The sequence below is a fragment of the Helicobacter jaachi genome, from assembly GCF_000763135.2.
Lineage (GTDB): Bacteria > Campylobacterota > Campylobacteria > Campylobacterales > Helicobacteraceae > Helicobacter_C > Helicobacter_C jaachi.
In genome coordinates this window covers 1-57,671 of the sequence record NZ_JRPR02000003.1, presented here as the reverse complement: position 1 = coordinate 57,671, position 57,671 = coordinate 1, and the positions used below count along the sequence as shown (strand labels likewise).

The window sequence follows — 57,671 nt, the reverse complement described above, 5'->3', positions numbered from 1 at the left end:
AATAGTTTTCATAGATTGTGTTAGCTCTCAAGGCACTTAGATTCTATAATTACAGAATCTAGCGCTAAACGTATGTTGAAAGATTAATTGCATAACTTTGCCTATTGTAAATAATAAGTCGCCTCTTGCCCTTCTAGGCGTATTTTTCCATCTTTTTTATTCACGATAAAATCCCCTTGCAAATATTTTAAAAACATATATTCATAGCGCATACTTTCATTGGGGAAGCACATACGACGCGATGAGCCAATATTGCTTACTTTAAGCTTATTGCCCTTAAGCGTGAAAGTGGCAAAATAATTATTGCACACGCTTATGCCAAAAATGCGGTTTTCATTTACATTAAAATTCATATTAGACTTTGCCTCCTCCCACACAGGCGAAATTTCTGTGCCGTCTTTGAAAGTGATTTTAGATACATACCATTGCTTATTAGATTCTAAAATGATTTCATTATTCTCATGCCGCACCAAATCCACAAAGCAGCCATTTACGAACAACAATGTAAGCACCATAGCAAGCCCTGCCTTAAATATATACCCTGCGCGAAATGTAAATCTCATCTTGCCTCCTATGCTTTTTCTACTTTATGCTTGCATTTGAGGCATTCATACACTTGCTTTTTGCGATATTCACGCTCACACATAGCCCCGCCACATTCAGGGCATTTCACATTTACAGGTGGATATTTTGAAACAAAAGTGCATTTAGGATAATTCTTACAGCCAAAGAATGCGCCTCTGCGGCTAAATCTCTGCACAATCTCTCCGCCACACTCAGGGCATTTCACGCCTTCAAGAATTGAGGGTGCGGCTTTATTTTGCAGTGATTTGGTATTTTTACAAGTTGGATAGCCGCTGCACGCGAGGAATTCACCATTGCGGCTAAACTTTTTCACCATAGGTTTGCCGCATTTTTCGCATGTGCCATATGTCTGCTCATCAGCTTTTGTCTCTTGCGGCTTTATGTATTTGCATTTTGGATAGCCGCTGCACGCGACAAACTCGCCATATTTGCTCTGCCTTTGCACTAACTCTTTGCCGCATTGTGGGCATATCTCTCCAGTGGGGATTGCAACTTTTTGCGAAGCGATACTTTTTTTGCCAGATTCTATCTTTTGCATAAAGGGCGAGTAGAAATCCCACAGCACAGCCTCCCAATCCATTTTCTCCTGCGCAATATCATCAAGCTTATCTTCTAAGCCCGCACTAAAATGCGCATCTACAATCTCATTAAAATACGCCTCTAGCATTTCAATAACCTTAAACGCGCTCTCTTGCGGTATGAGCTGCTTTTTATCTACTTTAACATAATCTCTAGCCACGAGCAGCGCAATAGTTGGCGCATAAGTCGAGGGACGCCCAATACCAAGAGCCTCCATAGTTTTAATGATACTTGCTTCAGAATAGCGAGGCGGGGCTTCTGTGGCTTTTTTGCTAGATTCTAAATGCGTTAAAGAAACATTTTCATTTTCTTTGCAATCGGGCAAAAGCTTATCTTTATCATCATTGCCTACGATTTTATAGAATCCATCAAAGACTAATTTGCGCCCATTTGCTTTAAACTCAATATTGTGGCTTGTGTCACGCGCGGCAAAAATAATATTTTGTATCTCAAAAATAGCATCTTGACTTTGTGAGGCTAAAAAGCGATTGTAAATAAGCGAATAAAGCTTATATTCTTCGGGCTTAAGGCATTGGCGCGCCATTTCTGGGGTGAAATCAAGATTTGTAGGGCGTATGGCTTCATGAGCCTCCTGTGCGGCTTTAGACTTAGTAGCATAATATTTAGGCTTTTGCGGAACATATTCTTTACCATAAGTTTTTTCGATTAGCTTTCTTGCCGCTTCTTGAGCTTCTTTGGCAATATTTAAACTATCCGTCCTCATATAAGTGATAACGCCCATCGTCCCAAATGGTGTATTCACGCCCTCATAGAGATGTTGAGCTATGCTCATGGTGCGCGATGGAGAAAAGCCAAGCGCATTTGACGCACTCTGCTGCATAGTTGAAGTCATAAATGGCGGAGGCGTAGGCGTCTTTTTAGCCTTAGTGATAATTTCTTTAATAAAAAACTGCTGTTTTTGTATGTGTGCGCACATTTGCTCCACTACCTGCTCATCTTGCAAGGATAATTTTTCAAGCTTTTTATCATAAGTAATGAGTTCAGATTCTATATCTTGCCCTTTTTTAGGGCTAAAAATAGCATTAATATTAAAATAAATCACAGGCTTAAAAGCGCGAATTTCCCTCTCTCTATCCACAATGATTTTTAACGCCGAGCTTTGCACGCGCCCTGCAGATAGCCCCCTTTGAATTTTAGAGGAGATGAGTTGAGAAAGCTTAAAGCCAACAATCCTATCAAGTAGCCTTCTTGCCTGCTGCGCATTGACTTTTGCCATATCAATTTGTCGTGGATTCTGTAATGAATGCGTAATAGCATTTTTAGTAATCTCATGAAACACGATACGCGGAAAGTCTTTATAGGGCTTCTCCAAAGCCTGTGTGATGTGATAGCCTATCGCCTCGCCCTCTCTATCCTCATCGGTGGCGATATAAGTAACTTTTGCCTTTTTGTTAGCTTCTTTAATCTTTTTTACAATCTCAATATGGTCTTTATCAATAGTGTATTGTGGTGCAAAGGTCTTATCTTTGATATCTATGCCAAAGGCGTATTTGGGCAAATCTCTAATATGCCCTTTAGATGCAATCACCTCGTATTTATCGCCTAAAAAATTTTTGATTGTTTTGGCTTTAGCAGGTGACTCCACAATGATTAAATCTTTCATATATATCCCTTTTTCTCGCAACTTTGATTTAAGAAACCTTTAAAAATAAAAGTGGATTTTAGCATAGATTCTCAACAGAATCTCCTTTTTGTAGCAGTTTCTTGGAGTGAGTTTGCAAATTATTTAATCTTATAGAATCTAAAAAATATGGAATACCTTTTGCTTTATCGACACAAATGAAAAAAAGTTTAGCAAAGGATGCAAAATGAGTTTTAGGATAAACACAAACATCTCCGCCCTTACTGCCCACACCATTGGTGTGCAAAATAATAGAAGCTTGCACAGCTCACTTGAGAAGTTAAGCTCTGGTTTGCGCTTGAATAAAGCTGCTGATGACGCCTCTGGTATGGCTATTGCCGATAGTTTGCGAAGTCAAAGCGAAAGCTTAGGGCAAGCTGTAAGAAACGCCAATGACGCCATTGGTATGATACAAGTTGCCGATAAAGCAATGGACGAGCAGCTCAAAATTTTGGATACCATTAAGACTAAAGCCATTCAAGCCGCTCAAGATGGACAAAGCACAGAGACTAGAAAGGCTCTGCAAAGCGATATTATTCGCCTTTTAGAGGAGCTAGATAATATCGCTAATACCACTAGCTATAATGGTCAGCAAATGCTATCTGGCGCGTTTTCTAATAAAGAATTTCAAATTGGAGCATATTCTAACACTACCATTAAAGCTTCCATTGGTCCTACAAGTAGCGATAAAATAGGGCATGTGAGAATGGAGAGCGGCTCATTTGCGGGTGTAGGTATGCTAGCTTCTGGTGCGGCGTCAAATTTGAGCGAAGTTATGCTTAAATTCCGCCAAGTTGATGGAAAGCATGATTTTGAAATAGAAACGGTGAAAATTTCAACTTCTGCAGGAACTGGTATAGGCGTGCTTACAGAAGTGATTAATAAACACGCCGATACGCTAGGCGTGCGCGCGGCGTGGAGCGTTATGGCAACAGGCGATGTGCCAGTGCTATCAGGCACGGTGCGTGGGCTTGTGATTAATGGCGTAACTATTGGAAATGTCAATGATGTGCGCAAAAACGACTCCGATGGGCGATTGCTTAATGCGATTAACTCTATTAAAGAGCGCACGGGCTGCGAGGCTTACACAGATATTACAGGGCGTATTAATGTGCGAAGTCTTGATGGGCGGGCTATATCTATCCAAACAGAGGACGATAGCGGAAAAGTCTTTGGTGGTGGGAATTTTGCTGGGATTTCAGGCACAGACCACGCTATTGTCGGGCGTTTGACGCTTATTAGAACAGATGCGAGAGATATTATTGTAAGCGGGATAAATTTTAGCCACATTGGCTTCCACTCTGCGCAAGGTATTTCAGAATACACAGCCAACTTGCGCTCCGTGCGGGGAGAAATGGATTCTAACATCGCTTCAGCATGCGGAGCAAATGCCAATGTCGCTCAAGCAAACTTGCACTTTGATGGTATAGGTGCGGGGGTTACAAGCCTTAAGGGTGCGATGGTGGTTATGGATATGGCAGAATCTGCGCGTATGCAGCTTGATAAACTGCGTGCTGATATTGGTTCAGCGCAAATCCAGCTAGTTTCGACTATTAACAATGTCTCTGTTACGCAAGTTAATGTTAAAGCTGCAGAATCTCAAATCCGCGATGTGGATTTTGCTTCAGAATCTGCGACATTCTCTAAACATAATGTTTTGGCTCAAAGCGGTAGCTTTGCTATGGCGCAAGCCAATGCTGTGCAGCAAAATGTGCTTAGACTTCTCCAGTAGAATAGCAAGCTAGTATATGCAAGATTTTTTTAGCCTTAATCTCTCCGCCCTAGCTGTGAAATCGCCAGCTTTGGCGCTAGAGCTGCATGATTTTAAGCCAAACCAACACTATGAAGTCTTTCAAGGCAGCGACCCGCTCAACATTAATATCATCGATAAACGCACTAATACCGCGCTTTTTCTCACTAATCCACTTGAGGAGACCAATGCCAAAATCACAGAATTTGCCAAATACTCTCACTATCCATATTTGTATTTTTTTGGTGTAGGTAATGGAGTGCTGTATAAGGTATTGCTACAAAATGAGCTTTTAAAGCGCATTGTAGTGCTTGAGCCAGAGCTTGAACTGCTTTTTATTGTGCTGCATTTTATGGATTTTTCAAGCGATATTTTAGAGCAGCGCATTATATTCCTTGAGGCGCAAAAGTGCGATTTCACGCGCATTGATACGCTTTTTGCTACTAATAGAGATGCTAAAATTTACTCAAAAGTATATGATTTGCATTTATTTAATGCCTACTATGAGCGCTATGCTAAGCTTTACATTGAGATAAATAAAATTTTTATCCGCGCTATTGAGCATAGTGTGGTGAGCGTGGGTAATGATAGCAGAGATTCTATCATTGGCATTTCTCATCACATACAGAATCTGCCCGATGTAATTAAATCTCCCTCTTTACTTAATTTGCTTTCCCAAATTAAAGGCAGGGATACAGCTATTATCGTCGCCACAGGACCAAGCCTAAGCAAACAGATTCCATATCTTAAGCAAATACAAGATTATGCGAGCATTTTTTGCATTGATGCTTCTTTGCCAATTCTTACAAAAGAAGGCATTAAGCCTGATATTGTCTTTAGCCTTGAGCGCGTGGAGCTTACGGCTAAATTTTATGAGGATACACCAAAAAGTGCGCATAAAGATATTGTGTTTGCCATTACCTCAATTGTGCATAAACGCCTTAAAGACGCTTTAAAAGGTGATTTGGTGCAGTATTCTTTGCGCCCATTTGGCTATACAAATTATTTTGAGCTTACCGAATATGGCTATTTAGGCATTGGTATGAGTGCGGCAAATATGGCATATGAACTCATCGTGCATGCGCGCTTTAAGCGGTGTATCATCATCGGGCAGGATTTAGCCTTTGGTAAAGATGGCACTTCGCACGCAAAAGATGCTGTGTATGGCACAAATGAGATTAAACCAGAGGTTATGGAGAAAAAGGGGCAAAAGGTTATGGTAGAGCAATATGGCGGTGGCGGAATGATAGAATCTACGCGCGTTTGGCAGCTTTTTTTAACATTCTATGAGCGCGATATTGCTAATACTCCCTATCCTATTGAGGTGATTAACTCCACAGAGGGCGGCGCGCGTATTCATGGCACAAAAGAAATCCCTTTCAAGGAGGCAATAAAGCTCATTGATACCACGCATAAAAAATCGCCAATTACCCTTACCTACCCCACAGAGCAAGAATATCAAGCTAATCTCAAAAAGATTAAGCAAAAAACGCTTGATTGGATTACACTAGGACTTAAGGATAAAGCATTTGTAGAAGAAGTGTTTTTAGAGGTAGCAGCGCTCACAGAGCGATTTGAGCTGCTTAATAAAGAAGGGCGATTAAGCGAGCTTGAAGCCCACGAGCTAGAATCTTGCATTGATAGAATCCAAGCGGTAAAGGAGCTTTTTGATGAGCAAAGATTCCGCGAGTGCTTTATGGACGCGATACAATCTTATATCTTTCATCAAGAAATGGATATAGCAAAAATCCTTGTAACGCCCACAAATACAGAGGAGACAAAGCTCATTAAGCAGGCTGAATTAATCTATGCGCATAAATATTGGCTTTTCTCTCTTGCAGGGGGAATGGACGCCGTGATAGAGGTGGTTAAGCAAGCCCTACGCACTTGGACTACGCAGGGCATTATCACAGAAGCAGAAATTAACGCGCTAGATTCTATAAAATGAGCAATTATAGAATCTAGCCTTTAAAAATAAGTTGATAGATGCGTAATCAGCAGCTATAACTTTATACTTTAGGCGCGCAAATGGGCTTTGCTCATTTGGGTGAGATGCGCGCGGCTTTCTAGAAAAAAGCAACAGCGCGGAATTTTATAGAATCTAGCCTTTAAAATGTGAAATTGCAAAATGCAAGGTTAAAAATATAGGGCTATAAAATTTGCGCTAGATTCTATGCTAGATTAAAATAACTAGCCCAAAAGCATAATAGCCGTATCAGCGCTCACCTGCATACCTTGCGTGGCATAAATTTCTTTCACCACGCCATCAATGGGAGATAGCACTTCATTTTCCATTTTCATCGCCTCAACAATAGCTAGCGTATCGCCGCGTTTAACCTTATCGCCTACCTGCACTTTGAGCTTTGTGAGTGTGCCGGGCATTGGCGATTTGGCGTGTCCGGGCGCTGTGGCTTGAGGCAAAGCGCCACTTTGAGAGACTTTTTTCACTCCGCCATTTAAACTCTTATCAACGCTCTCCACAAACACTTCTTTCAACTCCCCATCTACACGGATAAAAAATGGGCGCACTTCATCAGTTTTTTCCCCACTACCCTCCACTTTAATCGCGTAATGCTCGCCATTTACGACGATTTCAAACTCTTTGGGCATAGTGGTATCACATTTTTCCTCAAAAGTCTCCAAAGGCTCGGGCTTAAGCGTATTGGTATTGCGCTCTTGCAAAAATGTCTTAGCTATCGCGCCAAACATCGCATAAGAAATCACATCTTGTTCGCTTTTTGCAAAATCCGCACTCTCTGCCTTTGCCCTCTGCAATTCAGGCGCGAGCAAATCCGCAGGGCGCACATCTACAATCTTTTCACCTTCACTTAAAATTCTATCGCGTAGCGCTTGGCTAATGGGTGCTGGCGTGCGCCCATACAGCCCTTTAATGACATTACGCGTTTCAGTCGTGATAGTTTTATATCGCTCGCCCATAAGGACATTTAGCACAGCTTGTGTGCCTACGATTTGACTTGATGGTGTAACCAAAGGCACATAGCCAAAGTCCGCGCGCACATAGGGGATTTCGTGCATAACTTCGTCCATTCTATCAAGCGCATTTTGCTCCCTTAATTGATTTGCCATATTAGAAATCATGCCGCCGGGGATTTGGCTTACAAGCACGCGCGTATCGATTTGATTATACACAGACTCAAATTTTTTATATTTGCGGCGATTCTTGCGCAAAATCTCCGCCGCAGCTTCCATAGATTCTATATTTAGTCCAGTATCCCATTGTGTGTGTTGAAGTGTGGCGACCATAGATTGCGTGCAAGGGTGGCTTGTGCCTTCACTCAAAGCCGAATTTGCCAAGTCCAGCACATCAACGCCCGCTTCCACCGCTTTTAAATGTGAGCCAAAGGCAAAACCAGCGGTTGAATGCGTATGCAGGCAAATATATACGCCCAATTCCTCTTTTAAGGCTTTCACAAGTTCAAAGGCTTTAAATGGTGCAAGTAAGCCTGCCATATCTTTAATGGCAATAGAATCACAGCCCATTTTTACAAGCTCCTTAGCATACGCCACAAAGCTAGCCGTGGTATGCACAGGCGAAGTCGTATAGCAAATCGCGCCTTGAGCGTGTTTATCATATTTTTTCACACTCTCAATGCAGGTTTTAAGATTGCGCGCATCATTAAAGGCATCAAAGATTCTAAAAATATCCATTCCCGCCTGCGCGCTTAGGCGTATAAACTCCTCCACCACATCATCAGCATAATGCCGATAGCCGATGAGATTCTGCCCGCGCAAAAGCATTTGTAGCGGCGTTTTGGTGCATGCTTTTTTAAACTCATAAAGCCGCTCAAAAGGGTCTTCTTTTAAATAACGCAAGCAAGTATCATAAGTCGCCCCGCCCCACACTTCAAGGCTATGAAAGCCTATGCTATCAAAGATTTTTGCTGCTTCAATTAAATCAGCTGTGCGCATACGCGTGGCTAAAAGTGATTGATGCCCATCGCGCAGGCTATTTTCTGTAATCTTAATCATATTTCCGCCTTTAAGCATTAAACTAAAAAGCTAAATTCTATCGCATTTATGCTGTGAAAATATAGAATCTAGTAAAAATGGCTATTTGCGCGATTTTGTAAGATACAAATTTATCATCTCCACGCCCAAAGAAAACGCAATAGCAAAGTAAATATATCCCTTAGGGATATGGAAATGCGCGCCATCAGCGATGAGTGTAACGCCTACTAACAGCAAAAACGCTAAGGCTAGCGTTTTGATACTAGGATTTTTCTCAATAAAGCTTGAAATACCCTTAGACGCGATAAGCATAACTATCACGCTTATGATAATGGCTAAAATCATTATGGCAAGCACATCGACCATTCCCACAGCTGTGATTACAGAATCTAGCGAAAACACGATATCAAGCAATGTGATTTGCACAATCACAAGCGCAAAGCTAGCGTATTTGGGCTTAATGTGCTGCTCGCTTTGTGGCAGGCTCATCGCGTGAATTTCGCTTGTGGCTTTGTATAGCAGGAATAATCCTCCAACTAGCAGCACTATATCGCGCCCACTTATGGCAAAATGCGCGATTGTAAAAAGCGGTTGGGTGAGTTTCATCACCCAAAAAAGGCACACAAGCAACGCAATGCGCGAGAGCATAGCCAAAAGTAAGCCAAAAATGCGTGCCTTATCGCGGTGGCGCTCCTCCAAACGCGAAACCAAAATGGCTAGAAAAATGAGATTATCAATGCCTAGCACGATTTCTAAAAATACCAAAGTGGCGAGCGCAATCCACGAATGAAAGTCACTAACCCACGCAAACGCGCCCAAAAAATGTGCAAAATCCATTAAATCCAACCCTTTTTCTTAAAGTAGATAATGGGAATAAATGTGGAGAGAATCATAATCACAAGCACGATAGGATAGGCATAGTCTAAATGCAGCTCGGGCATACTATCAAAATTCATACCATAAATCGTGCCAATGAGCGTTGGAGGCATCATCGCCACGGTTACCACGGTGAAAAGCTTAATGGTTTTATTCTGCTCGATGTTGATTTGGTTGGTCAAAATCGTTTGAATATTATCAAGTGCTTGCATATTCACGGTGGTAAATTCTACGAGCGAATTTAAGTCCTTTAGCACAATGGTGATATTTTTTTTCACATCTAAATCGGCTTTGTCGCTTTTTAGCACGGCTGTAATGGCGCGCCGCTTGTCAAATAGCGAATCTCGCACGCCCATATTAAGCTCTTGTAAGGAGGAGAGTTCCTCTAGCATTTCATCATAATTAAGGATAGTGGAGTTAAACACCCTTTTGCGTAAATCACGCGTGTTTTTGGCAGCAGATTCTAGCAAGTCGGCATCTTTTTCCACGCGGATTTCAAAGATTTTCCCAATTAAATCAAAGCCATCTTCAAAGACTTTAGGCGTGGCAAGCACGATTTGCTGGATTTCATCAAAGATTTTAAAATCACTATAGCGAATGGTAAAAAGGATATTTTTGCAGAGTAGAAAGGTGATAGTTTCATTACGCAATTCAGATTCTAAAGAGCGCACAAGGAAGTAAGTATTAATCGTAATGCTCCCGCTATCCTCCCAATAGCGCGCAGATTGCTCAATCTCCTCGCGCTCCTCTTTGGTTGGGATTTCAAGATTATAAGTATGTGAGATGTAATGCACCTCTTCATTTGAGGGGTGAAGCAAATCAATCCATAAAATTTTATCTTGCTGTTCTAGAATCTGGGCATTTTCATCGCTTAACTGGAATTGCAGACTTTCACGCATAATCAGTCCGCCGCGCCGCACAAAAATATTAATCATACTTTTAGCCTCCTTTGCAACAAAATAATGTGAAATTTATAAAATAATGAATGCGCGATTGTAGCAAAAAAAGGGTATAACTCTTATATAACTTTGGTATATTTTGCCATTTAAGTTAAATAATCCATTGTAAAATCTTGCCTAAAATTAAGCGACAAAAGGAAGCACATTGAGATATTTACCCAACATATTGAGCGTTTCAAGGATTTTTCTAGCGATTTTATTGCTTTTTGTGGCGCTACACTATGATGTGATACTGCCGACATATGTGGATAAAAACTGGGTGAATTATCTTTCGTGCTTGATTTTTTGCGTGGCGAGCTTGACAGATTTTTTTGATGGCTATATCGCGCGGGAATATCACTTGCATTCGCGCTTTGGCGAAGTCTTTGACCCTTTGGCGGATAAAATGCTCATTTTATCGGGCTTTATTGCGCTTTTGGTCTTGCAGAGAGCGTCTCCTTGGGCTGTATTTCTTATTTTATCGCGGGAGTTTTTTATCACAGGCTTGCGCGTTATGGTGGCAGGCAGCGGACAGAGCGTAGCAGCAAGCACAAGCGGGAAATACAAAACAGGCGCACAAATTGCCGCTATTGCCTTTTTACTCGCGGATTTTTTTCCGGGAGGTGAGGTGTTATTATGGCTAGCGGTGGCTTTGACTTTGTATTCTGGGGCGGATTATACGATTAAATATATTAAAAGTGTGCATGTATGAGCTTATTTGTCGCGCTTTTGGTGTTATCTTTCTTAGTTTTTTTTCATGAATTAGGGCATTTTATCGTAGCACGGCTTTTTGGGGTGCGCGTGGAGGTCTTTAGCATAGGATTTGGCAAAAAGCTTTTGACTTTTCATACTAAACACACGCAATATGCACTTTCGCTTATCCCGCTTGGCGGCTATGTCAAGCTTAAAGGGCAAGATGATAGCAATCCTAAGTTGGAGCAAACATCAGCCCTTGAGGCAGATTCGTATTTGGCAAAGTCACCTTGTAAGCGGATTGCTATTTTGCTAGCGGGTGCGGGGTTTAACTTTTTACTAGCATTTATTTTGTATGTGATAGTGGGGATTAATGGCATACCCTCCCTTGCTCCTATAGTTGGCGATGTGCGTGAGAATACGCCTGCATTTACAGCCGGACTGCAGCCAAATGATAGGATTGTGGGCATAAATGGCACGCACATTCGCACTTGGGAGGAGCTAGATTCTATCATTACAGAATCTAGCGGGAGTTTAAATGTTGAAATTATGCGCAAGTCAAATGAGCAGGGGCAAATAGCAGGCAGTGGAGCAAAAATTATAGAGAAGCAAAGCCATGCAAGCAATGAGCTAGCACAAGAGCGCATACAGCTCACACTCACGCCTATTGTGCAAGATTCTAAAAATATTTTTGGCGAGCCTATAAAGCGGCGTATGATTGGCATAGTGAGCGCAAATGCGCTAGAAAAGGTGCATTATTATGGCTTAGATAGTTTGTATTATGGCTGGCATGAGACATTAAAGGCAAGTGTGCTTATCATTCAAGGCATAGGCAAGCTTATAAGCGGTGTCGTGCCTAGTAGTCAAGTGGGCGGGGTGATTAGCATAGTATCTGTGATAGATGTAGCAAGCAGGGATAATCTCTCGCGCTTTTTGTATTTGGTGGCGCTTATTTCAGTAAATCTTGGTGTATTAAACCTTTTGCCTATCCCCGCACTTGATGGCGGGCATATTTTGTTTAATGCTTATGAGATGTTAAGGGGGAAAAAGCCAAATGAGCAAGTGGCGTATTATCTCACACTTTGCGGCTGGGCGGTGCTGCTTGGGCTTATGATGTTGGGATTATATAATGATATATTTCGCTTATTAGCATAAAGGAGGAGGCATGCTGGCGTTAAATTTAGAGCGTGTGCTGCGGCGTATAGAGCGCGCGCGGCTGGCTTATAGCGCACATCAAATCATTTCGCTTGTGGCGGTGAGCAAATATCAAAGCGCGGAAGATATTTTGGCTTTATATGAGTGCGGGCAGCGTGCATTTGGTGAAAACAAAGTGCAGGATTTGCGCGCTAAAAGTGAGATTTTAAGCGATGTGCCTTTGGAGTGGCATTTTATCGGCACGCTGCAGGAAAATAAGATTAATGCCTTGCTCGCGCTGCAGCCTAGCCTCATTCATAGCATAGATTCTATAAAATTAGCCCACGCCATTCAAAAAAGGCTAGGAGAAGCAAAAGTGCGCGCATTATTGCAAGTAAATGCCGCAAACGAGGCAAGTAAAAGCGGTGTGAGTATAGAATCTGCAAAAGAAATTTATGAGCAAATACAAGCACAATGCCCAAATATTATACTGGAAGGCATTATGAGCATTGGCGCGCATAGCCCTAATCGCGCGGATATTGAAAGGAGCTTTCAGCTTACAAGAGATGTGTTTGATAGCGTGCAGGGGTGTGGCGCTAGGATTTTGTCTATGGGTATGAGCGGGGATTTTGAAATAGCTATCGCGTATGGGGCAAATCTCGTGCGCATTGGCTCAAAACTATTTGAGGGAGCAAAATAATGCAAGGAATAAGGATAATAGGAGCAAAAATGCTAAAAATTTATGGGCTTTTATGCCTTTGCGCGTGCGCACTATTGGCAGAAGGGCAGCTTTCGCATATTATGCAAAATATGGAATATGCGATGAATCTTATGGAAAAGGGCTTTTTATATAATAAACAAGAGTGGATTAATGAGGGTTTAGAGGAGTTTAAAATCCTAAGTGGGGAGCTAAAGCGCATTGATGCAAATACTTATCTTAGCATTTCGCAGCGGCGCGATATTAATGTCGTGGGCGGCATTGTTAATCGCAATGAGGAGTATATAGGCTTACTTGAGCGATTTTTAAAAGATGGCGATATGATTAAGAGCGCTGATGTGTATGGGCGTATTCTTTCTGGGTGCGTGAGCTGTCATGCTATTTCGCGCGGCTGGTGAGATGAAATGCGTGCTTATAAATTTGCAGTAGTATGCAAATACTAGTAATTTTTTAAAAAGGCGAGGGAGATGAAAAAATATTTTATAAAAATATGTGCGCTAGCGTGTGTGCTTGGGCTAATATTTTGTGCGTGTGCGGATAATGCGGACAAGGAGCAAACAAGAGAGAGCTTGCCAAATCTGCCCGCAAAGCAGCGCAGCAATGATGAAATAGAGCGGATTTTGAAACTAGGCGATAATAAACGAATCTATGTGATGAAAGGTATGCTTCATGGACATAGCGTAGAGCGGGCTTTGGTGCTGATAGGAAGTGCGATGATTGGGGATACAAAGCAATATATAGCATTATTTAAAGATGACTATATGGCTACGCCTAATTCATACGAGCTTACAGATGTCAATATGCGCGTGGGGATAGAATCTGGCGCGCTGGTTTTGGAGTATGGGGATAACACTAACATGTTTCTTAAGGAGGATACAAGCCTGCCTGTGAGTGTGGTAGATTCTATACAGGGCGCATACACAAAGACGCAAGATAATCTTGAATGGAGGGAGGAAATAAATAAGTTCTACATTTCGCCCTTAAATGGCATTGATAAAAATGCGCGAGATGAGCTAAATGCCGCGCTTAATGGCGGCGCAGAGAGTAAGGCGCAATTACAAGAGCAGCTTTTAAAGCTTGCGCGCGATGATTTAGAAAAACTAGATGCGCAAAGCGAGCTAGTGAGGATAGATGAGCAAGATGAAATGCTCTATGTAGATTCTAAAATCCTAACTATTGGACATTTCTCTTACGCCTACACAGGCGGGGCGCATGGGAATTCGCAGTATATTACACAAACTTTTGAGCTAGAGAGTGGGAAGTCTATTTCAAGTAATCCAAAGGATTTATTTGAGCCAAGTGAGGAGCTTTTTAGAGTGCTTACTGAGGCGCTACTGGCGCAATATGGGGATAAGATTTTTATAGAATCTTTGCCCATTAAAAAGCTGCCAGAGTATTTTTTCTTAACTTATCTGCATGATGACTTAGTGCCTAGAGTGGTGCTTATATGGCAGCAGTATGAAATCTCGCCCTACTCAAGCGGAAACATTATGCTAGAGCTAACTTTAGAGGATATAAAGCACTTTGTGAGGGCAGATTCTCCCTATAAATATATATTTGATACATTTGCGGCTCAATGAAAATCCTATTTAGCCCAAGTGAGGGCAAGGCTATCCCGCACAAGACTATCCCAAAAAATGGAAAAATCCCCCAAAATGCCACAAATAGCGCATTAAAATATAGGCTAGATTCTATAAATAGCACTCCTGCTTCACAAACAAGCTTTCAAGCAGCATTATATGAGGGCTTATTTTTAGAGCATAGTGCGATACAAGACGCTATAAAGGCGTATGCAGCGTTTTTACAAAGCGCAAGTGAGGGGGAAATTAGCGCGCTTTTTGGCAGTAAGCGCATAAATTTAGATGAGCTAAATATCGCTCAAAACCTCCTAAACGCGCCAAATATAGAATCTATAAGGCTTTATAATGGCGTAGGATACAAGGCGCTAGACTTTGCAAGCTTAGATTCTAAAGCGCAAAAGTATCTCTACAAACATTTGTGTATTTTTAGTAATCTCTTTGGCGTGGTGCGCGCGGACTGGGCATTGCCATACTATAATGTGCATCAGGGCAAGGGCAGAGGAGCATTTGAGCTAAAGGCACTCTATAGGGCGCTAAAGCCCGCACTTGATGTATTTTTTGCCCATAGTGATGTGCTAGATTTGCGCGCAGAGGCTTATATAAAGGCTTATATGCCAAAGAGTTGCGCGCATTACACACAAGTGAATTTTTTAAAAAATGGCAAAAAGGTAAGCCACTATGCTAAATATTATCGTGGCTTATACGCGCGCGCTGTGGCGCAAAATCACATTACTTCTACAAAAATGCTTATAGATTTTACGCCCACATTTTTAAGCCTAAAAGATGTAACACACGCGCAAAATACTACTATCCTTACTTATGAAGCACGCCATTAAACTATTGTGAGCTATTGTTTGCAGATTCTATAGTCTGCGCTTGTGCGCTTACGCAGCTTATCAACTTCATTTTTTAAGGTCAGTTCTATGCGTGCCACGCTGTTGCTTTTGCTAGCGCGAAAGCCGGGCGTATTCGCGCCCTATTACATTAAAGAATAAAGCGTATGAAGCTTTAATTCTACAAGCGCTAGAAAATACAGAATCTAGAATTGCTTCTTGCGCACATCTTCTAAAATATTCCCCGCAATGCCCTCCATAGCGCTGCTGATGTCCTGCGAATGCTGCGCGATATTGACATTTTCTTGCGTTACTTGCTCTAGCTCAACCATAGCTTGATTAATCTGCTCAATGCCCGCAGTCTGCTCTTTTATAGATTCTGACATATCATTAATGCTTTGCACTAGAATATTGGTATTTGCTTCAATCTCGCTCAAAGACTTTTGCGTGCGTTCTGCTAGTTTTCTCACTTCATCAGCCACCACTGCAAATCCTCGCCCATGCTCGCCTGCGCGCGCAGCCTCAATAGCGGCATTGAGTGCGAGCAAATTCGTCTGGTCGGCGATATCGCGGATAATGCCTATAATCTTTTTAATATCCTCACTTTGCTGGGTTACCTCTAGCGTGCGTTGATTAATGCCCTGCATAGAAGAATTAATTTGATTAAGCGTCGCCGCGCTCTCCTCTAGGCTCGAAGCCTGCTGATTAGCCCCACTTGTGATTTTTGCCACAGACTGCCCAAGCTCTTGTGAGACTTGGCTTAAATGCTCGCTCACTTTAATGCGCGCCTTAATGGTTGCAATCATACTTTCGCGCAGTGCGTTAATGCTTTGATAGAATCCTAAAATATCGCCCTCTATATTGCTTTCATCGCATTTATTGCTATAATTTTCCTTTTGATACTGCCCTAGCACATCAATCCCACTGCCCACATTTGCTTCAATCTGCGCTAAAGCCTCGTTAATAAGCTCTTTTAAATGCACAAGATTAGGATTATGCGGCGTTTTATTGATTTTATTATCCAAATGTCCCTTTTTTACGCTCTCAACAACTCTAAAAGTATCATTAATCGCCTCCATATCCTGCTCTAAACCTTTTTGAATTTTGAGCATAGATTCATTAAGCTTATGGGCGATATTACCAATCTCATCGCGCGTTTTGATTTCCAAAATAGGTGGCGCGCTCTTTTCCTCAAAATTGACATAAGACAAAAATGTAGTGATGATTTTAGTGAGCTTCATAAGCCTCTTAACCGCACGCCGCACAGCCAAATATGAGATGACTAGCACCACAGATACTAGCAGCAAAATGCCAATAAGCATAAAGCGCTCTAAAAATACATTAAATTGTGTAAAATCCTTTAGCCGCGCCTGTGTAACCACATACAAATCCACAATTTGATTATGCAATGTAGAAATCTCATACACTTCGCCCTTATCTTTATACTCTACAAAGCCCTCCGCTAGCCCCTCTTGAATATGTTTATAAAATGAAAGTGCGCTAGGCTTTTCATTCTCCTGCCCGCCGACAATAAACCTATCATATCTCCTATCAATAATCATTATCTTGCCGCTTTCCCCTACTGCGATTTTAGCAAGCCTAGTTTTTAGATTTTCATAGGCTGTATCTAGCTCGTCCGCGACAAAAGCAATGCCAATGACTTCACTTTTAGCATCTAATAAAGGCTTATAAATCCCCATATAGTCCTTACCAAAGAGCCTCACACGCCCACTAAATGCGCGCTTTGCCTTAATCTCTGCAAATGCTGGGTGTTCTTTCCCAAGTGTCGTGCCAATGGCTAGCTTGCCCTCACTATCTTTTAAAGATGTGCTAATGCGTGTGAAGTCCCCTTGAGAATCTAGCGCAAAAAATGTCGCTTCACTCCCCATCACAGAGGAAAAATACTCGATAAAATCCGTATTCTCCGCCAAAGAGACGCCATTATAATATAGCGCAGGCACTTGCTTGCCGCCCACATTCACACTCTCACCGAGCTTATAAGAACTATTACCTGCCTTGCCATAATACCGAGCTTGCACCGCTTCAAACACATCAAATGAATTTTTGATATTATTTAAAATCCGTGTAAAAAATACATCTAAACTTGTATCTAATACATCTTCAATCACATTAAGTTGATTTTCTATTTGCTCCTTAGAATGCTTTGTCATCACCCCATCAACCAAAAACAAAAATGGCACTAAAAGCACCACAAACACGACAGATTGTAAGATTATAAACTTCTGTCCTAATGAAAAACTCTTCCACAAACTCAATACTATACACCCCTTTGAAATGTAAATTTATTTTGAATAATTTCGCTATTTATATTTAAGAAAAATTATTAATATGGGTAAACAAAATAAGGAAATATTGCTTTTTTATGTTTTATCTTTTCGAAATGAAACATTCAATTTTTTCTTTAGATATTTTTGCTAGAATACGCTTTTTTAAGTTTTAATTTATTTTACTTTAAGGAGCGAGGCACTTGGCGGCTTCTAATTTAGAGAATCTAGATTCTATCTTTGCATTTATCCGCGAGCTTTATGACAAAAAGCAGGGGCATATCGCCTTGCATGAGCCGCTTTTTGTGGGAAATGAAAAAGCGTATTTGAATGCCTGCATTGAAAGTGGCTTTGTCTCAAGTGTAGGCGAGTTTGTCAATACCTTTGAGCGCCAAATCGCCGCATTTTGTGGCTCAAAATACGCCATTGCTACGACAAATGGCACTTGCGCGCTGCATGCTACCCTGCACGCGCTAGGTGTGGATACTGCCTGTGAAGTTATCACACAGCCGCTAAGCTTTATTGCTACAAGTAACGCCATTGCCTACACTGGGGCAAGCCCGATTTATATTGATGTCGATGTAGATTCTCTAAGCCTTTCGCCAAAGGCATTGCGAGCATTTTTAGAATCTAGCACGATTATGAAAGCAGGCAAAGCACACAATAAGCACAGCGGCAAGGTGATTAAAGCGTGCGTGCCTATGCACACCTTTGGACACCCTGCTAGGATTTATGAGATAAAGCAAATTTGCGATGAATGGGGAATTTGGCTCATAGAGGACGCGGCAGAGAGCCTAGGCAGCTATTACAATTGCTCTTTGGGCTTGGGCGTGCGTCATAGCAAAGCAGAGTATGACGCGCAAAAGGATTCTAGTATTTTTGAGGAATTTTCAGGGTTGTACAAGCCGTGCGCGGAGATAAGACTAGAGCGTCTATCGCACAAGCAGGGCGCAGCACTCCCTGAAAATTACCAAAAAGACGAATTCTTAACTCACACAGGGACTATTGGCATTTGCGGCATTTTGAGCTTTAATGGTAACAAAACCATCACCTGCGGCGGTGGCGGTATAATCCTAACTAATGATGAATCCCTTGCCAAGCGCCTAAAGCATCTAACCACCACAGCAAAAATCCCGCACGCCTACGAATATCGCCACGATGAGCTAGGCTTTAACTACCGCTTGCCCAATATCAACGCCGCGCTTGCTTGCGCGCAGCTTGAGCTACTGCCCAAAATGCTAGATTCTAAACGCGCCATTGCACAAAGTTATGCGGATTTTTTTGAATCTTTTAGCGATATAACTTTTATAAACGCGCGCAGCGGCACGCTCCCAAATTTTTGGCTAAATGCTATAAGACTAGATTCTAAAAAGGCGCGCGATACATTCCTAGAGCGTAGCAATGCGCAGGGCATTATGACGCGCCCGATATGGCAGCTTAATAATCTAGCACCTATGTATGCGCACGCACAATGCGGCGATTTGCGCAATGCCATAGCCCTAAGCGATACGATTGTGAATATTCCCAGCAGCGCGCGAATGCGCGATGTTATAAACTCAAATGATGGCGCGCGAATGCGCGATGTATCAAATCAATAGAGGCCGCAAATGAAGCCCCCTATACTGCTCATCGGCGCAGGCGGTCATGCGCGCGCGTGCATTGATGTCATCGAGCAAGAAGCGCGATTTAGTATTTTTGGGCTTTTGGACGCTAGCGCACTTAAAAGCGGCGTTACAAGCCTGCTAGGTTATAAAATCTTAGGCGGTGATGAACTTTTGCCCTCACTTCTTACACAAGTGCAGCACGCTCATATCGCGCTTGGACAGATTAAAACCGCCGCGCATAGAATGCGTATTTACCAAAATCTAAAGCAAATGGGCTACAATCTCCCCTCTATCAAATCGCCGCTCGCATACATTGCAAAGGGCGCAGTAATACAGGAGGGAACGATTATCATGCACCACGCGCTTATAAATGCTAACGCCACTATCGGCAGAGCCTGCATTATTAATTCAAAAGCCCTTGTGGAGCATGATTGCGTGATAGGCGATTTCTGCCATCTCTCAACCGCAAGTGTGGTCAATGGCGGCTCACACATCGGCGAGCAGAGCTTTCTAGGCTCTAATATGATGGTGCGCCATAATGTGCATATCGCACCCAAAAGCGTGCTATACAAAAATCCGCTCGAATCGCAAATTTTTACAGAATCTACTTCCGCGCCGCACGCTAAAAACTTAAAAGATATATATTTTAACGGGGGGGGGGATAGTATAAATGTTTTTACTCCGCTTTGTGTCTGCCTAGATTCTCACACTTTTGTCAATAAAAATTCTAAATTTTCTCCCCTACATTTTTTCTCTACGCAAAATCTCTCTCTACAAAATCCCCTTTACACCGCGCCCAAAAGGCATGTGGTATGAATTTTAAATCAAAATACAAGGAGTGCGTATGAATGTGCAGAAAAATCAGCAATTGTGGGAAACAATTTTTCAAAATAAAGAATGGGGTAAATACCCAAGCGAGGAGCTTATACGATTTGTAGCAAGGAATTTTTACGCTGCGCCCGACAGAAAAAAGATAAAAATCTTAGAATTAGGATTAGGCACTGGTGCAAATGTGTGGTATATGACAAGAGAGGGCTTTAGTGTAAGCGGAATTGAATGGAGCGAAATAGGCTGCAATCGGTGTGCAAAACGCCTAGAACAAGAGGGATTATCACCCTTTTTAGAAACCATCAAGCAAGGTGATTATGCAGAAAAAATCGATGAGTTTGCAGATGATTATTTTGACGCATGGATTGATTGTGCGTCTTTAACCTGTAATACTTTTGACAAGGCAAAGACTATCGTTGAAAAAGCTATGAAAAAACTTAAAGTTGGAGGCAAATTTTTTAGTATTACGCCTATGGAGGGGACTTTTGGCTTATTTGAAGATAAAAATGTGGGCTATCATGCTTGCATGCCAGTTGAAGGAAATTACGCGCATACAGGTTTTGTGAGATATGTAACGGATAAAGATATTCAAAGCCTTTATAGCGGAGAAAACTACTCTATCACACAATTTTATACTGTTAAAACTTTTGCTAATGATGTAATGATGAACGCTATGGCAGTTATTGAGGGCGTAAGGAATGCTTAAAACCCCGCAAAATACACATAATATTCTACATAATGAGAATCTAGCCGCTGCAGATTCTATAGATTCTATGCCCTTTTGCATTTTTACAAGCAATGCTTACGCGGCAAGCACTTTAGAATCTAATGAGCATATATTTCACTTTTCTTATACACAGCAACAGGGCGCGCAAGGACAAAAGCTCTTTTATAACATCGCTCAAGTCCAATCCATACCGGACACACCCTACTTTGATATGAGTTCTCCTTATGGATATGGCGGCTACTACACCAATAGCAGCGACCAAGCTTTCCTCCAAGACGCCTTATGCGCGCAAGCAAAGCAGGCTAGAGCTAAGCATATCATCGCAGAATTTATCCGCTTTCACCCCTATTTCGCGCATACAAGGGCATTTGAGCCTTTGCTAGATTTTTTTGCTAAAGAGCGCGATATAGTGGTGGTAAGCACAGATTCTAAAACACGTTTTGCGCACTACAGCTCGCGCCTAAGAGGCAAGCTAAGGAAAGCAAGACAGCTACTTAGCATTACTCAAAGCCGCGATGTGAGCGCCTTTCACACGCTTTATACGCAGACTATGGAGCGCAATGGCGCGCAGGATTTTTACTTTTTCTCACGCCAATATCTTAGTAATCTACTCTCTCTTAAAGACTGCATTATGCTAGAGGCGCGCTATCAAGGGCAAATCGTGGCTATGGGCATATTTTTATTTGATAATCTTTGCGGCTATTATCACTTAGGGGCAAACGCGCCGCTAAGCCTATCTCACAACCTTAATGCGATGGGCGCGCTTTTTGAAGCGTTTTTTGAACTTAGCGCGGAGAGGGGATTACAAACCTGTATTTTAGGCGGCGGGCGCAGCGGGGATAGTGCCGATTCGCTTTTTGTATTTAAAAAGCAATTTGCCACCACACTTATACCCTTTTATATCGGCGGTATGGTGTATGATAGTGCGGCGTATAATCGCCTCTCCGTAGCAGATTCTAAGTATTTCTTATCATATCGCTTTAAAGAGGATATTTCTATTATTTCTATGGGGGGGGGGGCAGAACAAACCTTTATAGGTATTTTTGCGCGCTTCTTTTTGTGCGCAGACTTTACATTACCCACGCCAATACTTACTCCACTCACCCCACTTATGCACATCGCGCCCACCACACCCAAAGGAGCAGCCTATGCGGCGGCTTAAAATAGGCTATTTTGCCGATGGGATTTGGGCGCATAACGCCTTTAGAAAGATTATTGAATCTAAGCGATTTGAAATCTGCTTTGTTACGCCACGATTTGATAGCACCGATAACACGCTACTTGAACTCTCACGCGCGCATAATATCCCTTGCATCAAGGCAAAAGATATTAATTCAAGCGCGTTTTTCTCCCAAATTACGCATTTTAATTGCGATATTTTTGTCTCAATGAGCTTTAATCAAATCTTTAAAGAGCCGCTTATCTCCACGCCACGCCTAAAGACTATCAACTGCCACGCGGGCAAGCTGCCCTTTTATCGCGGTAGAAATATCCTTAATTGGGTGCTTATTAATGATGAAAAAGACTTTGGTATCACTGTGCATTTTGTCGATAGCGGTATTGATAGCGGCGATATTATCTTACAAAGAAGTTTCCCCATTAGCGATAGCGATGATTACTCTACCCTGCTACACACCGCACATACGCAATGCGCGCAGATTCTCTATGATGCACTCTGCCTCCTGCAAGAGGATAAAGCCACGCCAATTAAGCAAGATTCTATCCATAAGGTGGGCTTTTACTGCCCTGCGCGCGTAAGCGGCGATGAGTGGATTAATTGGCATAAAAGCTCAAGGGAGATTTTTAATTTTATCCGCGCGCTTAATGCCCCAGATTTAGGCGCAAAGAGCCTTGTGATAAATCCCCTGCGCCCGCAGAATACAAGCACTATGCGCATTTTTAAAGCCCAGATGATAGAAAGCGCTCCAGACTACATCGCCACACCCGGTGCCATTGTGGGCATTGAGCATATAGAATCTAGCCTAGATTCTATACACGCGCAATCTAACACTGCAAATAAGATAAATGGCGTTAGCCTTATAGAATCTAGCGCGCAAAGCCACACATCGCGCCAAATAGCGGCGCATACATCGCAGCACACGGCGCGCCAAAAATCCTACATCGTAAAAACGCTAGATTCTACCCTGCGCGTTGTAAGTTATGAATGCGAACGCGCGCTTAGAATCGGTGATAGGCTTTTAAGTCATTATTTAACGGGGGGGGGCAAAACTAAAGATTTTAAGCACCCCTTTTCTATTCCCTTACACTTTCTTTTCTTACATTCTCTTTATTGGTATTTTGCTAGCCTTGAGCGCCTTTTGTCATTCTACTTTTTTTATTCTTGCATTTTTTACGCTTATTTTTACTTACTTTTGCGCATTTTTGCGCCCTCTTTATCCCACTCACCTTAAGGAGCTAATATGAGTATTGAACAACAAGTCTATGAGATTTTAAGCAATATCCTAGAAACGCCAGCTAACGCACAAACCGCACTTAGTATGAGCAGCTGCCCTGCTTGGACTTCGCTTGCACATATTGATATTATTATGAGCTGCGAGGAGACATTTGATATAGCCTTTGGGCAAGAAGATTTACCCACGCTCACATCACAAGAAGCGCTTATAGCAAAGATTGCGGAGCTAGTGAATGCCAAATAGTGCTATACCAACTACGCGCGCGCCACATTATGAGCCGCTGCAAGCACTCCCGCTACACCATATCGGCGTGGCGTGCAAAAGCATTGAGCGCGAGCTGCCTTTATTTGAGCTGCTAGGCTTTGTGTATGAAGCGGAGTTTATCGATGAGGCACAGGGCGTAAAGGGCGTGTTTCTTACCTCAAATGCAAATACTGCTAAAAACGCGCGCGTGGAGTTATTAGAAAATCTCCCCCAAAGCACGCGCCTTGATACCTACCTCAAGCATCACAACAAGCTTTATCATCTTGCTTTTGAAAGCCAAAATATTCAAGCAGATTGCGCAAGTATTTTAGAATCTACGCCCCACGCGCGTAAAAAAAATCAACATTATGGGGAAAATCAAGCAGAGATTCTTTTAAGCAGTGATTTTAACGGGGGGGGGGGCATAATGAAAAGTGAGCAAGGGCAAAGCATGCGTGAAACAAGAGCGAGTGCTACCACAGGCACGGCTGCGAAAATGCCAACGCGCGCCAAGCCTCGCCTTATTGTGCCAATTATGGAATCTAGCTATTTTGCAAGGCTATGCTTTATCATGCTGCCAAACCGCCTGCTTATCGAGCTTGTGGAATTAAAGAAATAAAGGAGGGAGTATGCCAAAGATTACAAGAGATGATTTAGCCGCATTTGCGCGCCTAAGCGGAGACTACAATCCCGTGCATATCGACAAAACATACGCGAGCTTTTTTGGCACAAATATCGTGTATGGAATCTATCAAGTTTTTTATATCTTAGAGCAGATACTCCAGCAACTGCCGGGTGATTCTACGCAAAATTTAGATTCTATAAAAATGCACAATCTTACTCCAGCGCGCTATAGCCTCACCTCCCTCAATGCCGAATTTCCAAACGCGCTTTTTGTCAATGCGCCATTTAGTCTCCACAAGTTAGATGAACAATTAACGGGGGGGGGGGCATAATGAAACTTTACACCCACACTACGCGCCTTTTGACTTCACATACGCGCTTATGTCGCAAGGATTGGTTATGAGTAAGCTCGCCTGCACTTTTCAATTTACTAAACCTTATGCTAGCCCGCTTGCCCAGCATAATGTCAAATTTTCGCGCAAAATTGCTAGCACTTGCGCGCTTTTGTGTGAGGGTAGCGGGAGTGAGAATCTAGCGTATAATCTAAAGATTTTAAGCGCACTTTTTCCACTAGTTAGCGCGCGTTTAGATTCTCTAAGCATTACTACACTGCTTGCTAGCACGCGCATTGTGGGTATGAAAGTCCCGGGGCTAAGTAGCATTTATAGCGCGCTTTCACTTAAGCGCGTGCCGCTAGATTCTATACACAACCCCGAGCTAGATTCTCTACAAAGCCCTATTAGCGCGCCAAAGCCTAAAGTAAAGCCTAAAGATTTGCTAGATTCTATCACGCAGCGCGCGCATAAGCCCACACTGCACTACACTTACAAAAAACACGCCCTTCTGCCCTGCTATACGATTAACTTTAACGCGCTTGCAAATGATTGTATGCAAGGCACTATCAAAGCCTTTATCCGCCCTAATCGCTTAGAATCTACCCCGCTCCAAACGCTCGCACGCACGCACAAAAATGCCCTGCACACTAAGCCATTTCAAAACCAAAAAGCATTAGTCATAGGTGCTAGCAGTGGGCTAGGCGATGTGTGCGCTAAGCTTTTATATATCGGTGGTGCGGAAGTGCTAGCGACATTTTATGCGCATAAAATAGATTCTATGCCTTATAAAGCTATGCGCTACAATGCCTTTAAGCCTAGCACAAACGCGCTAGCGGCGATAAAGGATTTTGCACCTACACATATTTACTACTTTGCCACACCGCAAATCCGCGCGCGTAACGCAAAATGGCTTGATAAAGCGGTGCTGTATAACTTTATAGACTGCTATATCTTTGGCTTACAAACGCTCTTACAAGCGCTAGCACCAGATTCTAGCACCTCACAAAGCACATCTTTGCGCGCTATTTTTAGCCCATCTACTCGCTTTATAGACACTAAAGCGCGGGATTTTAAGGAATATACCCTTGCAAAAATGCTTTTAGAATCTTATATGGCAAGCTTAAGCGATATTGCCTACTTTACCCCGCGCCTTGATAAGCTTGCCACCAACCAAACACAAAGCATACTTCCTCAAAGCCTCCCCGCTCCAGATAGCGCGCTTTTGCAAGCCTTACTTACAATGAGCCAACAGGAGCGTGCAAAAGGAGGACGCGCATGACAAATACTATATTTAGCACGCAGCTAAAGCGAGCGCAGCTACTAACCTTTAAGCCAAATAGCGCGCAAAAGGCTTTTAGAGTGCATATCTATCGCAATGCCGCCTTTGAGCCAATAGAGCGCGTTTTAGGCGCGTTTTTAGCCGCATCAAATTTGCGTGCGCAATGCAGCTATAGCGATTATGATGATTCACTAAGCTTTGCAAATACTAACGCAGCAGACGCGCAAAGTGGCATAAGTGGGACAAATGCTTTAAGCGCGGATATTATGCTGCTTTTCATTGACTGCGCGCGCTATAGCATTATAGAATCTAGCCTTGTGGCATTCTTGCAAGAGCGTCTTAGTTATTTAAGCGCGCAAGCTCCCCAAGTGCCTATCATCGTGCTTTTACTTGATGAAAGTGCGCGCATAACGCCCTTGCTAGAATCTAGCATGCCAAAGCCTAAAAGCCCTAGCGCGCCCATAATTTATATGGATATTTTAGCAGCCTGCAAGCAGCGCGCCAAGCTTGCTAGCGCACTAGATTCTATAAATGCTACAGAATCTAGTAAAGAATCTAGCCGCACCATAGAATCTAGCTCCGCTAAGACACAGCCGCACACAAACACACTTGATACAGAATCTAGCGCAAACGCACCCTTTTTAGATACTAAAGAATCTATCACAGGCACAAGGCTAAGCAATGCCGCTACACTCGCACTCGCGCAAATCTTAGGGCTTAGAATCCTCCCTAGCCTGCTGCTGCCAAACCTTAAAGCCATCGTGTGCGATTTAGATAATACGCTCTATAGCGGCGTTTTGGGCGAAGATGGCGCGCAAAATCTTCTCCTAACCCCAGCGCATATTGCCCTGCAAGAGCAGATTCTATCGCTTAAAAAGCAGGGCTATTTGCTTGCCATTGCCTCTAAAAACCAGATGCAAGATGTAGCAAACCTCTTTAGGCAAAGGCGCGATTTCCCCTTAAAGCTAAGCGATTTTGATAATGTGCAAGCGCACTGGCAGAGCAAGGCTAGCAGCCTAGAATCTATTGCAAAAGCCTTTAATATCGGACTAGATTCTATGCTATTTATCGATGATAATATCGCTGAAATTAAGAGCATACAGCACACGCACGCGCATACTATCCACGCTACAAGTGTGCAATATACGCTCTGGCAGCTCTTTTTATATCCGCGCTTGCAGCGCTTTTTTAGCAGCAGTGAAGATATGCTTCGCTCAAGCGATATCGCTGCAAATACTGCGCGCGAGCAGCTTAGGGCATTGAGCGATGAGGAGTATTTCCGCTCGCTTGAAATTGAGCTTACCTTTAGTGTGAATGACTTTTCCCAAACACAGCGTATCTATGAGCTACTTAATAAAACAAATCAATTTATCGCCAACTACACGCGCCCGAGCCTCTCTCAAGTGCAGCAGTGGCTAGAATCTAAGGACTATTGCGTGGTGTGCATTGGTATGAAAGATAAATTGAGCGAAAGCGGGGTGATAGGCATTGTCGTAGGCTCTATCAATTGCTCTTTGGATAGTTATTCGCACAAAGAGCAATCCTGCATAGAAATTGTTGATATAACTATCAGCTGTCGCGCTTTGGGTCGCCGCCTTGAAGCACTATTCTTACAGCAATCCTTTGCCCTCATTGTCAAACATCTCACACAAAAAGCCACACATAAATCTAGCACGCAAAAAATAGCTCGCGCAAAAAAGCCACAAGAAATAAAAGAAGTCCTCGTGCATTTTCAAAAAGGTGAGCGAAACACGCCATTTTTGCACACTTTAGAGAATCTAAATAATGGCACTTTGAACGCGCATTCGCCCATTGCCATACCTCTTAGCCTACCTCCAACGCAGGGCATTTCTATCATAATAAAGGAGCAAGAATGAATGATTTTATGACCCAAACCATGCGCGCACAGGATAATAGCGGCTTTTATACACAAGCAGAGCTAGCAAGCTTTGGCTTTAAATCGCTTGGACGTGATGTGCTACTCTCGCGCAAGGCAGTGATTTACACACCGCAAAAAATTAGCATTGGCGATTGCGTGCGCATTGATGATTTTGTGATTTTAAGCGGCGCGATAAAGCTAGGGCGCTTTATCCACATATCTGCGCAGGCGACTATCACAGGCGGGAATGGGCTAGATTCTAGCGTGGAGTTAGGCGATTTCTGCTCGCTCTCCCTTGGGAGCAAAATACTCTCCATAAGCGATGATTTAGCCTCTGGCGTGCTGGTAAATTCCTGCGTGCCAAGCATGTATCGCAATGTGAAGCAAAGTCATATTGTGCTGCCTAAGCATAATCACATCGCGGCAATGTCGCTTGTGCTGCCAAATACGACCTTTGAAGAAGGCGCAAATCTAGGACCTCAAAGCCTTGTAGGCGATACCACGCTAAAGGGCTTTGGCTATTATTTTGGCGCGCCCGCAAGGCTGCTAAAAATGCTAGATAAAAATGCATTAAAAGAGCGCGAAGCGCGGTTTTTAAACGAGCATGAAAAGATAGTTTCTACATTTAACGGGGGGGGGGGCAGAAGCAACGAAGCCAAAATAAAGATTTCGCGCCTGTATGCACACACGCATACCGCGCATTTTCTACACACTCGCGCGCGTCTTTCACAAACCCCACGCTCACAAGCTCCGCACACACCGCAATTTTTAAGCGTCCCGCGCGGCTTTGCGCATAAGGGGGCAGCATGAGGGCAGTATTTCATCATGCTATCTTGCGAGGTATTATCACACTTGTCCCGCCGCGACAAATCGATATAGATTCTGAACTGCACACTATCTACAAAGGCGATGAGAAAGCCCTAGCACGCATTAAAAAGGTCATCGGTTTGCAGAGCCGCCATGTCGCAGATACGCACATTACCGCTAGCGATATAGGCGAGCAGGCGGCAAATATCTTGCTAGATTCTCTACACATTCCGCGAGATAGCATTGATGCGCTTATTTTTGTAACGCAAACGCCTGATTATATCCTGCCTGCTAGTGCGTGCTACCTGCATGGGCGACTAGGCTTAAGCGAGCAGTGCGCAAGCTTTGATATTAATCAAGCCTGCAGCGGCTATCTCTATGGGCTTTATATGGCGCATAGCCTTATTGAGAGCGGTGGGGCTAGGCGCGTGCTACTCCTCTGTGGCGATACGCTTAGCCGCTATGTCAATCCGCTAGATTCTAATCTAGCACCCATTATCGGCGATGGCGTGAGCGCAAGTCTGCTTGAATACACGCCAAATGATAATCCTGCCTATATCGAGCTAGGCGCTAAGGGCGAGAAATTCTATGAGCTTATTATCCCACAAGGTGCGTGCAGGACGCCCACACCTAGCATAATCCCTGAAAGCAAGGTCTTTGAAGTATCAAATGTGCGCAGCCTTAGCGATATGTATATGGATGGCGCGGCGATTTTTAACTTTGCTGTTATGCACTACCCTAAGAGCTTTGCACAAATACTTGCATTCGCGCAGATAGAGGCGCAGGATATAGATTATTTTTTCTTTCATCAGGCGAATAAATACATTGTCGATAATATCGCGCGCGCGCTCAAGCTCCCTAAAGACAAAGTCCCAAACACCACGACAAACAAGTATGGCAATCTAAGCGGCTGCTCCGTGCCTGCTACGATTTGCGATACTTTGGGTGCGGAGTGGGCAGAAAATGGCTCTACAAGTGGCTCTAAGGGCGCGAATTTAGATTCTATACGCGCAACACCCTTAAAAATACATTTAGCCGGCTTTGGCGCGGGACTAGCCTGGGGCAATGCTATTTTAGGGCTAGATTCTCTATTTTTTAGCAAAAAGGTAGGGGTGTATGATGAGGGGAAATAGCAATATGGCGCAAAAGACAAGAAGCCCACGCGGAATGAGAATAGTGAGAATTCTAGTATTTGCGATGAGAAATCGTAGTTTGCAAAAACGAGGTGAAAGGAGTTTGCTGTGATGCAAATGACTCGAGCTGAGTTTGCAGAATCTGCGATTTAGCGCGCAAAGACGAATTCTTAAAAAAATTTTAACAAAGGAGTTTTTATGACTACACAAACCTTTCTCACTCACCTAGCCGATGCCATGCAGCGCGATGAGCCGCTAAGCGCGCAGATGCGCCTAGATTCTATAGAAGAATGGGATAGCTTGGCTGTGGTTTCGCTTATCGCGCTATTTCATAGCCTCTTTGGCATGCAAATAAGCGGCAATGACTTAGCAAAATGCGAATGTATAAGCGATATTATCGCGCTAGCAGGCGCGCATATAGAGGCGTAATATGACACTTTTTGAACCACGCCTTTTTGCTGGAAAAAGCTTTCTAATAAGTGGTGCGAGCAGCGGCATAGGCGCACATATAGCCCTAAGCCTTAATGCGCTAGGCGCGCGCGTGCTAGCACTTGGGCGCGATAAGGCACGGCTAGAATCTAAGCGCGAATTAGCCCCGCATAAAGAGCTATTTATCCCCATTATCAAGGATATTAGTGAAATTGCTGGGCTTGATAGCTTTTCTTTGAATCTCGCTAGAGAATATGGCAGCCTCGATGGAGCCGTGCTATCTGCTGGTCTCCAGCAGACAGCACCGATTTCATCGGCGCTGTCTGTGGAAAACGCACGCACGATTTTTGATGTCAATTACTTTGGGAATCTGCAGCTGCTTAAAGGCTTGCTTGATAGGCGCGCGAAGTCTGTGCAGGGCGCTAGCTTTGTGTGGATTAGCTCAAATGCGAGTGTGAAAGCGCAAAAAGGCATTAGCAACTATGCAGCAAGTAAAGCCGCCATAAATGCCGCTGTGCGCTCAATCGCCCTAGAAATCGCGCCAAAATACCGCATAAACGCCATCTCTCCGGGCTTTACCAAAACAGAGATGATAGAAAAGTGGAGCGCCATATACGATAGCGCGTATATAGAATCTATGGACAAAGCCTACCCGCTAGGCATAGGCAGTGTGGAGGATATAAGCCCGCTTGTGAGCTTTTTGCTAAGTCCGGGGGCGCGCTGGATTACGGGGCAGAATATCGTGCTTGATGGCGGAGGGAGCTTGTGATGATAGACCAACTTATGCGTGCGCAACGCAACGCAGGGCATTATACGCAAGATGAGCTAGATTCTATGGGATTTAAGTCATTGGGTCAAAATGTGCTTATCTCGCGGCTTGCTAGAATCTATGGTGCTAGCAAAATTAGCATTGGCAGTAATGTGCGCATTGATGATTTTGTGATTTTAAGCGGCGTAATAAGGCTTGGGAGCTTTGTGCATATTGGCGCGTTTGCGAGTATCACAGGCGGGAATGGGCTAGATTCTAGCGTGTGTTTTGGCGATTTTTGCGGTATGAGCAGCTATAGCAAGATTTTTGCTACAAGCGATGATTTTGTGGGCGGCTATTTGGTGGGACCTTGCGTGCTAGATTCTATGCGCAATGTCAAAGCTTCGCATATCGTGCTTACGAAGCACTGCCACATCGGCAGCCATAGCCTCGTGCTGCCAAAAAGCCGCTTTGAGCTTGGCGCGTGCTTAGGACCTATGAGCCTTAATATGGGGCGCACGCTAAAAGCATGGGCGTATTATTATGGGAATCCGGCGAAAAAAATTTATAGTATAGATTCTGCACAAATCTTGCAAAAAGAGGCAATGTTACTTACAATTAATGGGGGGGGGGCAGAACTAAATTTCTCCTAAAGATAGAGCTTTACTACTTCTTAATTTATCTTTATCACTCACATGCGCATAATTGTCCTTTGGGCAATCAATTTGAGCGCGCTAGCAAAAAAACACGCACCTACACAACCACAAATTCCCTAGTCATAATCAAGTATTGCCTCCAACATATTTACTTTGCAATATTTGCTTATGGCTATGCCATAAATAACCTTAAAGGAGTTTCACATGAGTACTCAAGACCTCTTAAACGAGCTAGAAGATATCCTTATGCTAGAGCTTAACACCCTACAGCCTAGCGACTTGCTAGAGGGCTTTGCAGATTGGGATTCTATGGCGCATTTAAGCCTTATCGCGCTCTTTGATTCTAAATTGCAAAAAAAGCTCACACCTGCGCAGATTAGGGAGCTAAAGCATGTAAGCGATATTCTAAAACTAGCAGGTGTGGAATGAATGCAACCATAGAACACGCAAGGATTTGCCACATAGCCACCATGCTACCCTCTAAAAGGGTGCAAAACGCGCTTAATCCAAACTTCAGCGAGCGTGATAAGCGCAAAATCATCAAGACCACAGGCATACAAACGCGCTATGAGTTGCAGCGCGATTATGGGAATGCAAATGATGAAACACTGCTAGATTTATATGCTCCTTGCGCGAAAGCCTGCTTAGAGGCACTTAAATGGGAGCTAGATTCTATCGATGGGCTTATAGTGGTCTCACAGCAGCATGAATACAAGCTCCCAGCGACTGCATGCCTCTTGCAAGAGCATCTAGGGCTAAGTAGTGAGTGCTTTGCCTATGATATTGCTATGGGCTGCTCAGGCTATGTGTATGGACTCTATGCAGCCATGAGCCACATAAATGGTGGTGGTGCTAGGCGGATATTGCTTTTTGTAGGCGATGCACCCTCAAACATCACCTATCACAAGGATAAATCTGCGGCATTGCTTTTTAGCGATGTGGGCAGCTGCACGGCGCTAGAATATAGCCAAGAAGCGATGAGGGCGCATTTTAGATTCTCTACCATTGGCAGTGGGTTTGCAAATATCATAGCGCCCTTTGGTGGGCTAAAACACCCGCTCACAGAGCAATCTTTTAGCGAGTTTATCGATAGTAATGGCAATGCCAACACACAAGCCTGCCAGCAGATTAATGGCATAGAGGTGTTTGACTTTACTATTAAGCATCTGCCGCCAAATATCCAAAAACTGCTTGATTACGCGCATTTAAGCCTTGAAGATATAGAAAAATGCTATTTTCATCAGGCAAATAAGATGATAAATGACTATCTATCAGCCAAGCTTAACATCGCGCATAAAGCCCCTTTGCACATAGAGCATTTTGGGAATGCAAGTAGTGCGAGTATCCCCCTGCTGCTGTGTGATAATAAACAAGGGCGCATTAGCGATAAAACTGCCTTGCTAGCGGGATTTGGCGTGGGATTAAGTGTAGGGCTAGTGATAGTGCAGAATCTAGAATGCACCACAAGCTTGCTCTATCGTGTCAAAGAACATATAAAGCATGAGGAGGTGCGATAATGCTAGATTCTACCAATATCTTTGGGCTAAGGGATAAGCTCTGCGTGGTAGTGGGTGCGAGCAGCGGGCTAGGAATGGCGAGTGCAAAAATGCTAGATGCGCTAGGGGCTAGGGTGGTTGGCATTGCAAGACGGCAGGAGCGATTAGAGCAGCTACAAAATGAGTGTAAGAACTTTCGCTATAGAATCTATGATTTTAGCAAGCAAGAGGGTATTAAAGACTTGATAGATTCTATTGTTAGCGAATATGGCAAGATTAGCGGCATGGCGTATTTTGCAGGGTTTGGGCGAGTGAATCCACTACGCAGTGAGAATCTAGATGCCATCAAATCCCTCTTTGATGTGCATGTCTTTAGCGCGTTTGAATGTGTGCGCATTCTCTGCGATAGGCGCAGGAGTGAGCATATAAGCATAGTGCTTGCCTCTTCGATTGCCTCGATATTAAGCGTTGAAGGTTTAAGCGGCTATGGGTGTGCTAAAGGTGCGATAAATGCGCTTTGCATGAGCAGCCTCAAAGAGTTAGCGCGCTATGGGGGAAGAATTAATGCGATTTTACCCGGTGAAATCGATACGGAATTTACACAGCCCTTTAAAGAAATTCAATCAAGTGCGTATAAGCAAGAGCTAGCAAGCTATCCGCTTGGCAGAGGCGAGGTGGGCGATGTGGCAAATCTCTGTGCTTTTTTGCTCTCACCACTCTCCCGGCTTATCACAGGGCAGATGATTATTATCGATGGCGGGAGAAGTAGAATCTAGATTTTATGCGTTAGATAGAGAATCTAGAATCTAAGGCGAGATGGCATGCTCTTGTCGCACATCAATAGAGCGCGTAGCGCAAACATTAAAGACATGCTAAGGGCTGGGATTGTCATTGCGAGAAAGTTCGCAAGAATTTTCGTGGCAATCTAAAACCTTGTTTTTTGTATGGATTGCTTGGGTGCTTTCAACACCTCGCAATGACAGTTCAGCTTACAATGACAAGTTTAGATTACTTTGCAAGGCTTGCAATGACGATAAATATGGAATCTAGATTCTATATGTTTTGCGACAAATTAGATTCTATATAGAATCTAAACTTCTATCAAAAGGAGATATATGAAAGTCTATATCTATGGCTGCTCGGGCTTTGGCTTAGAGCTAGAGGGATTGCTTAGGGATTCAGAGCTTGTTCTTAATAACGAAGTGATACGCAATGTGAGCTTTGCAGGCTTCCTTGGTGATAAACAATACATCGCAAAAGAATATTTGCATCTATGCGTAGGTGATATTACTAGGCTGCATAGTAGTGATGGGATTTTACTAGCGATTGGGAATAACGTAGTGCTGCGTGCAGAGCTTGCAACTATGCTTAGAGATAAAGTTCTTTGCCCAAATATGTTTCATAAAAGCTCGTTTATTTATACAAAAGATATTGGCATAGGGAATATCGTGGCGTTATTTTGCAATATCTCTCCATTATGCAAGGTGGGTGATTTTAATTTCTTTAACTCGCGCAGTGGTATGGGGCATAATGCAAGCATGGGTAGCTATAACACCATCTCAGCATATAGCGACTTGCTAGGCTATGCAAAAATTGGTGATAAAAATACATTAGGCGATAGCAGCCACTTGCTCCCACGCGCGCAAATTGGCAATAACAACACTGTAGCGCCCGGGAGCATTATCTATAAGCGATTTCGCGATAATAATCTCATAAGCGGCAATCCCGCGCAAAAAATTGATAAGCTAGATTCTATAAAAACATAATTTACTTCACAATTGGCTAGGCATAAATAATCAATGTGATAAAAATCAAAGGAAGCGAGCTTAAAGGATACTATGCTTTATGCATTGCCTTAAGCTAAAAAAAGATACAATCCTGCCTCTTAGATTCTATGAAATTAAAGGATATGGTATGACAAAGGTCTTAGTAATTGCTGAAGCGGGCGTTAATCACAATGGCGATATACACCTTGCTAAAAAGCTCATTGATGTGGCAGTAGATGCGGGTGCAGATATTGTGAAATTCCAAACAGCAAAGCCTGAAAATGTCGTGAGTCGCTTTGCCAAAAAGGCAGAATATCAAATCGAAAATACGGGCAATGCCAAAGAATCCCAACTTGAAATGATACAAAAGCTCTTTTTGCCAGATAGCGCGTGGAGTGAGCTTATGAGCTACTGCAAGCAAAAGGGAATTGCATTTTTATCCACACCTTTTGATGTGAAGAGTGTAGATTTTTTGGCTAATCTTGGGCTAGAACTATTTAAAATCCCAAGTGGTGAAATTACCAATCTCCCTTATTTACGCCGCGTAGGCAAACAACAAAAGCGAGTTATTCTATCCACAGGTATGGCAAATCTAGGCGAGATAGAATCTGCGATTAATGTGCTTGTGGAATGCGGCACAAAGCGCGAAGATATCACGCTTATGCAATGTAATACCGAGTATCCTACACCATTTTGCGATGTCAATCTTAAAGCTATTCAAAGCATGCAAAAGGCTTTCCGCTTGCCTGTGGGCTATTCTGACCACACCACAGGCATTGCTATACCCTTTGCAGCGGTGGGCATTGGCGCTAGGGTAATTGAGAAGCATTTTACCCTTGATAAAAATATGGAGGGACCCGACCATAAAGCAAGCCTTGAGCCACATGAGTTAAAAGCAATGGTAGATGGCATTAGGCAAATTGAGCAAGCACTTGGCGATGGGATAAAGCGCACTATGCCTAGTGAAGCCAAAAATAAGCCTATCGCGCGTAAATCCATTGTGGCAAATCGCGCTATTAAAAAAGGCGAGATTTTAAGCGAAGAAAATCTCTATGCTAAACGCCCAGATGAGGGCATATCGGCCATGGAGTGGGATAGAATTATAGGCACAAAGGCGGCGCGCGATTTTGAGCCTGATGAGCTTATCGAGCTAGATATTTACACTAAACATTCATAAAGGATACACAAATGGAGGATATTTTTAACAAATTAACGGGGGGGGGGGCAGAAGCAAGATTCCCACTCTAATGCGCTAGATTCTATAAATGCGCGGAGTTTTATTGCACGATTTGATATCCAAAAATATGTGCCAAATGGTTCTTTGAAGCATGATTTTATCTTGCTCTTTTTGCCATATTTGCTAGCCTTTGGGCTTATGCTGCTTAACACAAATGGCTATTATTGGGACGATTTTGCGCTTATTGGTAACTTTAGCTTTGATGAGATGAATAGGCAATTTGCCGAAAATGGCAATGTATGGTATGGTTATTTTGAGTGGATTTTTATTTCCATGCAGCCCTATGGAGTGGCGCTTTCACGCCTTTTTACATTTTGTAGTTTTTTTATTTGCGGCGTGATAATCTATCAGATTCTAAAAAGTATGCGCCTTTTTAGTGCCTATGAGATTTATGGAATAAGCATACTTTTCTTACTTTTACCCTTTAATACTATCTCACGCAATGCCCTTATCAATGTGCCTTATACGCTGTGCTATCTACTCTTTTTTGTGGCATTTTTTGCCTTATTGTATTTTTGTGCGAGTAAAAATACATGGATAAAAGGCATTTATAGAATCTGCGCTCTAGTATGCTTTTTTATCTCATTTACGATGAATTCGCTGCTTATTTTCTACGCGCTAGCCCTTGCGTATCTGCTCTATGTGCATTATGCTAATACCCCCTATAAAAGCCGCTCTAGCAGCTCTATTGGGTGGTTTATGGCGTGGATTTGGAAGCACATAGATTTTATATTGCTGCCTATTATTTTTTATAGTGTGAAACTTATGTATTTTAAGCCTTATGGGCTGTATGAGGGATATAATGCTGTGCATTTAAGCGCCCTTTTAAAATCCTTTATCAAAACGCCTCTTCTATCACTTTTAAACCTTGTGGAATTAAGCTATATACTTGCAGGCGCGATTGGGCTGCTTGCCCTCCTTGCTGTGCTGTATATGCTCTATAAGCGCTCTAAAGAAATTTGCAAGCGCGATGTATGGGGGATTATCGCTGGCTTTATCATCTGGTGGTTAGGGAGCTTTAGCTATGTGGTGGTGCATAAGCACACAAGTTTTTTAGATTTGCAAGATAGATTTGGGATTTTAGAATCTTTGGGCGTGGCGATTTTGTGCATTTTTACGCTTAATGCTATTATTAAATCAAGCTTATTTAAGCATATTGTGCTTGGTGGCATTATTTTGTGCGCTATAGAAGTGAATGTAGCGGCGCAAAATACGCTCTTTCAGGCTTATATTAGGCAAGTTGGCATTTTTGAGCATTTGAAAGAAAACCCCTTATTTGCGCAATTTGATACTTTTAGAATCCGCGGCGATGTGTGGCTTGGCATAGGCGATGATAGCTTCTATCAGCTCAATGGCTTGTATAAAAGAGAATTTGGCAAAAGTGATAAATACATAAGCCTTGATGTGCAAAGTGGTGAGGACTGCAGGGAAGCATGCTATAAATCAGTGACATATAATTGCGAGGATTATAAAGGCAGCGCGGAAAATTACGCTATCATTTATATTTCAAGGCTGTATAAAGATTCTTTTGGATTATTTCGCTCAAATGCAAAAATGTATCTGCTCAATCTCTTTGCGCCACAAACTTTTAAAGATAAAGCAAAAGCACGCTTTGAAGTGGATATCGTGAAAGGCACATAAATGCGCTAGTCTAGCTAGCGCGATATTATAGAATCTAGCCCTTAAGAAACGAAGTTGATAGGTTTGCAAGCATGGATTTGTCGCTTAAGCGACTGCATGTGAAGCAAGCTATAACTTTATACTTTGAGGGCTAATGTGAGCTTTGCTTACATTTGTAAGACCACGCGGCTTTTGCGCTAACAAAAGCGACAGCGTGGGAATTACTAGAATCTGTCCAGATTCTATAACTTAAAATGTATAATTATAGCCAATTTGGACAATATAAGTCCTTAGCTTGACATTTGCTGGAAGCTCACCTTGCTGCCCTAAAGTCGCACCGGGCACAGAAGTTTTATAATCATAAGCAACAAGCGGGATTTTTGCACCAAGTGTGATTTGATTATGCGCATTTACATTAAAGCTCGCTCCAATGTTTAAAGGCACAGCCAACCCACCCTTTTGCGCGCCACCTATGGCATTTTGCTCTGCACCCATAATCGTTGGCGTCCAGCTAGGTTTAAAGCTTTGATACCCTAAGCCAATACCCGCATATACGCTAAATGCGCTAGTAGCTTGATAGTAATAATCCACATTGATAGTAGCAAGCTGTTGTTTAATATCCGCCTTTGTTTTAGCAGGCATTAATCCCATTAGCGTGCCATCACCATCTCCATAAGATTCACTATAGTTGTATTCTGCGTAGTATCTTAAGCCCATATCTTGATTGAGCGCTTGACGATAACCTGCCATAAGCGAGACATTATAGCCAATACCTGTGTTTGGCAAAATATCTTGAATACTCTTTAGCGCTCCGCCATAGCTTGGTGTAGTGATAGGCACGCCAGCTCCTACTCCCACAAACAAGCCACCTGCCTGCTCTGCACTTGCTACACTTAAACCACATAAAGCCAAGGCTAATACCGATTTTTTTACCATTTCTTATCCTTTTGTTGAAATTGCATGCATTAGATTTAACGCACTTATGGAGATAATAGGGCATTTTGCTCAACACCCCACTTAAAATATGTAAAAATTAGTTGCATATGCAACCATTCTACCCACAAAAGTATGAAGTATGTAAAATCATCAGATAAATTTTATGCAACCTTTATGGCTAGATTCTATAAGTAAGCTCTAAAAGTGAAAAATTATGCACAAGTGAAAGCCCATTAATAATCGCCCTCTTGCCACCCTCAAGCCTAAATGTCCAAGTGCGCAGATAATCCTCACTCTGCGGCAAATCAATGCCTATGTCAAAATCATCATAAAACACGCCCTTAAGCCCTAAGCCATCGCATATTTCTAGCACACTTTGCTTGCTGTGCAAATTCCAGCCAGATTCTAAATGACTGCTCCCGCACACTCTGCCTTTAATAAACACATCAATAGGGTAGGGATTAAAGCAGCCCCATATATAGCCTACACCTTTAGGATTTATGAGATTTGCAAAATGCTCCAAAGGCTTATGCAAATCATCAAAAATGCCTATCACGCCATTTAAAAACACCATATCAAAGCGCTCTTTTGGTAGATTCAAGCCACTTTGTATATCACCCTCCCACAAGGTAGGGCAAGGTTTATTATGCGCTTTAAAATCCTGCCTTGTTTTCTCAAGTAAGCTTGGCAAAATATCTATCCCATAAAGCTTAGCATGTGGAAATACATCGCTTAGATAAAATAAAAAATCGCCATTTGAGCAGCCTATATCGCATATACTTTGTGGATAATCGCTTTGGGATTTCGTGTGTTGAGGAGGGCTTTTAAGCTGCCCCCCCCCCCCGCACAAGAGTGCATAGCAAAATGTGCTTTTGCTATATGTGCTATGTATTTAAAGCTTTCTTTTGGCGCATCTTTGTGGCTTTCGCTTGCGTAAAATTCATCATGTGTGCGCTTAATGGATTGCGCATTGCTAGATTCTATATGTTCCATACTATTCCTTTTTCCCAATGAAAATAAAATGATGTGAGCTTCCTTCACTGCTATAAGGCTCATAGAGTTCAAATATATTATACTCGCCTATATACAGAGGTTTGAAAGGAGCAAACGCCGCTTGTAAGCCCGCTACATCATCGATAAAATGAATGTAGCTCCTCTCTTGCAATCTCCCGCTTAAAACCACCTCGCTCAAGCCATTTTCAAGCTCCCTTGCGATGTGTTTGGCATAGCCATTTTTCCTACTCATCATCGTAAAAAAGCAAATCGCCCCGGGACTACTCATATCATAAAGCTCTTGCACACAATTACGCAAATGCTCGCTATCTAAGTAATACAAACTTTGATTAGCAAAGATAATATCAAAGCAAAGCGGCTTATTATGAGAATCTACAAAAAGCCCTTGCAAACTTTGATTTGGTGTGATGAGTTTAGCGCGCTGCCCTATGGCTTTTGATGCTTGAGTGAGCGCAGATTCTATAATATCCACGCCATAGACTTCATAGCCTTTATCGGTAAAATATTGCGCGTGCGTGCCATTCCCGCAGCCAAAATCAAGCATTTTCCCGCTAAGTTTTTTTAGCTCATAGCGTAAAATCCGCTCATAAAAGCGTATGACATGCCCTTCAGGATACCTAATGCCATAGCCTCCTGCGTATTTTTGCGCATAGGTTGCTTGTGAATTATCACTAGCACCGCAGCAATCGTTACTCGCGGGATTTTTAGAATCTGCAAGAGTGGCATGAGAATTACTATGAGAGGTTACCCCCCCCCCCGCACACATAGGCGTGGTATGTGGATTTTGTGTATTCATTAATTACTCCTTTATTTGTGTATCTTACTTTTGCGCCCAAATAGGGTCTTTAAGCACCCATCGATTAAAGCTATCTTTGGTAAAAATATCACGATTATAGAATCTGTCTATAATTGCCCAAAACTCGCTCTCCCTATAGCCGGCAAAATTACAAAAATCCGCCACTGCTTTTGAATCTAGCGCGTGGTCTCGCTCTTTTACCGCCGCTATGGCTTCATCGCGACTCATCAGTCCATAACGCACAAAACGCGCGGCATAATCAGTCGCGCACGCATGTCCAAATTTAGGATACTTCATCCACGCATGCACCAAATACGCTACAGAATCTACTTGGTCAAAGCTCTCGATGCTCATGGTTCTATCCCATTCGCCAATTAAATCATGAAAGCCGCGCGATTTTGCAAAAATATAATTTGAGTAAGAATTCCAGGGGACAAAGTATGAAAGATAAATAGGGTCTATTTTACTAAAAGTCTGCGGGGGGGGGGCAATAGTAAGTTCTAGGTCTTTTTTGGAAATGCGCTCATCGATAAGTTCATTTAATGGAATATCGCTTGCCACGCCATTGCTTAAAATCTCACGCGCGCTGTATGTCTCCTCACTATCGCCACCGCCATACTCATAGCTTACATTCTCGCCATACACGAGCAATGGTGTATTAAATTTTAATGCCATATGAATTGGATAAGTGTAAATGAGCCTATCAATAAACCAAGTGGGTTTGCCATATTGCTCAAATGTCTTGCGCATAAGTGCCTTTTGCGTGCGTAAATCAGGCTTTAAGGTGATAAGATGACAGCCAAATTCTTCAGAAATATTGCGCAAATTATGCTTGCCCGCCTCTGTCATTGAGAAATTATCCTCCACAGAAAACAAAATCGGGTTCATTCCCATGACTTCTTTCATCATATATGTTTGAAAGTGAGAATCTTTACCCCCGCTCACTGCTATCGCGCAATCCCACGAATCGCCATTACTCCCACGATACTTATCGCAAAGCTTTTTAAACTCCTCAAATCGTGCTTTATAATCCACTTTTTGCTTACGCTCGTGGTTTTTGCACGGCATACACACGCCATCACTATCAAATGTAATACCCGGACGCGTATCGGGCATCACACACTTTTTACAATATCTCATGAATGCTCCTTTGTAGTTAAGATAGGCGCGGATTGTAGCATATATTCATTAAAGAATTTATTTTGCGCGTAATGCCCGCTCTAAAATCGCGTAACTGCTATGAATGTCTTTAAACGGGGCGTAAATTTCAAGCGTATAGATTCTATGCTTTTGGTGTGATTTTTGCAGCAATGGGAGAAACGCGCTTTGCTCACTTAGTGGCTTATTTTCATCACTCAAAGCATTATTCTCACTGATATGCACATAATCTGCCACCTCTAAGCATTGAGCTAGCTCTTGCATAAAATCTAGCCCCATAGTCCTAGCACTTACCTGCAAATGCCCAATATCAAGTAGTAATGAAAAATCTATGCGTTTTTTAAGAGCGCAAAACTGCTCAAAACTTAATAACATTGCCAAATCCCAATGCCCATAACGCGCACAATTTGCGGCATTTATCACATTATTTTCAATATAGAGCCTTATATCTAGCTCATCTGCACGCGCTTTTAAAGTATGAAAGCCATGAATAAAACGCTCCATGCTCTGCTCCTTATCCTGCAGGGTGTATGTTTGGCTCAAATTTCCTAAATCCTTTGGGCTAATGCTTGCAAAAAATCCCGCATGAAAGCCAAAATGCTTTGCTCCAAGCAAGTGAGAAAAGCGCAAAGATTCTAATAAATGCACAAGCGAGCGTTCAAAATTTATAGAATCTAAGCTCGCAAGATTAACTACAAAGTCCTGCTTTGGCGGTGGAAAGTAGTTATGGCATAGATAATGCAAGCTATAGCGCGCCTTTAAATCAAGCAAATCCTCTAAAATACGCTCATAATACACACTCCCGCCACTTAGCTCAATGCGCTTAAAACCTGCTTTAGCAAGTGTTTCTACACTTTGAGCGATGGTGTGAGCTTTGATACAAGAGCTAGATATATAGATATTTATCAAATTATCCTCCTTGTGATTTTTAAAGATTTGTCTTTCACCCTGTGTGGGCTTGCTGCCTTTAAGCCTGCTTTATGGTGCGTAAAGCCAAAATAAAACAAAACTACGATTTAGGATTCTGGTATCGTGCGCACCTTAGCTAAAGATCGCTAGCAGCGTATCACTCACTCCAAGCCCCGCTAGCGTATCCTCATACGCGCGATTTAGCGCCTCATTATCGATAAAATTCCCCCATACCTTATGTCCAGCAGGCTTTTTATGTGCAAGCCAATAGAGGTGGTTTGAGAGCGGATAGCGCTGCACACATTTGATAAACTCTACCTTTAAGCCAGCTCTGCGCGCTAAGTGTGTTAAAGTAAAGGGTGTAAAAAGATACAAATGCGCACTCCAATAGGTAAAATGCGCAAATGCCTCGCTCTTATAAAGTGTAAGTAGTGCGTCATTAGCATTTGGCACTTCAATAAGTATTTTCCCGCCTGTGTGCAATTTAGCCTTAAACTCGCGCAATGTCTCAATAGGATTTGGCAGATGCTCAATGCAGTGAAAACTTGTGATAATATCCACACTCTGCACATCGCTTATTCGCTCATAGAGCGTAATGCCACGCTCCTCATACACATCTTTTACACTAGATTCTATCTCCACACCCGCGACACTTTTTGCCACATCTTTTGCTAAATACAAAAACCCACCATATCCACTACCAAAATCCACAATATCCTTATTTGCAATCATCTCTTTTGCAAATGCAAATCGCCGCATACTATCTTCATCAATGCTGCTTTTAAGGGATATTACCCCCCCCCCCCCCCCGTCATCGCAGCCACGCGCTCATCGTGCATATTACCCTCTATATAAAATTGCTCATTTGTCTTATGTGCATCTAAAAACACTAGCCCGCATGCTTCACATTCCCAAATACCAATGCTTTTATCATCTCTTACGCGTCCAAATCGCCTTTTACTCTCGCTACTACCGCACAAATAACACTTCATTCACAGCTCCTTTATGATATTTTTTAAAATTTCCACCACAGATTCTATACTCTGCAAACTCTCATAAGTGGGCAGATTTATGCCCATTTGTGCGATTGCGTGCGCTATAGGCGTGGGAGTAGGCGCATACTGGGTATAAATAGGCATATCACTTAGCGGATAGAAAAACGCACGCGCATCAACGCCCTTATTTCTAAGCGCGCGCATAAATATCGCCCTATCAATGTCATTAAGCAAAAAGCTCGCAAGCCAAGTGATTTTCTCCCTGTCTTTTAAGTGCGCTTGCGGTGTGATATGCCCTTGCAATGCCTTGATATAGGCATGCTCATAGCTTGCGCGATTACGCAAAATCATATCAATGCGCTCTAATTGCGCTAGCCCAAGTGCTGCTTGCAAATTTGTCATGCGATAGTTAAAGCCAATTTCTGTATGCCAGTAGCGTTTATGCTTATCCATGCCATGGTCGCGCAAGATTCTAAGCTTTTCATTTAATGCCTTATCATTGCACACGCACATACCGCCCTCACCAGTGGTTATTACCTTATTCCCAAAGAATGAAAAGCACCCCACATCGCCAAAGCTCCCTACTTTTTTACCCTTAAAGCTCGCTCCATGAGCCTCCGCGCAATCCTCTATAACAAAAAGCTTATGCGCGCGCGCTAAATGCATTATAGAATCCATATCGCACACCTGCCCATACAAATGCACGGGGATAATCGCTTTCGTGCGCTCGCTTAGCGCAGATTCTATAGCCTTTGGCGCAATGCACCAAGAATCTTCAGAAATATCCACAATCACAGGGCGCGCACCTGCAAGCAGCACGGCGTTAATCGTTGCTGCAAAGGTTAAATCAGGCACGATTACTTCATCGCCCTGCCCTATACCTAAAGCCCTAAGGGCTAAATGCAGCGCCACAGTGCCATTAAACACGCTCACACCATATTGAGTGCCACAATATGCAGCAAAGCTCTCTTCAAAGCGCGTGATATACCGCCCAGTGCTTGAAATCCATGAGCTAAGAAAAGCATCAAGCAAGTAATTAAGCTCATTTCCATTTAAACACGGCGTAGCGATGGGGAAAAAGCGATTTTGCGCGGAGTAAAAATCCACCAAAATATGATTACTATCCACCACCGGCAGGAGCTTAAACTCTTGCAATACATCTAAGTTTGCCGCCTCACCACTTTGGACAAAGTGATAATTCCTTTGCATAATGCGCGTAACGCTATCATGTAAATCTATGCCCTCAAGCAAGCCCCTGCGCACATCGCCATCACTTAGCACGCCGCGCAATCTCATATCATTATCCACTATAAACACCATTCCCATGGTGTTTTTATTAATATGCGACATCGCCTGCAAAATATTTACAGAATCTACTACATACAAATCCGCTAGAGTAACGCTAGACATAGGCTTCCCTCACATCATAAAAATTTAGTCATGAAAATTAGTAATTTTCATGACTAAAAAGAGGGTGCATTTGCGCATATGTGGAGAGTGATATAAAATTACTTTTAGTTTTTTGTGTTATAATCACGCCTCAAATGCCACAGATTGGGCAAACTAAAAGTTTGAAAATTACTAATTTTCATGACTAAATTATTTTTTTCAAGGCAAAATTTTTATGCAAGATGTCAGTAAAATTTCCATTCCTGCGAGCTTTAGCCTCCAAGAAGCCCTACAAATTTTTGGCGTTTATGATGGTGTGCGCTTGCTTATTGTTAATGATGAAAATGGTAGTTTTTTAGGCATTATCACAGACCCAGACATTCGGCGCGGGCTTGTGCGGGGACTAAGCCTCTCTAGCCCTATAGAATCTATCGTGCAAAAATCGCCCATAACAGCCCACATAAACGACTCCAAGCAAAAGCTCATGCGCCTTTCCGCTCAACACAACATCTATGAAATCCCTATTCTTGATGATAGTGGGCGTGTGGTAAGGATAGAATCTATCTCCGCGCTTTTAAAAACCCCAGCACATACAAATCCTATCGTCATTATGGCAGGTGGGCTTGGCACACGCTTACGCCCGCTTACAGATTCTGTGCCAAAGCCTATGTTGAAAGTGGGCTCAAAGCCTATTTTGCATATTATTTTGGAGCGATTTAAAGCACAGGGCTTTGAGCAAATCATATTGTGTGTGAATTATAAGTCGCATATTATTGAGGATTATTTTGGTAATGGAGCACGTTTTGGCTTATCTATTAGCTATGTGAGAGAATCTAAAGCACTTGGCACAGCAGGTGCGCTAAGTCTCATTAAAGACATAGGGCAACAACCATTTTTTGTGATGAATGGCGATATTTTAAGCGATATGGATTTTAATCAAATGCTTGATTTCCACACGCGCCTAGATTCTCATGCCACAATGGGCGTGCGCGAGTTTAGCTATCAGGTGCCTTATGGCGTGGTGGAATGTGAGGGTAGTAAGATTATAAATATCACAGAAAAGCCCACACAAAGCTTTCTAGTAAGCGCTGGAATTTATCTTTTGCACCCATGTGTTTTAGAGCTTATCCCAAAAGATTGCTATTTTGATATGCCTAGCCTTTTTAATAGCATTTTTATGCAAAAATCCTATAATGCCCACTCGTATCTTATTACTGATTACTGGATAGATATAGGGCGACATGAAGAGTATGAGCGCGCCAATAGTGAGTATGGATACTAAATTATTTTTGGGAGTTTTGTATGGGCAGTGCATATAGGCGTGGTGACTACTACACGCATGAGAATGAATACTACAAACAAGTTGATGCGTTTCGATTTGGCAAGCTGTTATCTCATTATGAGATTTATAAAAAGAGTATAGGCGTCCCTGGAGATATCGTTGAATGCGGTATTTTTCGCGGCAAATCATTTTTCCAAATGGCAGGATTTCGCGATGTATTGGAAAATCCTTATTCACGCAAGCTTATTGGATTTGATATTTTTGGTATGTTTCCGCCGACTAATTTTGAGGAGGATAAGGCAATATTACAAGATTTCCTTGATGCCTCAGGCGGGCAAAGTATCGATATAGAGGATATGCATGTCGCATTAAAGGCAAAAGATGTGAAAAATTATGAGCTTATTAAAGGTGATATTAATGAAACTATCCCCAAGTATTGCAAAGACCACCCTGAGCTTAGAATCTCGTTTTTGCATATCGATGTTGATGTGTATGAGCCTTGTGTAACAATTTTAGAGAATCTGTATGAGCGAGTAACGGGGGGGGGGTGATAATGCTTGATGACTACCCCTGCTTCCCCGGTGAGGAAAAGGCGGTAGAGGATTTTATAAGAGGCAAGAACATTGCCTTGCAAAAGCTCCCATTTTCTTCTGCTCCCTCCTTTTTTATTAAGCCTCTTTTATGAGGCTTAACCCTAAAATGTAAATTATACTAAATCCCGTACTTGTGTCAGATTATACGCTTGGCACACCTTGTATTTATAGCCTTAATGCTATTTTTGAACATAAGTCAAACACTACTTTAAACTTTAGGCTTTAGATATTTGCCTATTTTTACCTTTAAGGCGATACAATGCCCCTTTTATTTTACTTTAGGGGCGCATTATGAAAAAACCAATCGTGCATATTGTCCATTGCATCGATACAGAGGGACCCCTCTATCAAAGCACGCAAGCTATTTGCGAGCTGTTAAAATCTACCTTTAGCATACAAATAGACTCTAGGGAGCAAATACAATCACTACAAAAAGGTGATTTTTCTACTATTAGTTTAACGGGGGGGGGGGCATAAACTAGACACCCATACAAAAGAGGCTATTCTTACCTTTCTTGACCCGCACTTACTGCACTCCTATGGGTCATGGGAGCAGATAGATTCTATGCTTGAGCGCATTTGTGCGCCGACATATCGCAATATCTTGCCCGATTCTTTTGGTGGTGGGTGGATTTATAATTGGTTTTGCATGGACCATGTAGGCTTTAGTGGCTATAATCCACGGCGCAGGGACGCAGGCTATCACAATATCTTTGACCACTACAAGGCACTAAAGCATATTACAGATTATGACCATATAAGCTTTCACTACCACCCTATCGCATTTAGCGGTGATTATCACGCAAGTGGCACGGGCTTTTGGGGTGGGAAAATCACCGATATCCTAGCCCATAGAATCATCGATAGAGCCTTTTTCCCTTCCACCTTTCGCCCCGGATTCCACACAGAGCGACCTGATAGCCATTTTTTCCTAGAGCAATGGATTCCTTTTGATTATGCCAATCAATCCACAAAAGGCAGGGATACAAATCAGCCTGATTGCGGTGATGGACGCTTTGGCGATTGGCGTAGAGCTACGACAGAATGGGAAATATACCACCCAAGCCATGATGATTATCAAATTAAAGGCAACTGCCGGCGCTACATCGCGCGCTGCCTTAATATGTATGCGCGTCTGCGCTCCATTACGCAAGATGATGTAAATGATGCCTTTGCGCGTGCAGAGCAGACGCAAAATGATGTAATTCTAGCCTTTGACTGCCATGATTATCGTGATATGAGCTTTGAGATTAATATCTTGCGCGAGTTTATCAAAAACGCTAGCGAATGCTATCCACAAGTACATTTCAAATATGCTAAAGCCGATGAAGCTATGCGCGCAGCACTAGGGCTAAAAAAATCACCGCTTAATCTAAGTCTAGAATATGACTTTGCGCATAATAAATTGCATGTCAAAACGGATAGAAATGTCTTTGGTCCCCAGCCATTTTTAAGCTTCAAAAGCACGCAAGGGCAGTATTTTCACGATAATTTTGATTTTTTTAAGCCCTATCATTGGACTTATACATTTGATAGAAATACACTACCCCCACAAGCATTAGAAAAAATAGGCATAGCAAGCAACACAAATGCCGGGCTTACTGAAGTTGCGGTATGGGATAAGCTCACAAACACCACCACCCACACCACCCTAAATAACGCATAAGGAGCATATATGGCACACAACACCACAAACAATACCGATAGACAAGCATATTGGGATAATTACATTAACTATTGGCAGAAGCGCGTAGCAGATTCTAATACACAATCAAGCCATGCTGATAAAATGCCAGATGATAGGATAATGGCAAGCTACATTACATGGCTTGTCGATGTCATTAGCGATAAAAAGCATGACGCAAAGCAAGGGCAGCGCATAAGTATCTTGGATTATGGCTGTGGCTTTGGCAGAGCATATCCGTATTTTGAGAATCTAGATTGTGCATATAGTGGCTGCGATATTGCAAGCTCTTGCACAGCATATATGAGCGAGCATTATCCTAGTGTGCAGTGTAAGAAACTGCTTGAGCATGATGTGATTCCTTTTAGTGATGAATGCTTTGATGGTGTGTTTTGCTACGGCGTATTTGATGCATGCTTTCAACATATCACACTAGAGCAGATATTGCGCGTGCTAAACATAGGCGGCATAGCCCTAATCACCGGGAAAAATAACAACTACTTTCCAACTGATGAACTAGCCTTAAACGCAGAAATAGGCGCGCGCAAGAATAAGCACCCAAATTTCTTTACCGATACGCGCCTTATGATAGAGCAGCTTCAAGCACGGCATGTGAAAATACTGCAATCACGCTTTTTTCTCCATAGAGCAGATAATGCCACTGATAGCTTTGTGCATGAAATGCCCGAGCAGTTTTACACCTACGCGCTACTTATACAGCGCACAAAGCAAAGCATTCTTACGCCTTTTTGTAACTTTAGCCACACACATAGTAAGACCTTTTTAAACCACGTGCCTAAATGATATTTGCCGCATAAATTTTGCCAAAAATTAGGAGAAAAATTATAATGTTGTGCTAGAATTCTCACCTTTGCAATTAAAAATAAAGATATTTTCAAAGGGGCAGCAGTGGTGCGAAGCGCGCAGAGTAGATTATCGCAAGTCCTACAAACATCTAATATTATAGAATCTAGCGCCGCACAAAAGCGCACAAAGCCCAATACTGAGCAAGTCCCGCTATCACAGCCCATTAATCTTACAGAATCTAGCAAGCATGACTCAAAGCGTTTTCTAGCCATTATCCCAGCGCGTGCAGGGAGCAAAAGACTTCCGGATAAAAATATTAAAAGCCTTTGTGGCAAGCCGCTTTTAGCATGGAGTATAAAATCTGCGTTAGATTCTAAGTATATCGATGAAGTAGTGGTAAGCACAGATTCTAGTGTGTATGCAGAGATTGCTAAAGATTATGGAGCAAATGTGCCATTTTTGCGTCCAGAGTGTTTAGCAAGTGATACGACTACAACCTTTGATGTCTTAGAGCATTGTATTAGATTCTATGAGCAAAATCTTCAAAAAGAGTTTGACTACATTGTGCTACTCCAGCCTACAAGTCCCCTGCGAGAGGCATGGCATATTAATGAGTCTTGCCAAAAGCTGCTAGATTCTAATGCAAATTCGCTTATCTCGGTGTGCAAGTGCGAGCATTCGCCCCTTTGGAGCAATACCCTTGCAGAAGATGAGTCTATGGATAATTTCCTAAGCCCCAAAGTCCTTAATGTCCGCTCCCAAGATTTGCCTGCATATTATCGCCTAAATGGCGTGATTTTCATCGCTAAAACTAAGGCACTCTTACAGGCTAAGAGCTTTTTTATGCCCCACTCCATCGCATATAAAATGGATACTATGTATTCAAGCGACATAGATACCCCACTTGATTTTGAAATTGCCTCTGTTATAAAAAATCACATCAGTGCAAATGTTCATCTTCGAGATTTAACTACTAGCGTAACGGGGGGGGGGCAGAACTAAATTTTACGCGCACTCTTGTGCGGGCGCTAGATTCTATAGCGCATGCATGTATATCGCCTATATTTGCGTGCCAAATGCCGCATCTCAAATCCACACTAGATTCTCAAAATACCATAGAATCTACACCTATCGCGCTGTGCAATACCCATGGCAACACAGCTACCATCTCCGCTCTTACTTTAAGCGAGGCTGCCTAAATGCCGCTTAAAGTGCTTATTATCGGTTATGGCTCCATTGGAGCGCGACATGCAGAGGTCTTGCAAACCTACTTTAATACTACCTGCACACTCATTAGCTCTAAGTCCCTGCCAAACGCCTACCCAAGCCTCAATGCACTAAAAGATATAAAAGCCTTTGATTACTACATCATCGCTTCGCCCACACATACGCATTTACGCTACTTGCGCACACTAGATTCTATGCTAGAGCATAAAATCATTTTTGTTGAAAAGCCCTTGTGCGCTGCTTCTTTTCATGATACCGACTTTGCGCCTCTTATGGCTAACCCCAATCAGGGTAAAAACACTATCGTCGTAGGCTTTTGTCTGCGGTTCCACCCGCTTTTGTGGCGTTTAAAAGAAACATTGCATAATCTTGATAGCGCGCATAAGCCCTATTTTGCGCAAATTTCTTGCGGCTCATATTTACCGCTATGGCGTGAGGGTGTAGATTATAGAGCAGTTTATAGCGCGCAAGAGTACATGGGCGGGGGTGTGCTACTTGATTTAAGCCATGAGCTTGATTATGCGCAGTGGCTTTTTGGGGAGTTTAAGCAAATCGCTGGCTTTAATGGCAAGATTTCAGAGCTTGAGATTACAAGCGATGATAGCCTAAATCTTATTGCCACCACCGCGCAAGGCACATTGATAAATCTTAGTGTTGATTATTTTAGCAAGCAGCCTAGACGCCTTGTGCGCGTACAAACTAGCGCGTATGAATATGAGCTTGACTTAGTGCAAAACACGCTTACCACTACAGACACATATGCCAAAAGCCACCTAGATTCTATAACTTTTACGCGTAATGAGCTTTTTGCTACTATGCACCAAAGCGTCCTGCACCATGCTGGCTTTTTGCAAACTAAACTCCCAAAGCCCCTAGCTAGTCTCGCCAAAAAACGCGATATCCTGCCCAATCTCACAGAATCTGTGCGCCTTATGCACACCATCTCAAGGATAAAAAACATGAAACTACAGCAAAACATTCTTTGTGTTATCGGCGCGCGTGGGGGCAGTAAAGGCGTGAAAAATAAAAATATCACGCCACTTGCCGGTAAGCCCCTCATCGCCCATACTATCCTCCAAGCCCTGCAATCACGGCTTTTTGAGCATATTGTGCTAACTACAGATTCTAAGGAAATTGCACGCGTGGGGCAGGAATGGGGTGCGGAGGTGTTTTTCTTGCGCGAAGCAGCACTTGCAACTGATGAGGCGGGTAAGCTAGGCGCAATACGCGATGCCTTACTAAGAAGTGAAGCACATTACAATACGCGCTTTGATGTGGTGTTTGATTTAGATGCGACAAGCCCGCTGCGCCTTGTGAGCGATATTACAGAGGCGTATGCGCAATTTGTGCGTGATAATAATGATATTTTAATCACTGCTGCGCCCGCGCGTAAAAATCCTTATTTCAATCTTGTAGAAATCTTTGAGGAGGGCGATATGAGCCGGGTTGATTTAAGCAAGCGCCCTAGCAAGCCCATCTTGCGCCGACAGGACGCACCTAAATGCTATGATATGAATGCAAGCATTTATATTTGGAAGCGCGCAGCACTACTCGAGCATGAGAGTGTTTTTACGCCAAATACAGGGCTATTTATCATGCCAGAAGAGCGCAGCATAGATATTGACACGCCGCTTGATTTTGCATTTGTAGAATTTATGCTAACAAGAGCTAATAATCCTATATTTAACGGGGGGGGGGGATAATCTAAAACATAATCCCTCTCTTGTCTTTTTTTATCATTCTACTGCTTTCGCGGGAGTGGCATGATGTATCAAGGATATACATTTCTAGCCATTATCCCTGCTAGAAGTGGGAGCAAGGGATTACCGGATAAAAATATTAAAAGCCTTTGTGGTAAGCCACTTTTAGCATGGAGTATAGAATCTGCGTTAGATTCTAAGTATATCGATGAAGTAGTGGTAAGCACAGATTCTAGTGTGTATGCAGAGATTGCTAAAGATTATGGAGCAAATGTGCCATTTTTGCGTCCAAAAAACTTAGCAAGTGATACGACTAGCACCTTTGATGTCTTAGAGCATTGCATTAGATTCTATAAGCAAAATCTTCAAAAAGAGTTTGACTACATTGTGCTTTTAGAGCCCACAAGCCCGCTGCGCGAGTGCGATGATATTGATAATGCCATTGCAAAGCTTATCGCCCAAAATGCTAGCTCGCTCTCTACCATAGGCGCAGTAAAAGAACACCCCGCTATCTTAAAGCGCGTGCAAGATAATATCCTTAAGCCCTTTTTACCTACCCTGCCTAAAACCACGCGCCGCCAAGATAATGAGCCACTCTACTTCCCCTATGGCGTAGCATATATCGCTAAAACCACCGCCCTGCTAGCAGAGCAGACATTTTACACCAAGCATTGCGCGTATTATGAGATTAAGCCCCATCAGTGCTATGAGATTGATGATATATGCGATTTTTTGTGTATTGAAACGATGATGAAAGCCTTTTATCCCATGCACCACCGCTCCACACAACTCATCACAGAATCTAACCCCGCGCCTAATGCTACAAAATCTTTGCAAAACACGCATACAAGCCCTATAGAATCTAGCCTCATAGAATCTAACGCCCCACAACCACACTCCACACACACTAACCACTTAGAATCCACCCCAACACCCTCACACACCACCACACAAGGAGATACCATGAGTACATTTCTTATTATCGGGCTAGGCTCTATGGGCAAGCGGCGCGTGAGAAATCTCATCGCACTAGGCTTGCAAGCACATATCATCGGCTTTGATGTGCGTTCAGACAGACGCAAAGAAACAGAGGAGAAATACCATATTCCCACATTTGATAGCCTCGAGCTTGCCATGGAAAAGCATAAAATTGATGTATTTATCATCTCTACACCACCGCATTTGCACATGCACTATGCAGAAATCGCTGCAAGGCACAATATCCACTGCTTTATTGAAGCATCGGTTGTAGAAAAAGAGCGCATCTTAGCCCTCTCAAAGCGCGCAAATCAAGACACACTCATTATCCCTAGTAGCACAATGTATTTTTCACAGCTAGTTGAGAATCTGCGCGCACTCCTAGAGCGCAAAACCATTGGAGCAATTTTAAGCATAAACTACCATACAGGGCAGTATCTCCCTAGCTGGCACCCGTGGGAGGATATTAGCGATTTTTATGTAAGTCGTTACGATACAGGTGGCGGACGCGAAATCGTGCCTTTTGAGCTTACTTGGCTATGCGCACTCTTTGGCAAAGCAAACGCAATTAGCGGGCTTTATGGCAAATATAGCGATATACACGCACCTATTAGTGATTTATACCACGCGCTTTTATGCTTTGAAAGCGGTATCGCGCTTAATCTTACTATCGAGGTGCTCTCTCAACCCAAAGCAAGCCGGGAGCTTAGAATCTTAGGGAGTGAGGGTATTATCCACTACACGCAAGATACAAACTGCCTAAGCTACATTAATACGACTATGCAAGATTGGGCGCATATCCCATTTGAGCAAGGCACTATAGAAGCACAATACATTAACCCAGAAGAACCCTACATCAAAGAAATGCAAGCCTTTCTAAACGCCCTAAATCACAATGACCCAAGCCTATTCCCAAACACTCTAGAAAAAGATGCCACAATCCTTGACCTCCTAGAATCTATTGAAAGCAAATCGCAGCATTTCCCCGATGTGTTTAAACAACTAAATACAAAGCAATTAAACACACAATTTAACGGGGGGGGGGCAAAGAGAACATGGGCAAAAGCGAGTGGAGGGGAACTAAATGAATCTCCTTTCTCTCTTACGCCACTTGTTTTGCGCACATGCCCTATTGTGCCGCGTACGCTCACTACATTGCATGCTTATCACTCTGCTACCCTATCTCATGGCGCGATGGTGGCTTAAGATGTTTGAGGGTAAACGTTTTCTAGCCATTATCCCTGCTAGAAGTGGGAGCAAGGGATTACCGGATAAAAATATTAAAAGCCTTTGTGGTAAGCCACTTTTAGCATGGAGTATAGAATCTGCGTTAGATTCTAAGTATATCGATGAAGTAGTGGTTAGCACAGATTCTAGTGTGTATGCAGAGATTGCTAAAGATTATGGAGCAAATGTGCCATTTTTGCGTCCAAAAAACTTAGCAAGTGATACGACTAGCACCTTTGATGTATTAGAACATTGTATTAGATTCTATAAGCAAAATCTTCAAAAAGAGTTTGATTACATTGTGCTTTTAGAGCCCACAAGCCCGCTAAGGGTGAGAAATAGCCCAGCGCGTGAGGGCGACATCGATAGGGCGATACGCACACTTTGCGCACATGAAAAAGCTAGCGCGCTTGTAGGCATAGCCGCTACAGAATCTAGCAATCCCGCCTTTTTAGTGCGGCTAGAAAATGGCTTTATCCGCTCTTATGAAAATAATCATTTTGCGCCCTTACGGCGTCAAGACATTGCTCCTGTGTATTTTTTTGAGGGGAGCATTTATGTTAGTGAAATAGGCGCGCTTTTAGCGCATAGGAACTTCTATCATGCGCACACGCTAGGCTTTATCATGCCAAAGTGGCAGAGTTTAGAAGTCGATGATGGCGATGATTTTGCGATGATTGAAGCCATGATAAACACACACAAGGAGCTTTTATGAAAAATAACATTCAAAGAGATGATTATCTCAAAGCCGCGCAGATGGATAAGCAAAGCACGAAAAACTACTTTGCAAAATCTGTGCAGAAAACCGAGCAGCAAAAGGCATTAGAATCTCTCTTGCTAGATTCTATAAACGCGGTCAAGTTAGATGCAAATGCACCTTTACGCATAGCAGATTTAGCCTGTGGTGGTGGGACATTAAGCTTTCATTTAGCACATCTTTTTCCAAATGCACATTTTTATCTGCTTGATTACAATAGCGATGGATTAAAGCTAGCACAAGAGATTAATGCACCATTTTTAGACCGCATGGAGTTTATAGAGGGTGATTTACGCGCGCTGCCTTTTAGCGATGAGAGCTTTGATTTGGTGTTTTGCTGGGGTGTATTTTTAATATTTGATGAAAAGATGCTTAGTGAAATTGTAGAGGAGGTAAGGCGGGTTTTAAAGCCGCATGGCAGCTTATATGCCTCAAGCTTATTTAACACGGAATTTGATGTAGATTTGCAATGTGAGTTTAGGGACTTAACTAGAGAATCTGGCAAGGCAGGTATTTGGGGGAGATATAGCACCTTTAGCCTACCTACTATGCAAAAGCTGCTGCGAAACTATGCGGAGTTTTGTATCCATGAATTTAACCCACATATCGACTTCCCGCGCACTACGCATAGAGGCATTGCCACTTATAGTGTGCGCGTGCTAGAAGATGTGGAAAAAATCAAAGTAGATGCCGACTTTGGCGGCGCGTTTGTGGGGCAGATGACAAATGTTTATGCAAATAACGCGCAAAGTGCAAATAGCAATGATTTTACGGGGGGGGGCGAAATGCAAGAATAAAGATAAAGCAGATTCTGTAATGCAAGATATTAAGGAAGCGCATGTGAAGAGGCTGCAGATTTCAGCGGGAATGCTAATGAATTGGGGCATTTTGGAGGCAAGGAAGTGAATAGCCACTCTTTGACGTTTAGCCCAACACGCTTAGAGAATCTAGATTCTAGAAATCTGCACAAATTTAGATTCTGTGGGAATCTAGATTCTATGTGTTTGCAGAATCTAAAGGCGCGCTGTTTTGCTTGTGCGTCTGCGTGGTGATTTATCGCGCAAAGATTTAAAGCCAATGCAAACAGAGCGCAAAAGGATTCTAGTATTTACTAAAGAAACATCGCCTGCTTGAGAGCAGACGAGCGGATACCCTTGTTTTGAGGTGTTGCTTTGGCTCTTAGGATTCTACTGCGCACGAGGCGTATTAGACATATGCCGCAGTGAAGCAGTAGAGTCCGCGCAGTCAAATTGAATACCCAAAGAGCAATCCTTAACAAAATTTTAAAAAAGGAGCAATAAACTATGACCTACCAATCCCAACTCCTACGCGCCATTCCCGGCGGCGCGCATACCTACTCGCGCGGCTTTGACCAATACCCAAGCAATGCGCCACAGATTCTAAAACGTGGTAGCGGTGCGTATGTGTATGATGAAAATGAGCAAGAATTTTTAGACTATGGCATGGCGTTGCGCGCCGTGTGTATCGGCTATGCAGACCCTAGAGTAAATGCTGCGGCAATGCAGCAAATGCAGTATGGGAATAACCTCACACGCCCCTCACTCATCGAGCTAGAAGCCGCGCAAACACTTATTGAGGCAATCGATAGTGTAGATATGGTGAAATTTACCAAAAATGGCTCTACTGCTACAAGTGCGGCAGTAAAGCTCTCACGCGCCTACACTGGGCGCACACTCATTGCGCGCTGTTTAGAGCACCCGTTTTTTAGCTATGATGATTGGTTTATCGGCAGCACGGAGGTAAAGCGCGGTATCCCAAAGAGTATTCAAGATGATACGCTCACTTTCCACTACAATGATATCGATTCGCTGCAAGCACTCTTTGAGAAGCACCCAAAAAGCATTGCTTGCGTGATTTTAGAGCCTAGCAATGTAGAGCACCCCAAAAATAATTTCTTGCATAATGTGCGCTCACTGTGCGATAAATACGGCGCGGTGATGATTTTAGATGAGATGATTACAGGCTTTCGGTGGCATATTAAGGGCGCGCAGTATTATTATGGCGTGTGTCCTGATTTATGCACCTTTGGCAAGGCTATGGCAAATGGCTTTTCTGTCGCCGCTGTGGCAGGCAAGCGTGAAATCATGCAGCTAGGGAGCATTGAGTTTGAGGGTAGTGAGCGGGTATTTTTACTCTCTACCACTCATGGCGCGGAGATGGCACCAAATGTTGTAGAGTATTTGTGGGATTATGGGCGGCAGATTGTGCATGGGTTTAATAGCATTGCTAAGGATTTGGGTTTAAGTGAGCATTGTATCGCTACAGGCGTGGAGTGTCAGCCCTATATTTTGACATTTGATGAAAATAGAGAATCTAGCCTCGCATACCGCACGCTATTTTTGCAAGAAATGCTACGTCATAAGATTTTATTCCCTTGCATTGCGATGAGCTATGCGCATAAAAAAACTGAGCTAGAGCGCACACTAGAGGCATTTGCTAAGAGCCTAGAGGTGTATAAAAAGGCGTTAAAAGAAGGCATTGGGGCATATTTGCATAGCCCTGTGGTAAAGCCTGTGTTTAGGAAATATAATTAAGGATAGATGATGAAAAAAGACAATTATTTGCGTGCTATGGAGGCAGATAAACACTTAGCAAAGCAGTATTACGCAAAATCTGTGCAGAAAACCGAGCAGCAAAAGGCATTAGAATCTCTCTTGCTAGATTCTATAAACGTGGGCAAGTTAGATGCAAATGCACCTTTACGCATAGCAGATTTAGCCTGTGGTGGTGGGACATTAAGCTTTCATTTAGCACATCTTTTTCCAAATGCACATTTTTATCTGCTTGATTA

Annotated in this window: 58 protein-coding genes and 2 pseudogenes (1 of these 60 running past the window's edge); 44 read left to right on the top strand and 16 right to left on the bottom strand. The window is 42.8% G+C overall.

All coding sequences use genetic code 11. The annotated features are described in order from the left end of the window. From LS71_RS05470 to topA, 3 genes are all read right to left on the bottom strand, one after another. Nucleotides 1-12, bottom strand: the start of a protein-coding gene (locus tag LS71_RS05470; RefSeq protein WP_034353654.1) for a YigZ family protein. Its footprint begins 591 nt before the window's first position; the window shows 12 of its 603 coding nt (coding positions 1-12); it begins with the start codon at nucleotides 10-12; its stop codon lies off the left edge, out of view. 89 nt (nucleotides 13-101) lie between these two features. Next, on the bottom strand, nucleotides 102-563 hold the full coding sequence (locus tag LS71_RS05465; protein ID WP_052057915.1) for an META domain-containing protein: 462 nt from the start codon (nucleotides 561-563) through the stop codon (nucleotides 102-104). A gap of 8 nt (nucleotides 564-571) precedes the next feature. Then, a complete protein-coding gene (gene topA, locus LS71_RS05460; protein ID WP_034353657.1) occupies nucleotides 572-2,788 on the bottom strand; it encodes a type I DNA topoisomerase in 2,217 nt (738 codons plus the stop codon). A 205-nt stretch (nucleotides 2,789-2,993) separates the two neighbouring features. On the opposite strand from topA, the gene LS71_RS05455 reads away from it, so the two are divergent. Further along, nucleotides 2,994-4,538 (top strand): flagellin B, encoded by a 1,545-nt coding sequence (locus LS71_RS05455; RefSeq protein ID WP_034353659.1) that lies wholly within the window; start codon nucleotides 2,994-2,996, stop codon nucleotides 4,536-4,538. 16 nt (nucleotides 4,539-4,554) lie between these two features. After that, nucleotides 4,555-6,504, top strand: a complete 1,950-nt coding sequence (locus LS71_RS05450) for a motility associated factor glycosyltransferase family protein (RefSeq protein ID WP_052057917.1) — start codon at nucleotides 4,555-4,557, stop codon at nucleotides 6,502-6,504. Nucleotides 6,505-6,746: 242 nt separating this feature from the next. Here LS71_RS05450 and oadA read toward each other — a convergent pair whose 3' ends face one another. The 3 genes from oadA to corA form a co-directional block, all read right to left on the bottom strand. Further along, on the bottom strand, nucleotides 6,747-8,546 hold the full coding sequence (oadA, locus tag LS71_RS05445) for a sodium-extruding oxaloacetate decarboxylase subunit alpha (RefSeq protein ID WP_034353662.1): 1,800 nt from the start codon (nucleotides 8,544-8,546) through the stop codon (nucleotides 6,747-6,749). An 81-nt stretch (nucleotides 8,547-8,627) separates the two neighbouring features. Beyond that, nucleotides 8,628-9,362, bottom strand: a complete 735-nt coding sequence (locus LS71_RS05440; RefSeq protein ID WP_138109844.1) for a TerC family protein — start codon at nucleotides 9,360-9,362, stop codon at nucleotides 8,628-8,630. Continuing rightward, on the bottom strand, nucleotides 9,362-10,336 hold the full coding sequence (corA, locus tag LS71_RS05435) for a magnesium/cobalt transporter CorA (protein ID WP_034353667.1): 975 nt from the start codon (nucleotides 10,334-10,336) through the stop codon (nucleotides 9,362-9,364). The genes LS71_RS05440 and corA overlap by 1 nt, the downstream gene beginning before the upstream one ends. A gap of 169 nt (nucleotides 10,337-10,505) precedes the next feature. Here corA and pgsA point away from each other — a divergent pair, with 169 nt between their 5' ends. From pgsA to LS71_RS05405, 6 genes are all read left to right on the top strand, one after another. Next, nucleotides 10,506-11,051 carry a CDP-diacylglycerol--glycerol-3-phosphate 3-phosphatidyltransferase gene (gene pgsA, locus LS71_RS05430; RefSeq protein WP_034353671.1) on the top strand — a complete coding sequence of 182 codons (546 nt, stop codon included), beginning with the start codon at nucleotides 10,506-10,508 and terminating at the stop codon, nucleotides 11,049-11,051. After that, nucleotides 11,048-12,187 carry an RIP metalloprotease RseP gene (gene rseP, locus LS71_RS05425; RefSeq protein ID WP_034353673.1) on the top strand — a complete coding sequence of 380 codons (1,140 nt, stop codon included), beginning with the start codon at nucleotides 11,048-11,050 and terminating at the stop codon, nucleotides 12,185-12,187. Before pgsA ends, rseP begins: the two co-directional genes overlap by 4 nt. Before the next feature lie 10 nt (nucleotides 12,188-12,197). After that, entirely contained in the window at nucleotides 12,198-12,866 is a 669-nt protein-coding gene (locus LS71_RS05420) for a YggS family pyridoxal phosphate-dependent enzyme (protein WP_034353676.1), read from the top strand. A 29-nt stretch (nucleotides 12,867-12,895) separates the two neighbouring features. Continuing rightward, the gene (locus LS71_RS05415) at nucleotides 12,896-13,282 is read left to right on the top strand and encodes a hypothetical protein (protein WP_034353677.1); all 387 of its coding nucleotides are present in this window, start codon (nucleotides 12,896-12,898) and stop codon (nucleotides 13,280-13,282) included. Nucleotides 13,283-13,351: 69 nt separating this feature from the next. Further along, the gene (locus LS71_RS05410; RefSeq protein ID WP_034353680.1) at nucleotides 13,352-14,464 is read left to right on the top strand and encodes a polysaccharide deacetylase family protein; all 1,113 of its coding nucleotides are present in this window, start codon (nucleotides 13,352-13,354) and stop codon (nucleotides 14,462-14,464) included. Continuing rightward, nucleotides 14,461-15,300 carry a YaaA family protein gene (locus LS71_RS05405; protein WP_052057919.1) on the top strand — a complete coding sequence of 280 codons (840 nt, stop codon included), beginning with the start codon at nucleotides 14,461-14,463 and terminating at the stop codon, nucleotides 15,298-15,300. Before LS71_RS05410 ends, LS71_RS05405 begins: the two co-directional genes overlap by 4 nt. A gap of 203 nt (nucleotides 15,301-15,503) precedes the next feature. On the opposite strand, the gene LS71_RS09890 is transcribed toward LS71_RS05405, so the two are convergent. Further along, on the bottom strand, nucleotides 15,504-17,573 hold the full coding sequence (locus LS71_RS09890; protein ID WP_138109843.1) for a methyl-accepting chemotaxis protein: 2,070 nt from the start codon (nucleotides 17,571-17,573) through the stop codon (nucleotides 15,504-15,506). Between the two features lie 212 nt (nucleotides 17,574-17,785). Between LS71_RS09890 and LS71_RS05395 the strand changes: the two genes are divergently transcribed. The 21 genes from LS71_RS05395 to LS71_RS05295 all read left to right on the top strand — a co-directional run bounded on the left by LS71_RS05395 (nucleotide 17,786) and on the right by LS71_RS05295 (nucleotide 37,428). Then, nucleotides 17,786-19,180 (top strand): LegC family aminotransferase, encoded by a 1,395-nt coding sequence (locus LS71_RS05395; protein WP_034353683.1) that lies wholly within the window; start codon nucleotides 17,786-17,788, stop codon nucleotides 19,178-19,180. Nucleotides 19,181-19,189: 9 nt separating this feature from the next. Further along, nucleotides 19,190-20,002 carry a PglD-related sugar-binding protein gene (locus LS71_RS05390; protein WP_081946241.1) on the top strand — a complete coding sequence of 271 codons (813 nt, stop codon included), beginning with the start codon at nucleotides 19,190-19,192 and terminating at the stop codon, nucleotides 20,000-20,002. A gap of 28 nt (nucleotides 20,003-20,030) precedes the next feature. Then, the gene (locus LS71_RS05385; RefSeq protein WP_034353685.1) at nucleotides 20,031-20,720 is read left to right on the top strand and encodes a class I SAM-dependent methyltransferase; all 690 of its coding nucleotides are present in this window, start codon (nucleotides 20,031-20,033) and stop codon (nucleotides 20,718-20,720) included. Continuing rightward, a complete protein-coding gene (locus LS71_RS05380) occupies nucleotides 20,713-21,903 on the top strand; it encodes a GNAT family N-acetyltransferase (RefSeq protein WP_138109842.1) in 1,191 nt (396 codons plus the stop codon). The genes LS71_RS05385 and LS71_RS05380 overlap by 8 nt, the downstream gene beginning before the upstream one ends. Next, nucleotides 21,890-23,152 (top strand): methionyl-tRNA formyltransferase, encoded by a 1,263-nt coding sequence (locus LS71_RS05375; protein ID WP_052058240.1) that lies wholly within the window; start codon nucleotides 21,890-21,892, stop codon nucleotides 23,150-23,152. The genes LS71_RS05380 and LS71_RS05375 overlap by 14 nt, the downstream gene beginning before the upstream one ends. Before the next feature lie 15 nt (nucleotides 23,153-23,167). After that, complete coding sequence (locus LS71_RS05370; protein WP_034357122.1) at nucleotides 23,168-23,398, top strand: acyl carrier protein; 231 nt, start codon at nucleotides 23,168-23,170, stop codon at nucleotides 23,396-23,398. After that, complete coding sequence (locus LS71_RS09875; RefSeq protein WP_194145668.1) at nucleotides 23,388-24,017, top strand: VOC family protein; 630 nt, start codon at nucleotides 23,388-23,390, stop codon at nucleotides 24,015-24,017. Before LS71_RS05370 ends, LS71_RS09875 begins: the two co-directional genes overlap by 11 nt. 10 nt (nucleotides 24,018-24,027) lie before the next feature. Continuing rightward, complete coding sequence (locus LS71_RS05360; protein WP_034355864.1) at nucleotides 24,028-24,354, top strand: MaoC/PaaZ C-terminal domain-containing protein; 327 nt, start codon at nucleotides 24,028-24,030, stop codon at nucleotides 24,352-24,354. A gap of 67 nt (nucleotides 24,355-24,421) precedes the next feature. After that, nucleotides 24,422-25,636: a hypothetical protein gene (locus LS71_RS05355; RefSeq protein ID WP_034355867.1), complete on the top strand. Its 1,215-nt coding sequence runs from the start codon at nucleotides 24,422-24,424 to the stop codon at nucleotides 25,634-25,636. Then, nucleotides 25,633-27,513 (top strand): HAD-IIIC family phosphatase, encoded by a 1,881-nt coding sequence (locus LS71_RS05350; RefSeq protein ID WP_052058112.1) that lies wholly within the window; start codon nucleotides 25,633-25,635, stop codon nucleotides 27,511-27,513. Before LS71_RS05355 ends, LS71_RS05350 begins: the two co-directional genes overlap by 4 nt. Next, nucleotides 27,510-28,325, top strand: coding sequence for an acyltransferase (locus LS71_RS05345; RefSeq protein WP_069723517.1), 816 nt, complete (start codon nucleotides 27,510-27,512; stop codon nucleotides 28,323-28,325). Before LS71_RS05350 ends, LS71_RS05345 begins: the two co-directional genes overlap by 4 nt. After that, a complete protein-coding gene (locus LS71_RS05340) occupies nucleotides 28,322-29,455 on the top strand; it encodes a 3-oxoacyl-ACP synthase (RefSeq protein WP_034355870.1) in 1,134 nt (377 codons plus the stop codon). The genes LS71_RS05345 and LS71_RS05340 overlap by 4 nt, the downstream gene beginning before the upstream one ends. Nucleotides 29,456-29,653: 198 nt before the next feature. Then, entirely contained in the window at nucleotides 29,654-29,884 is a 231-nt protein-coding gene (locus LS71_RS05335) for a phosphopantetheine-binding protein (RefSeq protein WP_034355873.1), read from the top strand. 1 nt (nucleotide 29,885) lies between these two features. Continuing rightward, on the top strand, nucleotides 29,886-30,653 hold the full coding sequence (locus LS71_RS05330) for an SDR family NAD(P)-dependent oxidoreductase (protein WP_138109841.1): 768 nt from the start codon (nucleotides 29,886-29,888) through the stop codon (nucleotides 30,651-30,653). Beyond that, nucleotides 30,653-31,285, top strand: a complete 633-nt coding sequence (locus LS71_RS05325; RefSeq protein ID WP_052058114.1) for an acyltransferase — start codon at nucleotides 30,653-30,655, stop codon at nucleotides 31,283-31,285. The genes LS71_RS05330 and LS71_RS05325 overlap by 1 nt, the downstream gene beginning before the upstream one ends. Nucleotides 31,286-31,492: 207 nt before the next feature. Then, nucleotides 31,493-31,717, top strand: coding sequence for a hypothetical protein (locus LS71_RS05320; RefSeq protein WP_034355879.1), 225 nt, complete (start codon nucleotides 31,493-31,495; stop codon nucleotides 31,715-31,717). Further along, entirely contained in the window at nucleotides 31,714-32,805 is a 1,092-nt protein-coding gene (locus LS71_RS05315; RefSeq protein WP_052058116.1) for a ketoacyl-ACP synthase III, read from the top strand. The genes LS71_RS05320 and LS71_RS05315 overlap by 4 nt, the downstream gene beginning before the upstream one ends. Continuing rightward, nucleotides 32,805-33,560 (top strand): SDR family NAD(P)-dependent oxidoreductase, encoded by a 756-nt coding sequence (locus LS71_RS05310; protein WP_034355882.1) that lies wholly within the window; start codon nucleotides 32,805-32,807, stop codon nucleotides 33,558-33,560. Before LS71_RS05315 ends, LS71_RS05310 begins: the two co-directional genes overlap by 1 nt. A 339-nt stretch (nucleotides 33,561-33,899) precedes the next feature. Continuing rightward, nucleotides 33,900-34,550, top strand: a complete 651-nt coding sequence (locus tag LS71_RS05305) for an LbetaH domain-containing protein (protein WP_052058118.1) — start codon at nucleotides 33,900-33,902, stop codon at nucleotides 34,548-34,550. A 148-nt stretch (nucleotides 34,551-34,698) separates the two neighbouring features. Further along, nucleotides 34,699-35,727: an N-acetylneuraminate synthase gene (gene neuB / locus LS71_RS05300; RefSeq protein WP_034355910.1), complete on the top strand. Its 1,029-nt coding sequence runs from the start codon at nucleotides 34,699-34,701 to the stop codon at nucleotides 35,725-35,727. A 144-nt stretch (nucleotides 35,728-35,871) separates the two neighbouring features. Next, nucleotides 35,872-37,428: a hypothetical protein gene (locus tag LS71_RS05295; RefSeq protein ID WP_238700349.1), complete on the top strand. Its 1,557-nt coding sequence runs from the start codon at nucleotides 35,872-35,874 to the stop codon at nucleotides 37,426-37,428. 228 nt (nucleotides 37,429-37,656) lie between these two features. On the opposite strand, the gene LS71_RS05290 is transcribed toward LS71_RS05295, so the two are convergent. The 9 genes from LS71_RS05290 to LS71_RS05250 all read right to left on the bottom strand — a co-directional run bounded on the left by LS71_RS05290 (nucleotide 37,657) and on the right by LS71_RS05250 (nucleotide 44,625). Further along, the gene (locus tag LS71_RS05290; protein ID WP_034355885.1) at nucleotides 37,657-38,343 is read right to left on the bottom strand and encodes an OmpW family outer membrane protein; all 687 of its coding nucleotides are present in this window, start codon (nucleotides 38,341-38,343) and stop codon (nucleotides 37,657-37,659) included. 178 nt (nucleotides 38,344-38,521) lie between these two features. Beyond that, the gene (locus LS71_RS05285) at nucleotides 38,522-39,193 is read right to left on the bottom strand and encodes a class I SAM-dependent methyltransferase (RefSeq protein ID WP_081946284.1); all 672 of its coding nucleotides are present in this window, start codon (nucleotides 39,191-39,193) and stop codon (nucleotides 38,522-38,524) included. Further along, the gene (locus LS71_RS05280) at nucleotides 39,109-39,336 is read right to left on the bottom strand and encodes a hypothetical protein (protein WP_034355891.1); all 228 of its coding nucleotides are present in this window, start codon (nucleotides 39,334-39,336) and stop codon (nucleotides 39,109-39,111) included. The genes LS71_RS05285 and LS71_RS05280 overlap by 85 nt, the downstream gene beginning before the upstream one ends. Before the next feature lies 1 nt (nucleotide 39,337). Then, a complete protein-coding gene (locus tag LS71_RS05275) occupies nucleotides 39,338-40,153 on the bottom strand; it encodes a class I SAM-dependent methyltransferase (RefSeq protein ID WP_238700348.1) in 816 nt (271 codons plus the stop codon). Nucleotides 40,154-40,177: 24 nt separating this feature from the next. Beyond that, the gene (locus tag LS71_RS05270) at nucleotides 40,178-41,293 is read right to left on the bottom strand and encodes an N-acetyl sugar amidotransferase (protein WP_034355894.1); all 1,116 of its coding nucleotides are present in this window, start codon (nucleotides 41,291-41,293) and stop codon (nucleotides 40,178-40,180) included. A 57-nt stretch (nucleotides 41,294-41,350) separates the two neighbouring features. Next, nucleotides 41,351-42,220, bottom strand: a complete 870-nt coding sequence (locus LS71_RS05265; protein ID WP_238700347.1) for a sugar phosphate isomerase/epimerase family protein — start codon at nucleotides 42,218-42,220, stop codon at nucleotides 41,351-41,353. 132 nt (nucleotides 42,221-42,352) lie between these two features. Beyond that, a complete protein-coding gene (locus tag LS71_RS05260) occupies nucleotides 42,353-42,979 on the bottom strand; it encodes a class I SAM-dependent methyltransferase (protein WP_034355922.1) in 627 nt (208 codons plus the stop codon). Nucleotides 42,980-43,011: 32 nt separating this feature from the next. Then, nucleotides 43,012-43,212 carry a hypothetical protein gene (locus tag LS71_RS05255; protein ID WP_034356780.1) on the bottom strand — a complete coding sequence of 67 codons (201 nt, stop codon included), beginning with the start codon at nucleotides 43,210-43,212 and terminating at the stop codon, nucleotides 43,012-43,014. Further along, the gene (locus LS71_RS05250; RefSeq protein WP_034356783.1) at nucleotides 43,213-44,625 is read right to left on the bottom strand and encodes an aminotransferase class I/II-fold pyridoxal phosphate-dependent enzyme; all 1,413 of its coding nucleotides are present in this window, start codon (nucleotides 44,623-44,625) and stop codon (nucleotides 43,213-43,215) included. A 214-nt stretch (nucleotides 44,626-44,839) separates the two neighbouring features. Here LS71_RS05250 and LS71_RS05245 point away from each other — a divergent pair, with 214 nt between their 5' ends. From LS71_RS05245 to LS71_RS05190, 15 genes and pseudogenes are all read left to right on the top strand, one after another. Then, nucleotides 44,840-45,886, top strand: coding sequence for a nucleotidyltransferase family protein (locus LS71_RS05245; RefSeq protein ID WP_034356786.1), 1,047 nt, complete (start codon nucleotides 44,840-44,842; stop codon nucleotides 45,884-45,886). 20 nt (nucleotides 45,887-45,906) lie between these two features. Next, nucleotides 45,907-46,437, top strand: a complete 531-nt coding sequence (locus tag LS71_RS05240; RefSeq protein WP_194145667.1) for a TylF/MycF/NovP-related O-methyltransferase — start codon at nucleotides 45,907-45,909, stop codon at nucleotides 46,435-46,437. A 333-nt stretch (nucleotides 46,438-46,770) separates the two neighbouring features. Beyond that, nucleotides 46,771-46,956 (top strand): hypothetical protein, encoded by a 186-nt coding sequence (locus LS71_RS09675; protein ID WP_238700346.1) that lies wholly within the window; start codon nucleotides 46,771-46,773, stop codon nucleotides 46,954-46,956. A gap of 88 nt (nucleotides 46,957-47,044) precedes the next feature. Next, nucleotides 47,045-48,145: a hypothetical protein gene (locus LS71_RS05235; protein ID WP_238700345.1), complete on the top strand. Its 1,101-nt coding sequence runs from the start codon at nucleotides 47,045-47,047 to the stop codon at nucleotides 48,143-48,145. A 9-nt stretch (nucleotides 48,146-48,154) separates the two neighbouring features. Continuing rightward, complete coding sequence (locus LS71_RS05230; RefSeq protein ID WP_034356789.1) at nucleotides 48,155-48,967, top strand: class I SAM-dependent methyltransferase; 813 nt, start codon at nucleotides 48,155-48,157, stop codon at nucleotides 48,965-48,967. A 105-nt stretch (nucleotides 48,968-49,072) separates the two neighbouring features. Continuing rightward, nucleotides 49,073-49,972, top strand: a complete 900-nt coding sequence (locus LS71_RS05225) for an acylneuraminate cytidylyltransferase family protein (RefSeq protein ID WP_238700343.1) — start codon at nucleotides 49,073-49,075, stop codon at nucleotides 49,970-49,972. A gap of 74 nt (nucleotides 49,973-50,046) precedes the next feature. Continuing rightward, complete coding sequence (locus LS71_RS09800; protein WP_275050987.1) at nucleotides 50,047-50,169, top strand: hypothetical protein; 123 nt, start codon at nucleotides 50,047-50,049, stop codon at nucleotides 50,167-50,169. Next, nucleotides 50,170-50,865: pseudogene (locus tag LS71_RS09870) on the top strand (Gfo/Idh/MocA family protein); the annotation flags it as partial. A gap of 291 nt (nucleotides 50,866-51,156) precedes the next feature. Continuing rightward, complete coding sequence (locus LS71_RS09665) at nucleotides 51,157-51,900, top strand: acylneuraminate cytidylyltransferase family protein (RefSeq protein WP_238700360.1); 744 nt, start codon at nucleotides 51,157-51,159, stop codon at nucleotides 51,898-51,900. Nucleotides 51,901-51,960: 60 nt separating this feature from the next. Then, nucleotides 51,961-54,081 carry a cytidylyltransferase domain-containing protein gene (locus tag LS71_RS05210; RefSeq protein ID WP_238700342.1) on the top strand — a complete coding sequence of 707 codons (2,121 nt, stop codon included), beginning with the start codon at nucleotides 51,961-51,963 and terminating at the stop codon, nucleotides 54,079-54,081. A 1-nt stretch (nucleotide 54,082) separates the two neighbouring features. Continuing rightward, nucleotides 54,083-54,817: an acylneuraminate cytidylyltransferase family protein gene (locus tag LS71_RS05205; RefSeq protein ID WP_138109839.1), complete on the top strand. Its 735-nt coding sequence runs from the start codon at nucleotides 54,083-54,085 to the stop codon at nucleotides 54,815-54,817. Then, nucleotides 54,814-55,656: a class I SAM-dependent methyltransferase gene (locus LS71_RS05200; RefSeq protein ID WP_138109838.1), complete on the top strand. Its 843-nt coding sequence runs from the start codon at nucleotides 54,814-54,816 to the stop codon at nucleotides 55,654-55,656. Before LS71_RS05205 ends, LS71_RS05200 begins: the two co-directional genes overlap by 4 nt. An 81-nt stretch (nucleotides 55,657-55,737) precedes the next feature. Then, the gene (locus LS71_RS09435; RefSeq protein WP_194145666.1) at nucleotides 55,738-55,911 is read left to right on the top strand and encodes a hypothetical protein; all 174 of its coding nucleotides are present in this window, start codon (nucleotides 55,738-55,740) and stop codon (nucleotides 55,909-55,911) included. A 252-nt stretch (nucleotides 55,912-56,163) separates the two neighbouring features. Next, nucleotides 56,164-57,414 carry a glutamate-1-semialdehyde 2,1-aminomutase gene (locus LS71_RS05195; RefSeq protein WP_034357060.1) on the top strand — a complete coding sequence of 417 codons (1,251 nt, stop codon included), beginning with the start codon at nucleotides 56,164-56,166 and terminating at the stop codon, nucleotides 57,412-57,414. Nucleotides 57,415-57,423: 9 nt separating this feature from the next. Further along, nucleotides 57,424-57,671: pseudogene (locus LS71_RS05190) on the top strand (class I SAM-dependent methyltransferase); the annotation flags it as partial.

Excerpts from the sequence above, each read along its gene's own strand:
- LS71_RS05310 (WP_034355882.1), top strand. The coding sequence starts at position 32,805 with ATGCTAGATTCTACCAATATCTTTGGGCTAAGGGATAAGCTCTGCGTG.
- LS71_RS09665 (WP_238700360.1), top strand. The coding sequence starts at position 51,157 with ATGAAACTACAGCAAAACATTCTTTGTGTTATCGGCGCGCGTGGGGGC.
- LS71_RS05360 (WP_034355864.1), top strand. The coding sequence starts at position 24,028 with ATGCCAAAGATTACAAGAGATGATTTAGCCGCATTTGCGCGCCTAAGC.
- LS71_RS05290 (WP_034355885.1), bottom strand. The coding sequence starts at position 38,343 with ATGGTAAAAAAATCGGTATTAGCCTTGGCTTTATGTGGTTTAAGTGTA.
- LS71_RS05210 (WP_238700342.1), top strand. The coding sequence starts at position 51,961 with ATGATGTATCAAGGATATACATTTCTAGCCATTATCCCTGCTAGAAGT.
- LS71_RS05305 (WP_052058118.1), top strand. The coding sequence starts at position 33,900 with ATGAAAGTCTATATCTATGGCTGCTCGGGCTTTGGCTTAGAGCTAGAG.
- LS71_RS05440 (WP_138109844.1), bottom strand. The coding sequence starts at position 9,362 with ATGGATTTTGCACATTTTTTGGGCGCGTTTGCGTGGGTTAGTGACTTT.
- LS71_RS05270 (WP_034355894.1), bottom strand. The coding sequence starts at position 41,293 with ATGAGATATTGTAAAAAGTGTGTGATGCCCGATACGCGTCCGGGTATT.
- LS71_RS05325 (WP_052058114.1), top strand. The coding sequence starts at position 30,653 with ATGATAGACCAACTTATGCGTGCGCAACGCAACGCAGGGCATTATACG.
- topA (WP_034353657.1), bottom strand. The coding sequence starts at position 2,788 with ATGAAAGATTTAATCATTGTGGAGTCACCTGCTAAAGCCAAAACAATC.
- LS71_RS05355 (WP_034355867.1), top strand. The coding sequence starts at position 24,422 with ATGAGTAAGCTCGCCTGCACTTTTCAATTTACTAAACCTTATGCTAGC.
- LS71_RS05320 (WP_034355879.1), top strand. The coding sequence starts at position 31,493 with ATGAGTACTCAAGACCTCTTAAACGAGCTAGAAGATATCCTTATGCTA.
- LS71_RS05195 (WP_034357060.1), top strand. The coding sequence starts at position 56,164 with ATGACCTACCAATCCCAACTCCTACGCGCCATTCCCGGCGGCGCGCAT.
- LS71_RS05380 (WP_138109842.1), top strand. The coding sequence starts at position 20,713 with ATGCTTAAAACCCCGCAAAATACACATAATATTCTACATAATGAGAAT.
- LS71_RS05235 (WP_238700345.1), top strand. The coding sequence starts at position 47,045 with ATGCTTGAGCGCATTTGTGCGCCGACATATCGCAATATCTTGCCCGAT.
- LS71_RS05255 (WP_034356780.1), bottom strand. The coding sequence starts at position 43,212 with ATGAAGTGTTATTTGTGCGGTAGTAGCGAGAGTAAAAGGCGATTTGGA.
- LS71_RS05335 (WP_034355873.1), top strand. The coding sequence starts at position 29,654 with ATGACTACACAAACCTTTCTCACTCACCTAGCCGATGCCATGCAGCGC.
- LS71_RS05205 (WP_138109839.1), top strand. The coding sequence starts at position 54,083 with ATGTTTGAGGGTAAACGTTTTCTAGCCATTATCCCTGCTAGAAGTGGG.
- corA (WP_034353667.1), bottom strand. The coding sequence starts at position 10,336 with ATGATTAATATTTTTGTGCGGCGCGGCGGACTGATTATGCGTGAAAGT.
- rseP (WP_034353673.1), top strand. The coding sequence starts at position 11,048 with ATGAGCTTATTTGTCGCGCTTTTGGTGTTATCTTTCTTAGTTTTTTTT.
- LS71_RS05420 (WP_034353676.1), top strand. The coding sequence starts at position 12,198 with ATGCTGGCGTTAAATTTAGAGCGTGTGCTGCGGCGTATAGAGCGCGCG.
- LS71_RS05245 (WP_034356786.1), top strand. The coding sequence starts at position 44,840 with ATGCAAGATGTCAGTAAAATTTCCATTCCTGCGAGCTTTAGCCTCCAA.
- LS71_RS05260 (WP_034355922.1), bottom strand. The coding sequence starts at position 42,979 with ATGCGGCGATTTGCATTTGCAAAAGAGATGATTGCAAATAAGGATATT.
- LS71_RS05275 (WP_238700348.1), bottom strand. The coding sequence starts at position 40,153 with ATGAATACACAAAATCCACATACCACGCCTATGTGTGCGGGGGGGGGG.
- neuB (WP_034355910.1), top strand. The coding sequence starts at position 34,699 with ATGACAAAGGTCTTAGTAATTGCTGAAGCGGGCGTTAATCACAATGGC.
- LS71_RS09875 (WP_194145668.1), top strand. The coding sequence starts at position 23,388 with ATGCCAAATAGTGCTATACCAACTACGCGCGCGCCACATTATGAGCCG.
- LS71_RS05450 (WP_052057917.1), top strand. The coding sequence starts at position 4,555 with ATGCAAGATTTTTTTAGCCTTAATCTCTCCGCCCTAGCTGTGAAATCG.
- LS71_RS05230 (WP_034356789.1), top strand. The coding sequence starts at position 48,155 with ATGGCACACAACACCACAAACAATACCGATAGACAAGCATATTGGGAT.
- LS71_RS05415 (WP_034353677.1), top strand. The coding sequence starts at position 12,896 with ATGCTAAAAATTTATGGGCTTTTATGCCTTTGCGCGTGCGCACTATTG.
- LS71_RS05385 (WP_034353685.1), top strand. The coding sequence starts at position 20,031 with ATGAATGTGCAGAAAAATCAGCAATTGTGGGAAACAATTTTTCAAAAT.
- LS71_RS05465 (WP_052057915.1), bottom strand. The coding sequence starts at position 563 with ATGAGATTTACATTTCGCGCAGGGTATATATTTAAGGCAGGGCTTGCT.
- LS71_RS05315 (WP_052058116.1), top strand. The coding sequence starts at position 31,714 with ATGAATGCAACCATAGAACACGCAAGGATTTGCCACATAGCCACCATG.
- LS71_RS05250 (WP_034356783.1), bottom strand. The coding sequence starts at position 44,625 with ATGTCTAGCGTTACTCTAGCGGATTTGTATGTAGTAGATTCTGTAAAT.
- LS71_RS05240 (WP_194145667.1), top strand. The coding sequence starts at position 45,907 with ATGGGCAGTGCATATAGGCGTGGTGACTACTACACGCATGAGAATGAA.
- LS71_RS09675 (WP_238700346.1), top strand. The coding sequence starts at position 46,771 with ATGAAAAAACCAATCGTGCATATTGTCCATTGCATCGATACAGAGGGA.
- LS71_RS05345 (WP_069723517.1), top strand. The coding sequence starts at position 27,510 with ATGAATGATTTTATGACCCAAACCATGCGCGCACAGGATAATAGCGGC.
- LS71_RS05340 (WP_034355870.1), top strand. The coding sequence starts at position 28,322 with ATGAGGGCAGTATTTCATCATGCTATCTTGCGAGGTATTATCACACTT.
- LS71_RS05375 (WP_052058240.1), top strand. The coding sequence starts at position 21,890 with ATGCGGCGGCTTAAAATAGGCTATTTTGCCGATGGGATTTGGGCGCAT.
- oadA (WP_034353662.1), bottom strand. The coding sequence starts at position 8,546 with ATGATTAAGATTACAGAAAATAGCCTGCGCGATGGGCATCAATCACTT.
- LS71_RS05330 (WP_138109841.1), top strand. The coding sequence starts at position 29,886 with ATGACACTTTTTGAACCACGCCTTTTTGCTGGAAAAAGCTTTCTAATA.
- LS71_RS05350 (WP_052058112.1), top strand. The coding sequence starts at position 25,633 with ATGACAAATACTATATTTAGCACGCAGCTAAAGCGAGCGCAGCTACTA.
- LS71_RS05455 (WP_034353659.1), top strand. The coding sequence starts at position 2,994 with ATGAGTTTTAGGATAAACACAAACATCTCCGCCCTTACTGCCCACACC.
- LS71_RS05390 (WP_081946241.1), top strand. The coding sequence starts at position 19,190 with ATGAAGCCCCCTATACTGCTCATCGGCGCAGGCGGTCATGCGCGCGCG.
- LS71_RS05200 (WP_138109838.1), top strand. The coding sequence starts at position 54,814 with ATGAAAAATAACATTCAAAGAGATGATTATCTCAAAGCCGCGCAGATG.
- LS71_RS05405 (WP_052057919.1), top strand. The coding sequence starts at position 14,461 with ATGAAAATCCTATTTAGCCCAAGTGAGGGCAAGGCTATCCCGCACAAG.
- LS71_RS05410 (WP_034353680.1), top strand. The coding sequence starts at position 13,352 with ATGAAAAAATATTTTATAAAAATATGTGCGCTAGCGTGTGTGCTTGGG.
- LS71_RS09800 (WP_275050987.1), top strand. The coding sequence starts at position 50,047 with ATGCCGCATCTCAAATCCACACTAGATTCTCAAAATACCATAGAATCT.
- LS71_RS05280 (WP_034355891.1), bottom strand. The coding sequence starts at position 39,336 with ATGGAACATATAGAATCTAGCAATGCGCAATCCATTAAGCGCACACAT.